This window comes from Amycolatopsis pittospori (assembly GCF_013870525.1).
GTDB lineage: Bacteria > Actinomycetota > Actinomycetes > Mycobacteriales > Pseudonocardiaceae > Amycolatopsis > Amycolatopsis pittospori.
Genome location: NZ_JACBXD010000061.1, coordinates 1 through 46,828, shown reverse-complemented (window position 1 = coordinate 46,828; position 46,828 = coordinate 1). Strand labels below are relative to the sequence as shown.

Genomic DNA, 46,828 nt, shown 5'->3' with positions numbered 1-46,828 from the left:
ACGACCGCGCCGGCGTCCAGCTGGTCCCGGGCAACGCCGTCCCCGGCGGCCCGATGACCGTCAGCGGCTCACCGATCCCGGGCGCGCCCTCCAGCTCCACCGCACCGCCGACCACGGTCACCTCGGTCGGACCGGACGGCAAGGAGACGACGAGCGTCGTCACGCCGCCTCCGGTGGTACCCCCGAACCCGGGCCCCGGCGACCCGCCGCACACCGTGCTGCCGCCGACCACGCCCAAGCCTCCGACGACCAAGCCGACGACACCCAACACGAGCACGCCGCCTCCGACGACGACACCCTCGTCGGACCCGTCCGATCCCCCGTCGAGCCCTCCGGGCGGCGGCTCCAGCTCCAGTGGCGCTCCGGAGTCGACTGCGGGCCGGTCCAGCACCTCCGGCACCGACACGAGCGTGAGCACCCCTCAGTAAGCCCCACCCCTTGGGTACGGCCCCACAGAGGTGTTGCGAAAGCCACTTTCGCAACGTTGAAGGTTGCGAAAGTGGCTTTCGCAACACCTGCACCCCGAGGACCGGCTGCCCGGCTGGCTCACATTTCGAAGCGGTAGCCCATTCCCGGTTCCGTCAGCAGGTGCCGCGGCCGCGAGGGTTCCGGTTCGAGTTTCCGCCGTAGCTGCGCCAGATACACCCGCAGGTAGTGCGACTCGGTCTCGTACGTCGGCCCCCACACCTCGTGCAGGAGTTGCTTCTGCGCCACCAGACGGCCGCGGTTGCGCACCAGCAGTTCCAGTACGCCCCATTCGGTTTTGGTGAGGTGCACTTCCTTGCCGTCCCGGCGCACCTTCTTGGCCGCGAGGTCGATACAGAAGGATCCCGTGTCCACCACCGCGTCCACACCGTCCACAGTGGACGACACTGAACGGCGGACCGCGGCGCGCAGGCGGGCGAGGAGTTCGTCCATGCCGAAGGGTTTGGTGACGTAGTCGTCGGCGCCGGCGTCGAGGGCCTGCACCTTGTCGGCCGAGTCGCCGCGCGCGGACAGCACGATGATCGGCACGGTCGTCCAGCCGCGGAGTCCGGCGATCACCTCGGTGCCGTCGAGGTCGGGCAGGCCGAGATCGAGGACGACGACGTCGGGTTTGGTCTCGGCGACGGCCTTCAGCGCGGCCGTCCCGTCGTGGGCGGTGATCACCTTGTAGCCGCGGGCGGACAGGTTGATCCGCAGGGCTCGCACGATCTGCGGCTCGTCGTCGACGACCAGAACGGTCGCCGAGGCGGTTTCAGCGCTCATCGCACTCGCTCCCCCTCTTCGTTTTCCAGATCCTCGTCGTCGATCGCGAGGAGGTTCTTTTCGGGATCCTGACCAACATAGGCGGGCAGCGAGATGACGACGGTGAGCCCGCCGCCGGGCGTGTCCTCCGCCCGGATCCGCCCGCCCATCGCCTCGGTGAACCCCTTGGCGACCGAAAGCCCCAGTCCCACACCGGGCACGCTGTCCCGGTCTCCCCCGAGCCGTTGGAACGGCGCGAAAGCCGAGTCCGCGGTGCCCTTCTTGAGGCCGCGCCCGTGGTCGACGATGCGCAGTTCGACATGGTCCGAGTGGGTGCTCGCGCGCGCCGAGACGGCCTCGCCGGAGACGCCGTGCCGAAGCGCGTTGTCGACGACGTTCGCCACGACCCGTTCCAGCAGACCGGGATCCGCGCAGACCGACGGCAGCCGGGAGTCGATCGCGACCACGACCGAATCCGAGTTGTCCACATTGGACAGCGCATGCGAGACGACCTCGTCGTAGCCGACCGGCCGCAGATGCGGGCGGACGGCGCCGGTCGCCAGCCGCGAGGAGTCGAGGAGGTTGTCGATCAGCCCGGCGAGCCGGTCGGCCGATTCCTCGATCGCCTCCAGTAGTTCGTCCGTGTCCTCTTCGGACAGTGAGATGTCGGTCGCGCGCAGGCTGCCGATGGACGCCTTGATGGACGTCAGGGGCGTGCGGAGATCGTGTCCCACGGCGGAAAGCAGCGCCGTCCGCAGTTCGGTCGCCTCGGCCTTGCGCTCGGCGCGGACGGCCGCCTTCGCCGTCCGCTGCTGCCGCAGGGCCAGCAGTGCCTGCCCGGCGACCGCTTCCAGCACCCGCCGGTCCGAGGCGGGCAGCGCACGGCCGCGCAGCGTGAGATGGACGTCGGCGGTGACCGCGATGTCGGCGTCGGCCTGATCCGGATCGGCACAGGGGTCCGAGCCCGCGTTCGCCACGCGCTTCCACTTGCCGTCCCGCTTCTCCAGCAGGGTCACCGCGGTCATCCCGAAGTTCTCGCGGACCTTCTCCAGCAGCCGCTCGATCGGGTTGGTGTGGGTGAGCACGGTCCGCGCGTACGACGCGAGCAGCGCCGCCTCCGTCCGCGCCCGCGCGGCCTGCGTGGCGCGCCGTGCGGCGGTGTCGACGACCGCCGCGACGAGGACGGCCACCAGCACCATCGCGACCAGCGTGATCACGTTGCGCGGTTCGTGGACGGTCAGGTTGTAGAGCGGTGGCGTGAAGAAGAAGTTCAGCAGCCCGGCCGAGAGCACCGCCGCCAGCAGCGCGGGCCCGAGCCCGCCCACCAGCGCGACCAGCACCGTCGCGAGCACGTAGTCGACCACGTCGGTGGAGAAGTCCAGCTGATCCCGCAGCAGTACCCCGAGCAGTGTCGCCAGCGCCGGCAGCACCAGCGAGAGCGTCCAGCCGGCCAGTCGCCGCGACGGTGTCAACGGGCTCCGGGTGAACCGGGCGCGCAGCCGTCCGCCCGCCTGGGCGTGCGTGACCATGTGGACGTCGATCGGGCCGGACCGCTGGACGACGGCCGCGCCGATGCCCTCGTCGAAGAGCCGCGCCACCCGGGAACGCCGCGATGTGCCCACGACCAGCTGCGTCGCGTTCACCCCGCGCGCGAAGTCGAGCAGCGCCGTCGGGACGTCGTCGCCGACCACGGTGTGGAAGGTCGCGCCGACCTCTTCGGTCAGCTTCCGGTACTTGCCGACCGCCGTCGGCCCCATCCCGGCCAGCCCGTCGCCGCGCAGGATGTGCAGCACCTGCAGTTCGGCGCCCGCGCGATTCGCGATCCGGCTCGCCCGCCGGATCAGCGTCTCGCTCTCCGGCCCGCCGGTGATCGACACGACCACCCGTTCGCGTGCTTCCCACGTGTCGGTGATCTTCTGCTCGGCCCGGTACCGCTGCAGGGCGACGTCGACCTGGTCGGCGACCCACAGCAACGCGAGCTCCCGCAGCGCGGTGAGGTTGCCGGGCCGGAAGTAGTTGCCCAGCGCCGCGTCGATCCGCTCGGCCGGGTAGACGTTGCCGTGCGCCAGGCGCCGCCGCAGCGCTTCCGGCGTGATGTCGACGAGCTCCAGCTGCTCGGCCCGCCGCACGACCTCGTCGGGCACCGTCTCCTGCTGGACGACGCCGGTGATCCGCTCGACGACGTCGTTGAGGCTCTGCAGATGCTGCACGTTGACCGTGGAGAGGACGTCGATCCCGGCGGCGAGCAGTTCGTCGATGTCCTGCCAGCGCTTCTCGTTGCGCGAACCCGGCACGTTGGTGTGCGCGAGTTCGTCGACGACGGCGACCTCGGGCGCGCGGGCGAGCAGCCCGTCGAGGTCCATCTCCTCGAACTCGCGGTCCCGGTGCTCGGACCGGCGGCGAGGAACGGTCTCGAGGCCTTCGACGAGCTCCGCCGTCTTCTTGCGCCCGTGCGTCTCGACCAGGCCGACGACCACGTCGGTGCCCCGGTCGAGACGACGGCGCGCCTCACCGAGCATCGCGAAGGTCTTCCCGACGCCGGGGGCCGCGCCGAGGTAGATCCTCAGCTCGCCCCGGCGCGGCTTGGTCGTGTTCTCGTCCACGAGTGTCAGTGTGCTCCTCCGGCCGCGTCGCGCACGGCCAAGTTGACCTTCAGCACATTGACGCCCGGCACACCGATCCCGGCGCCGCTCGTGTTCTCCGCCACGAGCTGCCGGACCTTCTCCTCGGAGAGGCCGGTGTTCCTGGCCACACGCGTGATCTGGAGATCGGCGTAGGCGACGCTGATCGCCGGATCCATCCCCGATCCCGACGCCGTCACCGCGTCGGCGGGCACCTGCGACTCCTGGACGCCTTCCCGGGCGGCGATGAGCTTCTTGCGCTCGCCGATGGCCGCGACCAGATCCTCGTTGTACGGGCCCTTGTTCGACGGGCCGGACGACGACGGGTCGCCGGGGCCGAGCGCGTCCTTCGACCCCGCGGACGGACGGTTGTGGAACCACGGGTCCTTGGCCGGGTCGGCCGCGACCGGGTCGACCCCGATCAGGGACGAGCCGACGGCCTGCCCGTTCTGGGTGATGATCGAGCCCTCGGCGTTGGACTCCAGGCCGGGGATCCGGGACACCGCCCACACACCCAACGGGTAGACGACTCCCAGCAGGACCGTGAAGACGAGCAGGACACGCAGCCCGGCGAGGGTCTGCTTCAACAGTGCGTTCATGGGATCACCCGATTCCAGGAATGAGACGGACCACGAGGTCGATCAGCCAGATCCCGAGGAACGGGCTGACGATGCCGCCGAGGCCGTAGATCAGCAGGTTCCGGCGCAGCAGCGCCGAAGCCGAGGAGGGCTTGTACCGGACGCCGCGCAGGGCGAGCGGGATCAGCCCGACGATGATCAGCGCGTTGAAGATGACCGCCGAGAGGATCGCCGACTTCGGCGTGGCCAGCTGCATGACGTTGAGCGCGCCGAGCTGGGCGAAGATGCCGGTGAACATCGCGGGCAGGATGGCGAAGTACTTCGCGAGGTCGTTGGCGACACTGAAGGTGGTCAGCGCGCCGCGGGTGATCAGCAGCTGCTTGCCGATCTCCACGATCTCGATCAGTTTCGTCGGGTCGGAGTCGAGGTCCACCATGTTCCCCGCCTCCTTGGCGGCGGAGGTCCCGGTGTTCATCGCGACGCCGACGTCGGACTGCGCCAGCGCGGGGGCGTCGTTGGTGCCGTCGCCGGTCATCGCGACCAGCCGCCCGCCCTCCTGCTCCTTCTTGATCAGCGCCATCTTGTCTTCGGGTTTGGCCTCGGCGAGGTAGTCGTCGACACCCGCGTCCTGCGCGATGGCCTTGGCCGTCAGCGGGTTGTCCCCGGTGATCATGACGGTTTTGATGCCCATCGCGCGGAGCTGGACGAACCGCTCCTTCATCCCGGGTTTGACCACATCGGACAGCCGGATCACGCCGCGCACGAACGCTTTCGCGCCGTCGTACTCAGCGACGACGAGCGGGGTCCCGCCCTGCTGGCTGATCTCGTCGACGACCCGTTCGGTCTCGTCCGGCATGTCGCCGCCGCGTTCGCGGACCCACTCGCGCACCGCGGTGGTGGCGCCCTTGCGGACCTGCCGGGCGCCGATGTCGATGCCGCTCATCCGCGTCTGCGCGGTGAACTCGACGAAGTCCGCGAGCTTCTCGTCGTCAGACGCCGTTTCCGCGAGACCGTGCTCGCGGGCGACGAGTTCGACGATGCTGCGGCCTTCCGGAGTGCCGTCGGCGAGGCTGGACAGCCGCGCCGCCTTGGCGATGTCCGCCGCGGTGGACCCGCCGACCGGGATCAGCTCGGTGGCCTTGCGGTTGCCGAAGGTGATCGTGCCGGTCTTGTCCAGCAGCAGCGTCGAGACGTCGCCGGCGGCCTCCACCGCGCGGCCGCTCGTCGCGAGCACGTTGCGCTGCACCAGCCGGTCCATGCCCGCGATGCCGATCGCGGACAGGAGCGCGCCGATCGTCGTCGGGATCAGGCAGACCAGCAGCGCGGTCAGCACGATCACGGACTGCTGGCTGCCGGAGTAGCCCGCCATCGGCTGCAGCGCCACGACGGCGAGCAGGAAGATGATCGTCAACGTCGAGAGCAGGATCGTCAACGCGATCTCGTTCGGCGTCTTCTGCCGGGAAGCGCCCTCCACCAAGGCGATCATGCGGTCCACAAAGGACTCACCGGGTTTGGTGGTGATCTTCACGACGATGCGGTCCGAGAGCACCGTCGTGCCGCCGGTGACCGCGCACCGGTCGCCGCCGGATTCGCGGATGACCGGGGCCGATTCGCCGGTGATGGCCGATTCGTCGACGGTCGCGATGCCCTCGACGACGTCGCCGTCGCCCGGGATGACCTGCCCGGCCTCGACGACCACGAGGTCACCGACGCGCAGGTCCGCGCCCGGCACGTTCTCCTCGTCGCCGTCCTCGGTGAGGCGGCGCGCGATGGTCTCCTTCTTGCTGCGGCGCAGGGTTTCCGCCTGCGCCTTGCCCCGGCCTTCCGCGACGGCCTCGGCGAGGTTCGCGAACAGGACGGTGAACCACAGCCAGATCGTGATGAGGATGGTGAACACGCTCGGGTCGGTGACGGCGAAGACCGTCGTCAGCGCCGAGCCGATCCACACCACGAACATGACCGGATTGGCCAGCTGGTGCTTGGGGTTCAGCTTGCGCAGCGCCTCCGGGAGCGAGGTCAGCAGCTGCCGGGGACTGAAGATCCCGGCACCGACCCGTCCGGTGTTCTCCACGTGGTGCTGAGAAGTCTCCTCGGGAGTTCGTTCCTGTGTCACGGTCATGCGAGTGCCTCTGCTATGGGCCCGAGCGCGAGCGCCGGGATGAAGGTGAGGGCCGCGACGAGCACGATCGTGCCCGCGAGCATCGTGCCGAAGAGCGGTCCGGTGGTGGGCAGCGTGCCGGCGGTCTCCGGAACCTTCCGTTGCGAGGCAAGGGATCCGGCGAGGCACAGCACGGCGAGGATCGGGATGTACCGGCCGAGCAGCATGGCCACCGACAACGAGGACTGGAACCAGTCGTTCGTCACGGTCAGCCCGCCGAACGCGCTGCCGTTGTTGTTGCCGGCCGACGCGTAGGCGTAAAGGACCTCGGAAAGGCCGTGCGCGCCCGAGTTCGTCATGGCGGCCGGGGTGTCGGTCATCATCAGCGCGATACCCGAGCCGAGCAGCACCACGGTCGGCATCGCGAGCATGGCGACGGCCGCGCAGGTGACCTCGCGTTTGCCGAGCTTCTTGCCCAGGTACTCCGGCGTGCGGCCGACCATCAGCCCGGCGAGGAACATCGCGATCACGGCCATCACGAGGATGCCGTAGAGACCGGTGCCCACCCCGCCCGGCGAGATCTCGCCCAGGAGCATGTTGAGCAGCGCGCCACCGCCGCCGAGTCCGCTGTAGCTGTCGTGCGCGCCGTTGACCGCGCCTGTCGACGTGCCGGTGGTGGCGTTGGCGAACAGCGAACTGAGGCCGATGCCGAAGCGCTGTTCCTTGCCCTCCAGGTTCGCCCCGGCGGCCAGCGACGCCGGACCGCTCGCGTGGGCTTCGGACAGCCAGGTCACCGCGAGCATGGCGGTGAAGAGCCCGGCCATCACCGAGAGCAGGACGTAACCCTGCTTGGTGTTTCCGACGAGCTTGCCGAAGGTCCGGGTGAGCGACACCGGGATGACCAGGATCAGGAAGATCTCGATCAGGTTCGTCCACGCGTTGGGGTTCTCGAACGGGTGGGCGGAGTTGGCGTTGAAGATGCCACCGCCGTTGGTGCCGAGTTCCTTGATGGCCTCCTGGCTCGCGGCGGGCGCGAGCGCGATCTTGCTGGTGCTCCCGTCCGGGTTGAGGACGTCGACGCCGCTCTTGAGGCTCTGGACGACGCCGAGCGCGATCAGCAGGATCGCGGCCACGAACGCGATCGGCAGCAGGATCCGGATCGTGCCGCGGGTCAGGTCCACCCAGAAGTTGCCGAGGCGGTCGGTCTTCGCGCGGACGAACCCGCGCACGACCGCGACGGCGACCGAAAGACCCACGGCCGCGGACAGGAAGTTCTGCACCGTCAGCCCGGCCATCTGCACGAAGTGACCCATGGTCGCTTCGGGGCTGTAGGACTGCCAGTTCGTGTTGGTCACGAAGCTGACGGCGGTGTTGAAGGCGACCGCCGGTGAGACCGGTTCCTTGCCGAGGCTCCACGGCAGGATCGCTTGGAGCCGCTGAAGCAGGTACAGGAAGACGACGGAGACGAACGAGAAGCCGATCACGGCGGACGCGTAGGTCTTCCAGTGCTGTTCCGATCCGGGGTTCACCCGGAACAGGCGGTACAGGCCGCGTTCGGCCTTGGTGTGCTTCTCGGCAGAGGACACCGAGAAGACGCGCGCCATGTAGTCACCGAGCGGTTTGTAGACCGCGGCGAGCGCGACGAGGAGGAGGCCGGCCTGCAAGAGGCCGGCCGCGACGTCTGACATCAGAATTTCTCCGGCCTGACCAGTGCGATGAACAAATAGACGATCAGCCCCAGCGCCAGCAGTCCGCCGACGACGTTGGCCACGGCTCCCGTGCCGGTCACAGCTTCTCCAGACCGCGAAGGGTCAGGGCGAGAACCACGAATACGCCGATCAGGAGCACGGCGTAGAGCAAGTCGGCCACTAGGCACCTCTCAGGACAGGTCACCCCATCGGTGACCAGGACTCCGCAACAGTGCGCCTGGTCGAACCGCATCCGGCCGTCGCCTGACGACGTCTTGATGCCCCGATCGAGTGCATTTACGCGTTCTTGACGCGCGGTGACCTGTCCCACAGACAGTGACGCACTGCGGACGGAGCGTGCAATTCGGGCAGACAAGCCGGCCGAACCGTGTTACACCGGTGTTACAAATAGTTGTATGTGCTAAGCAATAGGAGGTTGGCGATGTGCGGAATCGCAGGGTGGGTCTCCTTCGGCACGGACCTGACGCAGCGCCGGGAGGTCATCGACGCGATGACCGCCACCATGGCCTGCCGCGGCCCCGACGACTCGGGCACCTGGGTCCGGCCCAACGTGGCGCTGGGCCACCGCCGTCTCGCGATCATCGACCTGCCGGGCGGCAGGCAGCCGATGGCCGAAACCGGGCTGGCGGCGATGGTCTACAGCGGTGAGGCGTACAACTTCACCGAGCTACGCGCGGAACTTTCCCGACGTGGCCACAAATTCGAGACCGACAGCGACACCGAAGTCGTGCTGCACGGGTACCTGGAGTGGGGCGACGAGGTCGTCGACCACCTCAACGGGATGTACGCCTTCGCGATCTGGGACGAGCGCGACGAGAAGCTCGTGATGATCCGCGACCGTATGGGGATCAAGCCGTTCTACTACTACCCGACACCGGACGGCGTGCTCTTCGGCTCCGAGCCGAAGGCGATCCTCGCGAACCCCGCGGCGCGCAAGGTGATCGACAGCGACGGCCTGCGCGAGCTGATGGCCATGACCAAGACCCCCGGCTGGTCGCTGTGGAAGGGCATGCACGAGGTCGGGCCGGGCACGATCGTCACCGTGGACCGGTCCGGGATCCGCACGCGGACCTACTGGAAGCTCGACGCGAAACCGCATACGGACGACCAGGAGACCACGGTCGGCAAGGTCCGCGAGCTGATGACCGACATCGTCGACCGTCAGCTGATCGCCGACGTGCCCCGCTGTGTCCTGCTTTCCGGCGGCCTCGATTCGAGCGCCGTCACCGGTCTCGCCGCGGCGCGACTGGCCGAACAGGGCGAACAGCTGCGGACGTTCTCGGTCGATTTCCTCGGCCAGGAGGACAACTTCAAACCGGACGAGGTGCGGGACACCCCGGACTCGCCGTACATCCGCGACGTCGCCGATCTCGTCGGCTCCGCGCACAAGGACGTCGTGCTCAACCCGGCCGAGCTGAGCGACCCGGCGGTGCGCCGCGCGGTGCTGACCGCACGGGACATCCCGGCCGGGCTCGGCGACATGGACACGTCGCTCTACCTGTTGTTCAAGGCGATCCGCCAGGAATCGACGGTGGCGCTCTCCGGCGAATCGGCCGACGAGGTGTTCGGCGGATACCGCTGGTTCCACGACGAGGACGCGGTCGACTCCGGGACGTTCCCCTGGCTGGCGTTCCGCATGGGACTGACCAGCGAGCGGGCCACCCTGCTGCGTGAGGACGTCCGGCGGAACCTGGACCTGCCCGGCTACATCGCCGATCAGTACAGCGCCGCCGTCGCCCAGGTCGAGCACCTCGACGGCGAGAGCGAACAGGACCGGAAGATGCGGACGGTCTGCAACCTGCACCTGACCCGGTTCGTGCGGATGCTGCTGGACCGCAAGGACCGGGCGTCGATGGCCGTCGGGCTCGAAGTCCGGGTGCCGTTCTGCGACCACCGGCTCGTCGAGTACGTCTACAACACCCCGTGGTCGCTGAAGACGTTCGACAACAGGGAAAAGAGCCTGCTGCGGCACGCGACCAAGCACGTCCTGCCCGCTTCGGTGCGCGACCGGGTCAAGAGCCCGTATCCGTCCACACAGGACCCGGGCTACGCGGCGGCGTTGCAGCAGCAGGCCAAGGAGGCCCTGACCGAACGGGACAACCCGGTGTTCACCCTGGTGGACCGCGACTGGGTGCACCGTGTGTCCGAAGTGGACCCGGTCACGATGTCGTCGGCCCAGCGATCCGGGATCGACCGGATGCTGGACCTCTACCACTGGTTCGACATCTACCGGCCCGAACTGCAGCTCGACTGAGTTCTCCGAGCGGATCCCCGGTCCGCCGCCGTCTCAGCGACGGCGGCGGACCGTTCCCCTTACCGCGATTCCCCCGAGCACCGCGGTCGCGGCGAGCAGGATGCCCGCCTCGGTCCATTGGAAGCGCCAGAACCGGCTCACCGGCTGGTAGACGGTGAAGTCCCGATATCCCGCCGCCTCGACGCATTCGTTCATCCCCCGCCCCAGCGGACATCCGGGCACCTCGTCCAGCAGTCCGACCTCGCGCCCGTCCGGGGCGATCCTGCCCGCCTCCAGGATCAGACCGTCCTTCGCGGAGGAATCCGCGCCGATCGTGCGGACCGGATCGGCGTACTGCGGCCGTAGGACCAGCAGGGCGATCGAGGCCGCGACGAACACCGCGACGGTGATCGCGATGGCGGGCAAGGTCTTGCGCGCCAGCACCCCTGCCGCCGTGCCGAGCGCGAAGGCGAACAGCCACCACGCCGCCGGGGCGATGCCGACGGCGCCGAAGTACGAGGTCTCCGAGAGCGTCTCCGCCCGGCCGGGGAAGAGCTCCAGCCACTTGCCGAACATCTGCCCCGAAACGAGCCCGGCCAGCGCCGCGCAGAGGGCGAGTACGCCGAATTTGACGCCCAGCCAGCGACCCCGGCTCACCGACTGCGTCCAGGCGAGCTGGTAGGTATTGCGCTCGTATTCCCTGGCGAGCAGCGGCGCACCCCAGAAGGTGCCCGCAAGCAGCGGGACGAACGGCAGGATCACGATCAGCGGGTAGACCCGCTGGTAAAGATCCTCCAGTCCCGCGTCGTACTCGCGGCAGGGCACTCCGCCCCCGCGGCAATAGCTGGAGATCTCGCCGTTCGCGGCGCCGAGGGCGAGCTGCCCGGACACGAGCAGTACGACGCCGAGTACGGCCAGGAATCCGAGGGTGACGAGCAACTGCGCGCGGTGCTGACGCCAGGTGAGCCAGAGCAAGGAGCTTGTCCCTTTCTAAGAGCGTCGCCGGATGGCGAAGGTGGCGGCGACGGCGAGCAGGAGCGCGGCCCCGGTCAGGATCGCGGCTTCCGTCCATTGGAAGCGCCAGTACCAGTCCTGCGGCAGGACCTTGAGCGCGGTGATCTCACCGGTGGCGTCCCGGACCATTTCGAGGACCCGGCCGCCGGGCTCCGTGCCCAGGGCGACGAGCCGGGGTTCCGCGTAGAGGTCGCGGAAATTGGACACGCCGATCATGAGGCCGACGGTCACCGCGATGGTGACGGCGATCGCCGGGAGCGTCCGGCGGACGAACGCGCCCGCGGCCGTACCGAGGACGAAACCGAAGAGCCACCACGCACCGGGTGCGACGCCGGTCATCGCGAACAGGACCGGGTTGTCGAAGCGGCTGGTGAAGGTCGTGTCACCGCGGTCGGCGGGGAAGACCTCCAGCCAGCGCTGCGTCATCGCACCGAACGCGAGCCCCGCCGCGGTGGCCAGGACGGCGAGGAACCCCAGTTTCACGCCGAGCCACCGGAATCGCGAGACCGACTGGGTCCAGGCGAGTTTCGTGGTGCCTCGTTCGTATTCGGCGGCGAGCAGCGGCGCGCCCCAGAAGACACCGATCGCGATCGGGACGACCTGCAACCAGGAGAGGAACTGGTACAGATCCTTGAAGAGCTTCGCCGGGTCCGCACTGCTCGCCGCGGCGTTCCCGTTGACCAGCAACAGGATCCCGACCACGACGAGCAGGGCCGCCGTGATCAGCAGCTGCATGCGGTGCTGACGGTAGGTGAGCCAGAACATCGTTCCCCCTTACGCCGAGGCCAGTGTCGGACGCGGCAGGGTCGCCGACTCGGGCCGCCGGAGGTAGGCCAGCACCAGCTCCTCCAGGTTCGCCGGCCGCTCGGTCCACTGTGGACTCAGCGGGACCGGCTCCGTGCGGGCGAAGACGGTCGCCTGCCGGCCGGCCCGCGCCTCGTCCACGACCGTGACCCGGCCGGCCAGCGCGTCGGCCTCCTCCGCGGGTCCGGACAGGATCCGATGCCCGGCGACGAGCTCGTCGATGTCGCCGCTGACCTGGACCCGGCCGCCGTTGAGGACGATCAGCCAGTCGCAGGTGTTCTCCAGATCGGACACGACGTGCGAGGAGAGCAGGACGGTCATGCCGGTTTCCGCGACGGCCTCCATCAGCCCGCGCATGACCTCGTGCCGGGCCAGCGGATCGAGGTTGGCGAGCGGCTCGTCGAGCACCAGGAGGTCCGGGCGTTTCGCCAGCGCGAGGGTGAGCGCGACCTGCGCCCGCTGTCCGCCGGAGAGCTTGCCCACCTTGTGCTTCAGGGGAAGCCGCAGCGAATCGATGCGCTTGAGCGCGAACTCGTCGTCCCAGCCGGGGTTGAGGCGCCTGCCGAATTTCAGCATCTCGGCGATGCTGAACCCGGAGTACAGCGGCTTGTCCTGCGCCAGGAACGCGGAGGTTCCCTGGATCGAGACCGAGCCGAGGGTCGCGTCGAGCAGCCCGACGGCCAGGTGCAGGAAGGTCGTCTTGCCCGCGCCGTTCGGCCCGACCAGCGCGACGACGCGTCCTCGCGGGACCGCCAGGGAACAGTCGCGCAGCGCCCATTTGCGGCGATAACGCTTGCCGAGGCCGGTCGCCTCGATGACGGGTTTCTCAGTCACGCTGTCCGCTCCCCTCGAAAGGCATCGACCACCACGGAGGCGAACAGTGCCTCGGCGTCTTCCTGGTCCAGCCCCGATTCCCGTGCGTCGCGGACCCAGACCCCCAGGCTCTTCCGCAACCTTGTGTGCTCCGCGAACGAAGCGCCTCCGAGCGTCTTCTTCACGAAGGTGCCGAGACCCGGCTTCCCCTCGACGAGCCCTTCGCGCTCGAGCTCGCGATATGCCTTCAGGACGGTGTTCGGATTGATCGCCAGCTCGGCGACCACCTCCTTCGCCGTCGGCAACCGGTCTCCCGGTTCCAGCAACCCCAGACGAAGGGCGTGTTTGACCTGCTGGACGAGCTGGACGTAGGTGGCGACACCCGAACCCTTGTCCAGATGGAAGGTGACCACTGGCAACACCCTTTCACTAATCAAGTAGTGAAAGGGTGGAGGATGGTGGGTGCCGTTGTCAAGACAGCACAAAACGCAAGTAGTCGCCTACTTGCGTTCTGTGCGTGAAACCCCAGCCCCAGTCAAGAAGAGCGCCAGATCGACGACACGGTGAAACACGTCGAGCTGGCGCTACCCCCAACCCCACCGCCCGGTCAGGAGGGCGGCGCCTGTGCGAGTAAGAGGTGTCCACCGTCGTACCGGAACCGAATGGGGGGTCCTGCCCGTCTTGTTGGTTGGGCACGGTTCCGGCGACGGGTCCTCGGTGGACACCTGACAAAGGATCACGGCGCCCGGATGCAGGGCGCTTGCACTACGCTTGCAGCCTTCGACGACGGTGGGCGGAGGTGGCCGGGTGGAGTTCCGCGTCCTCGGCGCCGTCGAGGCGTGGGCCGATGATGGCCCGGTCGATCTCGGATCGCCCAAACAGCGGCTCGTCCTGGCGGTTCTGCTGCTGGAGGCGGGACGGCCGGTGCCCCGCGACCGGATCATCGACCTGCTCTGGCCCGAGGAACCGCCGGCGAGCGCCCGTAACACCGTTCAAGCGCTGATCTCCAGGTTACGTGCGGTGTTCCGCACCGCGAACGGACCGGAGATCGTCTCCGAGGGGACCCGCTACCTACTCAAGGTCGATCCCTCTCAGGTGGACTCGCACCGCTTCACCGAGCTGACGGCCCAAGCCCGCGAGGCCGACGACGAGCGCGCCGTGGACCTCCTCGACGAGGCGCTCGGGTTGTGGCGTGGTGAGGCGTTGTCCGACGTCGTGAGCGGCGAGGTCGCGCAGCGCCTGCGCGGCGGGATGAACGAGGCCCGGTGGACGGCGCTCGAAGATCGCGCCGAGGCCCGGTTGCGGCTCGGACGCGGACGCCAGGTCCTCGCGGAGCTGACCGAACTGGTCGCCGCTCATCCGCTGCGCCAACGGTTCGTCGGTCAGCTCATGCTCGCGTTGCACCGCGAAGGCCGCACCGACGACGCCCTCGAGGCGTTCCGCGCGCTGAGGGACAGGCTCGGCACCGAACTCGGTCTCGATCCCTCGCCGGAGCTGCGCAGACTCGAAGCCGCCATCCTCGCCGAGGACCCTTCCCTCGACCCGGCGACCGAAACGAACCCGGCCGCGAAGCCCGAGCCGGTCCGCCCGGCGCAACTCCCCCATGACGTGCGCGGGTTCGCCGGACGCGCGACCGAACTGGAGCGGCTCGACGAGGCGACCCGCTCGACGGGCGACGGCACGGACATCTGGGTGATCAGCGGGACCGCGGGCGTGGGCAAGACGGCGCTCGCCGTGCGCTGGGCCCACCGCGTGCGCGACGCGTTCCCGGACGGGCAGCTCTATCTCGATCTGCGGGGATTCGATCCCGACCACGAGCCGCTCACCCCGGCGGTCGCGCTCACCCAGCTGCTGCAAGCCCTCGGCACCGCGCCGAAGGCCGTCCCGCCGGACACCGACACGCGGGCCGCGCTCCTACGTTCTCTCCTCGCCGACAAGCGCGTCCTTCTCGTCCTGGACAACGTGCGCGACACCGGCCAGGTGATGCCGTTGCTGCCGCCGTCGGGCACCGCCCTGGTCACCAGCCGGCAGCGGCTCGGCGACCTCATCGCCCGCACCGGCGCCCGCGCTCTCCCGCTGTCCGTGCTGCCCGCCGAGGACTCGCGGCACCTGCTCGAAGCCGTACTCGGCAGTGAGCCTGTCGCGGCCGAGGCGAGCGCGGCCGCGGAACTCGCCCGGTTGTGCGGACATCTGCCGCTCGCCCTGCGGATCGCGGCGGCGAACCTGGGCGCGAGCGACGAACCCGAGATCGCCGAACTCGCGCGCGAACTGGCGGGCGGCGACCCGCTCGCCGAACTGACCGTCGACGGTGCCGAGGAAAGCGCCGTGACCACCGCGTTCGGCGTCTCCTACCGGGCACTGCCCGAGGAACACCGGCTGCTGTTCCGCAGGCTCGCACTCGTGCCAGGGCAGACCTTCACCGCGTCCGCCGCCCAGGCCCTGACCGGTACGACCCGGGCGAACCAACAGCTCAAGGCGCTCGCGGCGGCTCACCTCGTCGAGCGCTACACGCCCGGCCGCTACCGCTTCCACGACCTTCTCCGCAGTTTCGCCGCGGGCCGCACGCTCTCCGAGGACGCGAAGTCCGAACGGGACAGCGCGGAACGGCGGCTCTTCGAGAGCTACCTGACCACCGCCGACGCCGCGGGCCGCGTCCTCATCCCGCACTTCCTGCGGCTGCCACGCGAAGAACCGGAAGACAAACCCTTCGCCGACACCGACGAGGCCCTGGCCTGGCTCGACGCCGAGTGGCCGAACCTCGCGGCCGCCGTCGAGCACAGCGCCGAACACGGCCCGCCCGAGTTCTCCTGGCATCTCGCGGACGCGCTGCGCGCCTTCTTCCACCAGCGTGGGCATCACGCGGAATGGATCGACACCGCGTCGACCGCGCTCAAGGCCGCCCGCCGCAGCGGCGCCGGGCAGGCGCGAGCGGCGATGCATTTGAGCATCGCGCTCGCCTGCGTCAACAGCGGCCGCTACGACGAGGCACGCGAACACCTCACCAGCGCCCTGGCCGGCGACCTGCTCGAAGGCTGGCCAGCCGGCCGGGCCGCCGTGCTCAACAACCTGAGCGCGGTGCACCAGCGCCTCGGCGATCCGCAGGAGGCGATCCGCTGCGGCCTCGAATCCCTGCGCCTGTGCGAAGAACTGAACATGCCGGGGATCTCGATGGCGCTGGCGAACCTCGGTTTCCCGTACTGGCAGACCGGTCAGCTCGACGAGGCGCTCGCCAACTTCACCCGCGCGCTCGCGGTCGCCGAACGGGACGGCGCCCGGTTCAGCGTCGCGGTCCTGCTGGTCGACCTCGGCAACGTGCACCGTGACCTCGGCCTGCCCGACGAGGCCTACGACTTCTACACCCGAGCGCTCGCCGCCAACCGCGAACTCGGCTACACCTACGGCGAGGCCACCGCGTTGTCCGGCCGGGCCGTCCTCGACAGCGGACGCGACCCCGGCGAGCAGAACCGGACGGACGCGCTCGAAGCCGTCGAACTGACCCGCAAGATCGGCGACCGGGGCACCGAAGCCTGGACGCTCGTCGGTCTCGGCGAGGTCTGCCTGCGGCTCGGCCTCCCCGAGGAGGCCGCCGAACATCAGCGGCACGCGTTGTCGATCGCGCGCACGACCAGTTTCTTTTGGTGCGAGGCCGCCGCGCGGACCGGACTCGCGGAAACCCTGCTGGAACTCGGGAAACTCGACGAGGCCCGGACGCACGGCGAGCTCGCCCTCGAACTCGCCGAACGCTCCGGCTACCGGCTCGTCGAAGAACGCGCGAAGCTGATCCTCGACAAGCTCTGATGTCGTGAGTGACTCGCCTGGTCGTAAGTGACGGGCGGCGGCGTTGCGAAAGCCACTTTCACAACGTTGAAGGTTGCGAAAGTGGCTTTCGCAACAAGGCCTTCCCGGCTGACCGCGCTGGGTCGAGGTGGTCGTGAACGGCAAGTGACGTTCTAAACGCGACCTACCACTCACGAGGCTCTAGACGCGTACCTCGTCGATCCGCACGGGACGGCGTTCGCGGCGGGAGACCTCGCACGCTTCGGCGATGTAGAACGCTTCCAGTGCGTCGGCCACGCCGCACGGGCTCGGCGCGCGACCGGCCGCGACCTCCAGGAACGCCTTCAACTCGCTGACATACGCCGGGCGGAACCGTTCCATGAAACCGGGATACGCCGGACCGGGCAGCGGCTGGACCCCGGGCTCCACCGACGTCAGCGGCGCACGATCGTCCAAGCCCACCACGACGTTCCCGGCCGAGCCGAGCACTTCGAGCCGGACGTCGTAGCCCGCACCGTTGTAACGGGTCAGCGAGACCACGGCCAGCGTGCCGTCGTCGAGCGTGAGCGTCGCGGCCGCGGTGTCGACGTCACCGGCGTCGACGAAGAACCGCTCGCCCTTGTTCGCCCCGACGGCGTAGACCTCGACGACTTCGCGGCCGCTGACGAACCGGACGACGTCGAAATCATGCACGCCGCAGTCACGGAACAGGCCGCCGGAATGCGCGACGTACTCCGCGGGCGGCGGCGCCGGGTCCAGCGTGGTCGCCCGCAAGGTGTGCAGCCAGCCGAGTCCGCCCGACGCCACCGCGGCCTGGGCGGCCGCGTAACCGGCGTCGAACCGGCGCTGGAAACCGATCTGCACCGGCACGTCCGAACCGGAGATCTTGTCGATCACCGCGAGCGTGCCCGGGATGTCGGCGGCGACCGGCTTCTCGCAGAACACCGGGATCCCCGCGTCGACGGCCTTGAGGATCAGCTCCGGATGCGCGTCCGTCGCCGCGGCGATCACCAGTCCGTCCAAAGAGGACGCGAAGAGCGCGGGAAGGTCCGTCACCGCCTCGACACCGAGCTTCGCCGCGGCCGCCTGGGCCCGCCCGGTGTCGACGTCGGCGACGACCACGGACGAAACCTCGTCGAAGCTCTTCAAGGTTTCGGCGTGCGAAGTGCCGATCCGGCCGGTGCCGGCAAGTCCCAACCTCATCGTGGTAACCCTTTCTCGAGCTCGGCGGTGGTCGAGCGGACCACCAGCGACGGGTGCAGCAGATGCCGGACCGGTTCGGTGCGTTCGCCCCGGACCCGTTCGAGCAGTGCTTCGACGGCCAGCCGCCCCATTTCGGTGCGCGGCTGGTCCACAGTGGTCAGTGAGAGATGACGCAGCGCGGCCAACGACGTGTTGTCGTAGCCGACCACGGAGACGTCCTCGGGCACCCGAAGGCCCGCTTCCTCCAGCGCGGAGATCGCGCCGACGGCGTTGAAGTCGTTACCCGCCAACAAAGCTGTCGGCAACCTGTCCCGGGTGTAGTCGCCGAGCAGTTCGTGCACGGCCTTCTCCCCGGCGGTATCGGTGTGCTCGCTGCGCACGATGATCGGGTGGAGCAGGTGCCGCCGCATCGCCTGCTGATAGCCCCGTCGCCGGGCGGCCGCGCCGGCCGCCACCCCGCCGTCCAGATGGGCGATCCGCCGGTGTCCCAACGAAACCAGATGCTCGACGGCGAGCGCGGAACCAGCCTCGCCGTCATCGTTCACCGTGTCGACCCCCGGTACACGCGAAGTGCGCGAAACCAGGACGACCGGGCATTGCGCGGCCGCTTCCTCGATCGCCATGGCTTGAAGCACCGGCGACAGGAGGATCACCCCGGCGGGCCGGAACGACAGCAGGCTCTTCAGCGCGGCTCGCTCACGCGAGGGGCTGCGGCCACCGGTGTTGAGGATCAAGTGGAAACCGGCCGCTTCCGCCGCCGCGTCGAGACCCTCGACGACATCGGCGAAGAAGGCGTTACGGAGATCGGAAACCATCACTCCCAGGACCGTGGAGGTCCGGCTGGCCAGGGATCTGGCCATGGCGTGTGGCTCGTAGCCCAGATCGCGCGCCGCGTCCAGCACCCGCGTCCGCCGTTCGTCGGAGACGTTCGGCGCGTTCCGCATCACCAACGACACGAGCGCGCGGGACACCCCCGCCTTCGCGGCGACGTCCTCCATCGTCGGTCGCGCCATTTTCCGAGCCTCCCCCTGCCCTTGACTTTACTGTGACGGACGCTACAAGATTAGAGCGCTCTAATCAATAGAGCGCTCTAACCCGCTCCCCACGGAGGTCGCCGAGATGGCAGTGCCGACAGCCCGGATCCGAATCGCCGCCGCCCCGATCTCCTGGGGCGTATGCGAAGTGCCCGGCTGGGGCCGTGTGCTCGACCCGGGGACCGTACTGGGCGAAATGGCAGAGCTGGGGGTGCGCGCGACCGAACTCGGCCCTCCCGGTTACCTGCCGCGCGATCCGGCGGAGCTGCGCGAACTGCTCGGCGGATACGAACTGGACCTGGTCGGCGGTTTCCTCGCCGCCGTGCTGCACGAGAACCAGGAAGCCGCGCTGGCCGAGGCGGAGGAATCCGCCGCGTTGTTCGCCGCTTGCGGCGGCGACATGCTCGTCCTCGCCGCCGCGACCGGGCTCGACGGCTACGACGACCGGCCGAAGCTGAGCGACGCCGAATGGGCGACGCTGATCGAAACATCGAGCAGGATCAGGGAAATCGCCGCACGTCACGGACTTCGCACCGTGCTGCACCCGCACGTCGGGACGCACGTGGAGACCGAGGACGAGGTCGAGCGCTTCCTCGCCGACTCCGATCTCCCGCTCTGCCTGGACACCGGACATCTGCTGATCGGCGGCACCGACCCGGTCGCGCTCGCCAAGCGCTACCCGGAGCGGATCGGTCACCTGCACCTCAAGGACGTCCGCGGCGAACTCGCGGACGACGTACGCGCGGGAAGGCTTCCCTACGCCGAAGCGGTAGGCAAAGGTTTGTACGTCCCGTTGGGTGACGGGGACGTGGACATCGAAGCGATGGTCCGGTTCGTCCACGAGGCTGGTTATGACGGGTGGTACGTGCTCGAACAGGACACGGCGCTCGGTGAAGGGAGCGCGGAGGATCTGCCGAAACGGGATGTGGCCGGGAGCCTGGCGCATCTCGACGGAATCGTCAGCCGGCTACCGGCTGCCAGGTAACGGAAGAAGCGAGGAGAGACGACGATGTCCCATCGCTTGAAGAGGGTCTTGGTGGCCGCGGCGGGGCTTTTGCTCCTGTCCGCGTGCACCGGGCCGAAGGCCGAGGAGAAACCGGCGGCGGCCACCGGACCGGTGACGACACAGCCCAGCGGGCCACTGCGGGTCGCGGTCATCTCGCACGGCACCGCGGGCGACGCGTTCTGGAACGTGGTCAAGAACGGCGCCGAGGAGGCGGGCAGGCAACTCGGCGTCCAGGTCGAGTACAACTCCGACGGGGATCCCGGCAACCAGGCCAAACTGGTCGACAACGCGGTCGCCCAGCAGGTCGGCGGGCTGGTGGTGTCGATGGCGAATCCGGAGGCGCTGAAGACTTCGATCGAGAACGCGGTCCGCGCGGGCATCCCGGTCATCACCATCAACTCCGGTGAGGACAAGAGCGCGGGCTACGGCGCGCTCACCCACGTCGGGCAGAACGAGACGATCGCCGGCGAGGAGGCCGGGAAGAAGTTCAAGGAACTCGGCAAGAAGAAGCTGCTCTGCGTGGTCCACGAAGCGGGCAACGTCGGGCAGGCGCAGCGCTGCGACGGCGCCAAGACCGGGTTCGCGGGCGACGTGCAGACCCTGCAGGTCGACATCAGCAACCCGACCGACGCCGAGTCCCGCATCCGGGGCGCGGTGCAGACCGATTCCTCCCTGGACGCCGTCCTGACGCTGAACTCGCAGGTCGCCGCGCGGGCCGTGAGCGCGATCAAGGCCGTCGGCTCGAAGGCGCAGGTCGGCACCTTCGACCTCAACACCGACGTGGTCGGCGCGATCAAGTCCGGCGACGTGGTCTTCGCGGTCGACCAGCAGCAGTACGAACAGGGTTATCTTCCGGTGCAGTTCCTCAAGCTCTACCGGGACAACGCGAACGTCGTCGGCGGCGGGAAGCCGGTGCTCACCGGACCCGACCTGGTCGACAAATCCACTGTGGACACCGTCGGCCAGTACGTGCAAAGGGGCACGCGATGACAACCACCACCCTCGACGAACGGGTCGCGAAACCACGGCTGCTCGACAGGCTGGTCGTCCGGCCGGAGATCGGCGCGCTCCTGGGCGCGGTCGTCGTCTTCGGATTCTTCACCCTGGTCACCGACCAGTTCTTCAGCGGCAGCGGAGTGGCGACCTGGCTCGACGACGCCTCGACGCTCGGCATCATGGCCGTCGCCGTGGCGATACTGATGATCGGCGGCGAGTTCGACCTGTCGGCCGGTGTCATGACGGCGTCGACAGCGCTCGTCACCGCCACGCTGGCGACGCAGGCGGGCTGGAACGTGTGGCTCGCCTTGTTCGCCTCGCTGGTCTTCGCGCTGGCGGTCGGCGCGTTCAACGGCTGGCTGGTGATGCGCACCGGGTTGCCCAGCTTCATCGTCACCCTGGGCACCTTCCTCGCGCTCCAGGGCCTGAACCTCGGCGTCACCCGGCTGGTCACCGGGACCGTGCAGGTCTCCGGCATGCGCTCGACCGACGGCTACGAGTCGGCCGGTTTCGTGTTCGCGTCCACAGTGGACATCGGCGGGACGGCGTTCCAGATCTCCATCGTCTGGTGGATCGGCTTCGCGATGCTGGCGGCCTGGCTGCTGGTGCGCACCCGGTTCGGCAACTGGATCTTCGCCGTCGGCGGCAACGCGCTCAGCTCGCGCGCGGTCGGCGTCCCGGTGGTCCGCACCAAGATCATGCTGTTCATGACCACCGCGCTCGCCGCGTGGCTGGTCGGCTCGATCAACATCCTGCGGTTCGCGAGCGTCCAGGCGAACCAGGGCATCGGGCTGGAGTTCCAGTACATCATCGCGGCCGTGATCGGCGGCTGTCTGCTGACCGGCGGCTTCGGTTCGGCGATCGGCGCCGCGATCGGCGCGCTGATCTTCGGTATGGCAAGGCAGGGCATCGTTTTCGCCCGCTGGGACAGCGACTGGTTCATGCTGTTCCTCGGCGTGATGCTGCTGTCCGCGGTCCTGGTCAACAACGCCTTCCGGCGGCGCGCGGAAAGGGTCCGGCGATGACGCATCTTCTGGAAGTCAAGGACGTCGGCAAGACCTACGGCAGCGTGATCGCGCTGCGCGACGTGTCCACCGTGGTCAACGCCGGCGAGGTCACCTGCGTGCTCGGCGACAACGGCGCCGGGAAGTCCACTTTGATCAAGATCCTGGCCGGGGTGCACCAGCACGACAAGGGCGAGTTCCTGGTCGAGGGTGAGCCGGTCAAGTTCACCTCGCCCCGTGAGGCGCTCGATCGCGGTATCGCGACGGTGTACCAGGACCTCGCCGTCGTCCCGCTGATGAGCGTCTGGCGGAACTTCTTCCTCGGCTCCGAACCGACGGTCGGCTTCGGCCCGTTCCGGGCGCTGGACCGGAAGAAGGGCCGCGAGACGACCAAGAAGGCGTTGTCCGACATGGGCATCGACCTGCGTGACGTCGAGCAGCCGGTCGGCACGCTGTCCGGCGGTGAACGCCAATGCGTCGCCATCGCGCGGGCGGTGCACTTCGGTGCGAAGGTGCTGATCCTCGACGAGCCGACGGCCGCACTGGGCGTGAAGCAGGCCGGCGTCGTACTCAAGTACGTCGCGCAGGCCCGTGATCGCGGGCTCGGCGTCGTGCTGATCACGCACAACCCGCATCACGCGTATCCGGTGGCCGATCGGTTCCTGCTGCTCAAGCGGGGCGCTCCGCTCGGCGTCCACGAGAAGTCCGAGATCGACCTGTCCGAACTGACCCGGCAGATGGCGGGCGGTGCGGAACTGGAAGCCCTCGAACACGAGTTGCGACAGGTGGAGTCCCCTTCATGACCGCTCTCGAAGCACTGACCGTCGGCCGGGTCGGGGTGGACCTCTACCCCGAGCAGAGCGGCGTGCCGTTGGCCGGGGTCAGCACCTTCGCCAAATCGCTCGGCGGGACCGCGACCAACGTCGCGGTCGCCGCCGCGCGGCTCGGCCGCTCGACGTCGGTGCTGACGAAGGTCGGCCCGGACGGCTTCGGCGACTACGTGCGGCAAGCGCTGCGGGAGTTCGGCGTCTCGGCCGACCATGTCGGCACGTCGGCGGGCCTGCAGACGCCCGTGGTGTTCTGCGAACTGAACCCGCCCGCGGATCCGCCGCTGCTGTTCTACCGGTCGCCGGTCGCACCGGATCTGACCCTCAACGAGGCCGACGTCCCCTGGGACCTCGTGGACTCCGTCCCGCTGCTGTGGGTCACCGGGACAGGGGTGTCCGTCGAACCCGCGCGCGGCACCCAGCGCAAGATGCTGGAACGGCGCGGACGGCGGACGCATACCGTGCTGGACCTCGACTTCCGGCCGATGTTCTGGCCGGACACCGATTCGGCACGCGAAGAGATCGGCTGGATGCTCGACCACGTCACGGTCGCCGTGGGCAACCGGACGGAGGCCGAGGTCGCCGTCGGGACCGCGGATCCCGACGAAGCCGCCTCGCGCATGCTGGCTCGCGGCGTCGAACTCGCGGTGATCAAGAAGGGAGCCGACGGCGTCCTGGTCGCCACCCCCGAAGGACGCTGGACCGTACCGCCGCAGCGGGTCGACGTCGTCTGCGGTCTCGGTGCCGGCGACGGCTTCGGCGGAGCGCTGATCCACGGGCTGCTGTCCGGCTGGGATCCGGTGCGCATCGCCACCTATGCCAACGCGGCGGGCGCGCTCGTCGCGTCCCGGCTGGCCTGTGCCGACGCCATGCCCACCGCCGAAGAGATCGAGGAGTTGTTGTGAGCAAGCTTCACCGTCCACTCGGGACTCTTTCGGACGAGCAGGACCCGGTCCGGCTCACCCCGGACTCGGCGGGCTGGACCTACAGCGGGTTGCGTGTGCTCTCGCTGCACGCCGGGGAGAAGCGGATCGTGCGCACCGGCGAGTACGAGGCGTTCGTCCTGCCGTTGGCGGGCGCCTGCACGGTCCGGGTGGACGGGCAGGTCTTCGAGCTCATCGGGCGCGACTCCGTGTTCACGCGGGTCACGGACTTCGCCTACGTGCCCAGGGACGCGGAAGTCGAATTGTCGACAGTGGACGGTATCGAACTGGCGCTGCCGATGGCGCGCTGTACCCGGCGTCTCGAACCGCGTTACGGACCGGCCGAGAACGTGCCGGTGGAGGTCCGCGGTGCGGGTCAGGCGACGAGGCAGGTCACCAACTTCGGTGTGCCCGGGGTGTGGGACCACGCCGACAAGCTGAACGCTTGCGAGCTGATCACACCGGGCGGCAACTGGTCGTCCTACCCGCCGCACAAGCACGACGAGGCGTCCGACTGCGAGGTCGTCAACGAGGAGATCTACTACTTCCGCGTCGCCGGCCGGGATGGCATCACGCCTTCACGCGAGGGATTCGGTCTACATCGGACGTACACCTCGGACGGCGAGCTGGACGAGGACGTCGCGGTCCGCGACGGTGACGTCTTCCTGATCCCGCGCGGATATCACGGGCCGTGCGTCGCGGCGCCCGGGTATCCGATGTACTACCTGAACGTCCTGGCCGGGCCCGCCGACGAGCGGTCGATGGCCTTCTGCGACGACCCCGCGCACGGCTGGGTCCGGGAGACCTGGAGCGACCAGGAACTCGACCCGCGCTGCCCGGTCACGAGCCACGAAGGACGGGTGTCATGAAGCTGACCACGGCACAGGCGCTGGTGCGCTGGCTGCTCGCACAGCGGTCGGAAACCCTGGACGGGCGCGAAGTCCCGCTGTTCCCCGGCGTGTTCGCGATCTTCGGGCACGGCAACGTGCTCGGCCTCGGCACCGCGCTGGAGGAGCATCGCGACGAACTTCCCTCGTGGCGAGGGCAGACAGAGCAAGGCATGGCTCTCGCGGCGGTCGGCTACGCCAAGGCGACGCACCGTCGGCAGGTCGGCGTGGTGACGTCGTCGATCGGGCCGGGCGCGCTGAACATGGTCACCGCCGCCGGGGTCGCGCACGCCAACCGGCTACCGGTGCTGCTGCTCCCCGGCGACACCTTCACCAGCCGCGCGCCCGATCCGGTGCTGCAACAGGTGGAGCACTTCGGCGACCCGACCGCCACGGTCAACGACGCCTTCCGCGCGGTCAGCCGGTACTTCGACCGGATCACCCGGCCCGAGCAGTTGCTCTCGACGCTGCCGCAGGTCGCCAGGGTGCTGACGGATCCGGCGGACGCCGGGCCGGTGACGCTCGCGCTCCCGCAGGACGTCCAGGTGGAGACCTACGACTTCCCGGAGGCACTGTTCGAGCCGGTGACCCATCGCCTGCTGCGCCCCAGGCCCGACCGGCGGTCGCTCACCGAGGCGGCGGCCGCGTTGCGGGCGGCGCGCAAACCGTTGCTGGTACTCGGCGGCGGTGTCCGATACTCCGGCGCCGGGGAACGGGCACTGGCTTTCGCCGAACGCCACGGCATCCCGGTCACCGAAACGACGGCCGGGCGCACACTGGTCCCCCACGGCCACCCGCTGCACGCGGGCCCGCTGGGCGTCACGGGCTCGGCGTCCGCGAACGTGCTGGCGGCCGAGGCCGACGTCGTCCTGGCCGTCGGGACCCGGTTGCAGGACTTCACCACGGCGTCGTGGACGGTGTTCTCGCCCGAGGTCCGGCTGATCACCCTGAACGCGGCACGGTTCGACGCGGTCAAGCACGGCGCTCTCGCCGTCGTGGGCGATGCCGACGCGGGCCTCGCGGATCTGGCGGGCCAACTGGAAAGCCGGCGCGTCGATCCTTTGTGGACAGAGCGGGCGGCGGCGGAACGCGGCCGGTGGGACGCGCATATCGACTCGCTGCGCGCGGTCTCCGATGCCGTACCGACGTATGCCCAGGTCGTCGGCGCGGTCAACGATCTTTCGGAGCCGCAGGACTACGTGATGACGGCGTCCGGCGGGATGCCCGGCGAGCTGATCGGCGGCTGGCGCGGGTCGGGCTCGGTGAGCATGGACGTCGAGTACGGGTTCTCCTGCATGGGGTACGAACTCGCGGGCGCCTGGGGCGCGGCGATGGCGCATACCGGCGGCCTGGTCACCACGATGCTCGGCGACGGCTCGTACCTGATGCTGAACTCGGAACTGTTCTCGGCCGCTTTCGCCGGGCATCCGTTCGTGGCGGTGGTCTGCGACAACGACGGCTTCGCGGTCATCGCCCGCCTGCAGGAAGGCCAAGGCGGCAACGCGTTCAACAACTTCCTGGCCGACTGCCGGACAGCACACGCCTCACCGCCGCGGGTCGACTTCGCCCGGCACGCGGAGTCACTGGGGTGCGCGGTGTTCACCGCGTCCTCTTTGGACGATGTGCGAGCGGCCTACGCCAAGGCACGCGAGGCGGCCGTCGCGGAGAAACGACCCGCGGTAGTCGTGGTCCGGACTCAGCCGAAGTCGTGGACCGAGGCAGGTGCCTGGTGGGAGGTCGGCGTCCCGGAACACCTGTCGGGCCGGGATGGCATCGACCGCGCCAAGCCGTCTCAAGTGCGATACCTGAACGCTTAGGCGAGCCCGGCACGTCCGCATTTAGAGGACTAAACGCGGACGTGCCGGGCTCGGGTTACTTGTCGAAGCTCGCGAAGTAGCCGGCCGCCATGTCCTCGTCGCCGTGTCCGGCTTCGGACGCGCGGGCGAAGCGGGCGCGTCCGGCCTCGACGGCGTCCATCCGGACACCGGCGCGGGCCGCGGCTTCGAGGACCAGCCGGGCGTCCTTCTCGGCGTTGTCGACCGAGAACGCGGTGGTGTAGTCGTTCTTGAGGATGGCGGCGGACTTGCCCTGGAAGTAGCCGTTGTCCATCGGGCCGCCGGTGACGACGTCGACGAAGTGCCGCGGGTCGACACCGAGGCCTTCGGCCAGCGCGAGTGCCTCGCCGACGCCGTGGGTCAGCGCGATCACCCAGGTGTTCAGCACCAGCTTGAGGCGGCTCGCGGCGCCGGAGCGGCCGTCTTCGCCCACCCACAGTGTGCGCTTGCCGATCGCGTCGAACAGCGGCTGGACCTTCTCGCGTGCGACGGCCACGCCCGCCGCCATCACGATCAGCGCGCCCTGCTCGGCGGGCTGACGGGTGCCCTGCACCGGGGCGTCGACGAAGACGAGGCCCTGCTCATCGGCGTACGCGATCAGGTCTTCGACGGCGTCGCCGACGGTGCTGAGCTGCACCCAGATCGTGCCGGTGGCGGGGGCGGCCGCGCGGATCGCTTCGAGGACGGCCGGGCCGTCCGTGAGGACCGTGACCACGACAGGCGCGCCCTCGACCGCTTCCGCGGCGGTGGCGGCGACCTGCACGCCGTCCCCGGCCAGGGCCTCGGCCTTGGCGGCGGTGCGGTTCCAGGCCCGGACGGCGAATCCGGCCTTGCTCAGGTTGCGGGCCACCGGGGCGCCGATGATTCCGGTGCCGAGCACCGCGACGGATTCCGTCATGACTTTGCCTTCACTCCCTTGGATAGCGACGAATTCAGACGGCGGCCGGTTCGGGCCGCCGCTCCTGCCCGACGGCGTCCGCGCGCCGCCGCAGTACCCCGGACAACGCCGCCGCGGCCAGTCCGGCCAGTGCGAGCAGCGCCGCCGTCCAGGCGGGTGAGGTGAAACCGAGTCCGGCGCCGATGGCGCTGCCACCGACCCACGGGCCGATCGTGTTGCCGACGTTGAACGCCGACGTGTTCGTCGTGGTCGCCAGTGTCGGCGCGTCCCCGGCTTCCCGCATCACCTGCGCCTGCAGCGCCGGGTTGATGGAGAAGGCGGCGATCCCGAACAGCGCGATCGCGCCGACGGTGACCACCTTGCTCTGCGCCGTCAGCGCGAGCAAACCCAGCACGGCGCCCATGACGCTGATGCCGACGTACAGGTTCGGCAGCAGGAACCGGTCGGCGAACCGGCCGCCGATGAAGCTGCCCGCGAGACAGCCCGCGCCGAACAGCACGAGCAGCAACGGGACCGCTCCAGCGGGGAAGCCCGTCACCTCCGTCAGCAACGGCGAAAGGTAACTGAAGCAACAGAAAACGGCGGCCTGCGTGAGCATCGACGTGCTCAGCGCGACCCACACCCGGCCGTTGCGGAAGGCCGCGAACTCGGCCCCGATCCCGGCGTAGGGCCCGTTGGGACGCTGGGGAACCAGCGTCGCGACACCCGCCAGTGCCAGGACGGCCAGGACCTCGACCGCCCAGAAACTCGACCGCCAGCCCGCGTGCTGGCTCAGGAACGTGCCCGCCGGGACGCCGACGACGTTGGCGACGGTCAGCCCGGCGAACATGATCGCCAGTGCCCGGCCGCGGCGGGCGGGGCCGGCGAGGTCGACGGCGACCACGGACCCGATCCCGAAGAACGCGCCCTGCGCCAGCGCCGCCACCACCCGCCCGGTCATGAGCGTGCCGTAGTCCGAGGCGACCGCGCAGACGAACTGTCCGACGACGAACAGCCCGAGCAGGCCGAGTAACGCGTTCTTGCGGTTGACCCGCAGGGTGGCCAGCGTGAGCATCGGCCCGCCGATCGCGACGCCGAGGGCGTAGCCGGAGATCAGCCAGCCCACCGCCGGGATCGAGACGCCGAGATCACCGGCGAGGTCCGGGAGCAGCCCGGAGATCATGAACTCGGTGGTCCCGATGCAGAACACGGTGAGACCGAGCACGTAGACCGCGATGGGCACGGCGACTCCTCGATTGTGGAACGTTCATTAAAGAATGAGCACGTGAAAGAAACGGGCGCGAGGTACTACGAAACCTGGAACATCACAACGCCTGGATCGTGGTCTCGGCGACCTGGGTCAGCGCCTGCCGGTTCGCGGTCTTGCCCAGTACCCGCAGGCCGTACATCGCGGCCAGGACGAACTGCGCCAACGCCCGCGGGTCCCGGTTCGCGCCGATCTCGCCCTCCTGCCGGGCGGCGGCGAACTCGACGTAGAACGCGTTTTCCACCCGTTCGAAGTTGTGCCGGACGCGGGCGGTGACCTCTTCGTCGATCCCGCCGAGTTCGAGGGCGGCGTTGACGGCGAGGCATCCGCGATGCTCGGAGGGCTCCCCGGTCTCGTCGTCGACGACGTCCATCAGCACCCGCCGGATCCGCTCCCGGATCGTGCCCGGCCCGGCCAGCATCTCCTCCACCCGCGTGGCGGAGGTTTCCTCGTAGCGGCGCAGCGCCTCCTGGAACAGGTGCTGCTTGCTGGTGAAGGTGTTGTACAGGCTTCCTCGGCCCAGGCCGGTCCCGTCGACCAGGTCCTGGGCCGAAGTGGCCGCGTAACCCTTGCGCCAGAACGTGCCCACGGCGGCGTCGAGCACCTCGGTGGGATCGAATCCCTTGGGACGGGGCATGCCGCCAGCATGGCACGTTCTGTAACGATCGGTCAAATACCGGTCAGGAAGAAACGCGATGTCCCGGTTTGAACCCGTGCGCCCGGGCGAACCAGACCGTGACCAGCGCCAGCAGTCCCATGACGAGCAGCACCCACGGGAAGGCGACGACGCCCGCGGATTCCAGCAGCAGCCCGCCGACCAGGCCGCCGCCCGCGACGGCGAGGTTGAAGATCGTCACGAGCATGGACTGCGCGACGTCGGCGCCGTCACCGGCCGCGTCCGCGATCGCGGTCTGCAGCAGGGTGGGCGCGCCGCCGAAGGTGATGCCCCAGGCGATGACGCCGGCGAAGATCGCGACCGGGGAGTCGTGCCCGATGCCGAGGATCAGCGTCGCGAGCGCGAAGCCGGCGAGGCTCGCGAGCGTGACAGCGCGCAGCCGCCGGTCGACCAGCACCCCGGTACCCCAGATACCGACGATCGCCGAAGCGCCGAACACCAGCAGCACGACGTCGACGCGGCCGCCCAGACCCGCTTCCGCGACGAACGGCGCGATGTAGGTGTAGAGGACGTTGTGCGCGAGGATCCACAGGAAGATCACCAGCAGCACGGACCGCACACCCGGGGTCAGGAAGATCTCCCGGATCGGCTTCCGCCGCTCCGCGTCCTGACCGGGCAGGTCCGGGACGAGGGTGCGGATCCACACCATGAGCGTGAGCGCGACCGCGGACATGATCCAGAAGACGCCCCGCCAGTCGAAGAGCGAGCCCAGCCAGGTGCCCAGCGGGACACCGAAGGCCAGCGCGATCGGCTGCCCGACCCCGACGACGGCGAGTGCTCGGCCCTGCAGATGCGCGGGCACCAGCTGCCGCGCGTACCCGGCCAGCACGCCCCAGATCACGCCCGCCGCCATCCCGGCGACGAACCGGGCGCCCAGGGTGAAGGAGTAGCTGGCCGACAACGCGGTGATCGTGTTGAACACCAGCAGGCCCGCCACCGCGAACAGCAGCAGCGCCCGCCGGTTGAGCCGCCGGGTCGCGGCGATCACCGGGATCGCGGCCACCGCCGAGCCGATGCCGTAAAGGGTGACGAACTGGCCCGCCAGCCCTTCGGACACCGACAGCCCGTCACCGATCGCGGGGAGCAGGCCGGCGGGCATGGTCTCGGTCATGATCGCGAGGAAGCCGGCGGTGGTGAACGCCAGGAGCTTCCCCACCGGCAACCTGTCGGACGCGGCCGCCGGGTTCTGGCCGAGAACGGCCGTTTCGGTGTTGCCAGTACTACTCACGGATCTCTCTCCTCTGGTGGTGTTCAGTGGTCCGACAGCAGGGAGCCGAAACCGCGGACGCGGTCGGCGACGCCGTTCTGGCGCAGGGCGTGCCAGTACAGGACGGCGTTGTTCGAGATGACCGGTTTGCCGAGCCAGAACTCGGCGGCCGCGGCGAGGCGCATCATGGCGACGTTGGTGCCGACCTGGACGATCGCCTCGACGTCGGCGCTGTCGATCTCCTTGACCGCGTCCCGGAGTTCGGTCTCGGAGACGTGGGAGATCTTGGCCGGGCTGGGCATCCCGAGCCCCTGGACGCGCAGCAGGTCGTAGCCGCTGTCTTTGAAGAAACGGCTGACCGAATCGTCGCCGACGGGCAGGTACGGCGTGATGACCGCGATCCGGCGGACGTCGTGGGCCGCGAGCGCGGCCTTGATCGCGTCCGGGCTCATCGTCACCGGGCGGCCACCGGCGGCCTCCCGCATCGAGTCGAGGACACGGCCGTGCGATTCCGGCCCCTCCCAATAGCTTTCCGGCGAGACCCCGACGATCACGCAGTGCGGGTCGCAGCCGGCGACGCTCTGGATCGCCGGATGCGTCGACTTCCGGATGCTGTGCATGACGTGGTCGAAGCCGGGCTCGTCGACCATCGAGTCGTCGTTGATCACCATCCGGCCGGTGTGGTTGGTGACGCCGTCCGGGCGCATCGCGTCCAGTTCCGGCTGGGCCGAGGTGTTGGTCGACGGGACGACGACACCGACCTTGAGGCGGGGGCCGAGGGAATCGGTCACGACTGGTTCTCCTTCGCGTAGGCGGGTTTCTTGATGACGAGATCGGCACGGCCCTGGATCTCCGGGACCACGACGGTCTCGGTCCAGTCCTCGGCGGGCACCGGTTCGAGCGCGATCGAGACCGCCCCGTCGTAGGTGCCGAAATGCGCGGTGACGACGGCGGTGAGCGCCGTGGCGAGCCGTTGCCTTCCTTCGTCGGTGAAGTCCTTCGGGAAGTGTCTGATGTGGACGTGCGGCACGTTCTCTCCTTCGCTGGTCATCGCTCGAGCCGGGCGCGGATCGCCGAAACCAGTTCGGCGACCCCGGTTTCCTTGAGGACGCTGTAGTGATCGCCTTCGAGCGTGATCACCTCGGGCGGTGTGGCCGAATAGCCGGAGCTGTTCTCGACGAACGAGTAGTCGTCGCCGACGGCCTTGAAGAGGGTCACGGGCGCCGCGATCCGGCGCCGGGCGAGTTCGCGGAAGCTGTAGTCGAACTCGTAGGTCTCCTCGACGATCCCGACGATCCGGCGGATCAGCTGTTCGTCCAGCGCGGGCATCAGGTTCGCCACGAACGCCACGAAGCCGTCCTCGTCACGGACCGTTTCCCGGCAGGCGAGCGTTTCCGGCCCGGAGATCGACCCGACGAAGACCGACAGCAGGATCGTCAGGTAGCCCGGGTTCGTGTAGCTCGCCACCCGCTCCCCACCGCCCGAGAGCTCCGGGTTGCCGGGGCAGATCAGCAACAGGTTCTCGACCCGCTGCCCCTGCTGTTCCAGCTGCCACGCCGTCTCGAAGGCGACCCGCGCGCCGAACGAGTAGCCCCACAGCGTGTACGGGCCCTCCGGCTGGACGCGCCGGATCTCGGCGACGTCGGCCTTCGCCATCTCCTCGACAGTGGCATACGGCGTCTCGCCCGCGTTGATCCCGTGCGCCTGGACGCCGTAGAACGACCGCCCCAGGCCGGTTTCGCCCGCCAGCAGCCGCAGATTCATCGGGTAGCCGCCGAGACCCGGCCAGCAGAACACCGGGCTGCCGCCCCCGTTCGCCAACGGAACCAGCCGCGACGACGGCGTGCCGGAGTCCTCGCCGATGCGAGCGGCGAGGTCGCCGAGTTTCGGGCTCTCGAAGACGACCTGCAACGGCAGCCGGGTGCCGTACTCGCGGTTGATCCGGTTCACCAGGGAGACCGCGGTCAACGAGTTCCCGCCGGCGGCGAAGAAGTCGTCCTCCACCGAGACGTCGTCGTACTTCAGCGCCTTGCCCCATACCTCGGCCAGCCACCGCTCGTGACTCGTCGACGGTGCGACGTAAGGCGTGTCGCCGTTGGCCGAACGGACCGCGTCGGTCTCGGCCAGCGCGTGCGCGTCGACCTTTCCGTTGGCGGTCAAGGGCAATTCGTTCAGCACCAGTACCCGGTTGGGGATCATGTAGTCGGGCAGGATCTGGGCCAGTTCGTCCCGGATGATCTCGGCCGGGCCCTTCATGTGGACGGCGTCCTCGCGCATGCCCTCGCTGCGCATCTGCTCGGCGCTGACCTTGCCGCCGACGAAGAAGTACGACGGCCCGGGCGCGATCCCTTGCCCGGCGAGGATGTCGTCGATCCGCCGGGCGGCGGGCAACGGGTTGCCGGTCTTCGAACTGTAGCCCGAGGACATGAAGCCCAGCGCCGAACCGTTGCGCTGCAGGTGATGCAGCTTCGTGCCGAGGCCGATGTATTCGAGCCACTCGTCGCTCGTGCGGCTGACGGCGGTGATGCCGAAACCCGCGCGGCCGTAGACCTGTTGGTTGATCGCGATCACGTGTTTGGATTCGATCAGCTTGTCGGAGAGCCGCTCGAAGTCCCCGTCCCGCCACCGGTAGGTGCCGGCGGGCAGCCCCTCGACCCGGCCGGGATGAGCCTGGACGAACAGTTCGGTGTCGTCCCGTCGCGGCTCGCCGTCGTTGCCGTGCAGGGAGAACGTGCCGAGATAGTGGTCGTCCCCGGCGGCGCCGACGCGGACGGCCACCAGCGGGTCGAACGCCGACGGGCTGATCGTGAGGCCGTAACCGGGCAGGATCTCCTCGAAAACGCCGACCATGTGCCCGGCCTCGAATTCGAGGACCTCGCGGATGTTGTTCTTGTACACCGGTTCGATGGCGCCGGTGCGGCCGATGAAGTGCACCGCGTGCCCGTCGCCCGTGCCGTCGGCGACGCGGACCAAGACGTGGTCGACAGGGTGGTAGTAGTAGACCCCGGCGCCGAGCCCGTCGAGACCGCTTGTCTCCAGGTACAGCTGTGTCGCGTACAGCGCGCCCGGCGACGCGTAGGAGTACTTCGAGAGCAGCCGTTCCTCGCTCTGGAACCGGCCGAACCACCGCAGCAGCTCGCCCAGTTCGGCGAACGAGAGCTCGCCGGGTTCGCGCGAGTACTCACTGACCGGCCCCGGGGTCAGGAGCGCCGTGAGGTCGTCACGGGTGACCGCGCCACCCTCGTAGTAGCGATAGGTCTTGCGAGCGAAGACCTCGCGCCGCTGATAGCCGGTCTCTTGCCTACCCGGCAACGGGATCGCCGGAAGGCCCGCCGTGTCACGCACGCCCGGATGGGACAACTGCGCCTTGACCTGCAGTTTGCTGGCCTTGGACTGGTGGTGCCCGCCGTGGTTGCCCTGGTCCATCAGCGCGGCTTCGCGTGGGTTCAGCTCGACACAGGCGACGAGCGACTTCGACCCGGTCCGCGCGTCGTCGGTCACCACCGCCGCGGCCCGGCGCACCCAAGTGTGCTCCTCGATGGCCACGGTGATCTCGTCCAGTTCGACGCGGTACCCGCGCAGTTTGACCTGGTTGTCGGCGCGGCCGACGAACTGGATGGTGCCGTCGGGGTTCCAGTAGGCGAGGTCACCGGTGCGGTAGAGGCGTTCGGTCGGCACGAACGGGTTCGGCACGAAGCGCTCGCGCGTCTGCTCCGGCCGGTTCAGGTAGCCGCGGGCCAGCTGGACGCCGCCGATGTACAGCTCGCCCGTCTCCCCGATGTCGACCGGAGCCAGGTCGGTGTCGAGCACGAAGCACTGGGTGTTGTCGACCGGCACACCGATCGAGATCATCCCGGGGCTCTCCTCGATCGTGTCCGGATCGACGAGATGGGCGGTCGCGTTGATCGTGCATTCGGTGGGGCCGTAGAGATTCACCAGCCGGGCCGACGGCAGCTCGCGGGCGAGTTCCTTGGCCAGCTGCCGGGAAAGCGCCTCGCCGCCGGAGAACAGCTTCCGCAGCGAGGTGCAGGTCGCGAAGCGTTCCGTGTCGAGCAGCGCCTGCAGCAGCGTCGGGACGCACTGCAGCGAGGTGACGTCGTGCTTCACCACGATGTCGATCAGGGCTTCGGGATCACGGAAACTGCCCGGCGCGCCCATGACCACGCGAGCGCCCGCGGCGGGCGCCAGGATCTCCCACTGCGCGGCGTCGAAACTCATCGGCGTCTTCTGCAGCACCGTGACCCCAGGGACCAGATGACCGCACGCCTGCAGCCAGCGCATCTGGGACACGACGCTGCGGTGCTCGATCATCACGCCCTTCGGCCTTCCGGTGCTACCGGAGGTGTAGATGACGTAGGCGAGCGAATCCGGTCGGGGTCCGGGCGGGACCTGGCCTTTCACGCCGCGGCCGTCGTCGACGGAGACGATCCGCGTCCCGGCGGGCACGAGGCCGGCGAGCCGTTCGGCCAGGTGCGGTTGGGTGACGACGACGCCGGTGCCACTGTCGTCGAGCATGTACCGGAGCCGGTCTTCGGGATACTCCGGAGAGAGCGGCAGATAGGCGGCTCCGGCGGCGAGAATGCCCCACGCGCCGACCATCAGGTCCGCGGAAGGCTCGACGTAGAGGCCGACGGGGTCGTCCGCCCCGATCCCCAGGCCCGTGAGGTGTACGGCGAGTTCCGCACTCGCTTCTTCGAGTCGTCGGTAGGTCAGTTCCCGTTCGCCGTCGACGACGGCGAGCGCTTCCGGCTGCGTTCTCGACCAGTGTCCGAGCATGTCCGGAAGGCAGGTACTGGAACGGATGCGGTGGAATGGTGAGACGTTCTCGGTAGACGTCATAGTCTTTTCCCTAGGCATGGTCCTCCCCCATTACGAATTTCGTAGTCACACACCACGCCTGGCGAAAGGTACGGTGTCGATGCGCTACTCCTGATCCCCCGATCAAAGGAGTGGCGTGGACATCCCGAGATACCAGCCGGGGCAAAACCGCCTGGGATTTCCCCGATCCGGATCGCGGGTCCCGGCGGCCACCTCATCAAACAATCCGCAGGTTATCGGGGTCAACCTCGCGAAAACCGCTCCCAGCTGGGGTTTCTCTGGTCACGAGAGAACAGGATTTATGAGATGGGTCTCCTTTCTCGTGTGGCGAGAAAGGGCTTATCCGAAACATTTTTCGCGAACTGGAAAGCAGGTAGAGGTACCGCTCCGCGTTACCCTCGGACCGGAAACGCCGTGAAGGCCTCCTTCCCTACTCTCAAGGTAGGGAAGGAGGCCTTCACGGACTGATCGGCGAACTCAGTGGTCGAGCATGAGCCGCTGTACGGCGGTGGCCGCCGAGCGCACCGCGTCCACGTGCGTGCCGAGGGACGCCGAGATCGGCGCGGGCACCATCACCGTGACGGCGCCGGCGACGACGTCGCCCCACAGCACCGGCGCGGCGAAGGAGTTCCAGCCCCGGGCGCATTCTTCGAGGCCGATCGCGTAGCCCTTCGCGCGGATCTCCGCCAGCGAACCGAGCAGCCGCGCGCGATCGCGGTACGCGCCCGGCCCCATCCCGTCCGGGACCGGCTCGTCCGCGACGCGTTGCTGGACCGACTCGGGCAGGAAGGCCAGGATCGCCCGGCCCGACGCGCCGACGCGCAGGGATCGGTGGGAGGCCAGCAGTTCCCGCGGGGACAGCCCGATCTCGGTCAGATCGGAGCCGCCCACCGCCATTTCGACGCATTGGCGTTGCACTCCGCCGAGCCTGGTCAGGCCGTAGAGGAACGCGAGCCCGTCGCCGGTCTTGGTGCGAAGCCGGTTCAGGATCAGATCGAGCGACGCGCGATCGACGCCCTGTTCCAGTGCTTCGATCCCGAGTTTCGCGGCCGCCGGCCCGAGGCGGTACCGGCCCCGGCCGACGCGCACGAACGTCCCGTGGGCCACGCCCGAACGCAGGATGCGGTGCACCGCGGAGTCGTCGACCCCGGAGGCCTTGGTCAGTTCGGCGAGGCCGCGGATTCCGCCGCCGAGTTCGGCGAACGCCTGCTGGACCCGGAAAACGCGTTCGGCGTGATTGGTGCCCCCTGCCCGGCCGGTCGAATTTCCCGGCCCGGTGTGCCATCCGGCATGCGGCCTGGTGCCCGCGTGCCGGGTTGCCGAGCGCGAGTCGACGATGGTCATCTGTTTCCACTCCCCCTGGTGTGTCAGAACCACCCACCACCCTGACCGACGGCCACGGTGTCGGCAAGGTTTCCCTTCTTAATTCTCTGTCAAGTCTCGGATTCACCCGATGAACCGGCATTCGGATCACCTTTGTGCGCGATCTTCGCCGCCCCATCGGGCAGCCGCCGACGCGCCTCCGGAATTGATCGACCGGCCTCACGGGAGGCGTTGTGAAAGCCACTTTCGCAACGTTGAAGGTTGTGAAAGTGGCTTTCGCAACGTGTGCGCGCAGCGGACCGTGGTAAGTCGACATCCTCGACGAACTCAGCGGCCGAGCAGGCGCCGGATCTCGGTGACGGCCGCGCGGCCCGCCCGGTTCGCGCCGACGGTACTGGCCGAGGGGCCGTAACCGACCAGGTGCAGCCGCGGTTCGGCGACGACCCTGGTGCCGTCCATCCGGATCCCGCCTCCGGAGCCACGCAGGCGCAACGGCGCGAGATGGTCGATGGCGGCGCGGAAACCGGTGGCCCACAGGATGACGTCGACGGGTTCGGCCGTGCCGTCCGCCCACACCACGCCGTCCGGGGTGATCCGCTCGAACATCGGGTGGCGGTCGAGGATCCCCGCGTCCATCGCCACCCGCACTTCGGGTGTCACGGCCAGGTCGGTCACGCTCACGACGCTCTTCGGCGGGAGACCTTCGCGGACCCGCTCGTCGACCCTGGCGACGGCTTCGCGGCCCCAGTCCTCGCTGAACGGCTCGTCGCGCCAGACCGGCGGACGCCGCGTCACCCAGCGCGTCGAGTGGGCGAAGGGCGCGATCTCCATGAGCAGTTGCACGGCCGAGGAACCGCCGCCGACCACGACGACGCGCTTGCCGCGGAAGTCGCCGACGCCGGTGTAGTCGGCGGTGTGCAGCTGGCGGCCGCGGAAGGTCTCCTGGCCCGGGTAGTACGGCCAGAACGGCCGGTCCCAGGTGCCGGTCGCGCTGATCACCGCACGGGCGGCCCACGTCTCGGTCGCGCTGGCGACCACGAGCCGGTCGTCCTCACCGCTCACCGACAGGACGTCGACGGGACGGTGGACCGGCAGGTCGTAGGTGCGCTCGAAACGGCCGAAGTACTCCGAAACGACCTCTGCCGCGGGGAGCTTCGGGTCAGGCGTACCGAAGGCCATCCCCGGGAGGTCGTAGATGCCGTGGACCTTCTCCACCACCAGCGACGGCCAGCGGTACTGCCACGCGCCGCCGGGACGTTTGCCGTGGTCGAGCACGACGAAACCCGACTCGTTCGCGAACCCCGCGCGGCGCAGGTGATACGCCGCCGACAGACCGGCCTGGCCCGCCCCGATCACCGCCACGTCGACTTCGTGATCCGCCTTCATACCCGGTTCAACGGCAGGGGATTCCCACTATTTCGCGGTATGGGTCACAGTCATCGTTTCAGCGCGCGGACGATCGCGACGATCACGAGCACCCCGGCGACCGCCACCAGCACCGGAGCGAGCCGTTTGACCACCGACTCGCCCGCGTACTCCATCAGATCGATCGCCTCGCCCTCCGTCACCGGTTTGACGGCCTTGAGCGGTGGCCGCTCGGGTGCAGCGGGCTTCTCCGGTTCCGGTTCGGCCTTCGTACCGAGCTTGCCGGCCAGGCATTCCGCGAACGAGTCGAGGATCTTGCCGCCGACCTCGGAGATCAGCCCGCGCCCGAACTGCGCGGGTTTGCCGGTGACCGCGAGCTCCGTGGAGACGGCGCCGTGCGTGACGCCGTCCTTTTCGGCCAGCGTGAGCGTCACGGTCGCCGACGCGGTACCCGCGCCGCGGGCGTCCTTGCCGGACGCCTTGATCACCACCTTCTTGGCGTCGGCGTCCTTCTCGACGAAATGGCCGGCTCCCTTGTAGAGGAGGGAGATCGGCCCGAGCTTGACCTTCACCGTGCCTTTGAAGGCGTCCCCGTCGACTTCGGTGATGGTGGCGCCCGGCATGCACGGCGCCACCCTTTCCGGGTCGACGACGGCCTTCCAGACCTCGTCGACCGGGGCGGGAACGGTGAATTCGTGGTCGAGCCGCACGGGCCGACCTCCCTTCCTGCTTACTTCAGGCTCGCGTCGTTCAGGAACCGGCCGCGGCGAGGACCGCCCGGCCGGTCAGCACCCTGGCGAGATGCTGCCGGTACGCGACGTCGGAGTTGCCGTCCGCCGTCGGGTTCGTACCTTCGGCCGCGCGTTCGGCCGCGCCGCGGATCGCTTCGGCGGTGGCCGGGACACCGACCAGTGCCGCCTCGACCCCGGCCGCCCGCACCGGCGTCGAGCCCATGTTGGTGAGCGCGACGCGCGCCTCCTCGATGGTGCCCGCCTCGGTCCGGACGCAGGCCGCGACCGCGACCATCGACCACGCCTGGGCGACCCGGTTGAACTTCTCGTAGTGAGCACTCCAGCCGGTGTGCTTCGGCACGCGGACCTCGACCAGGATCTCGTCCGCGGCGAGCGCGGTGGTGAACATGTCCTGGAAGAAGTCCGCCGCGGCGACCGTCCGCCGCCCGTTCGGCCCGGCGACGACGAGTTCGCAGCCGAGCGCGAGGACCGGCGCCAGCAGGTCACCGGCGGGATCAGCGTGCGCGATGGCGCCGCCGAACGTGCCGCGATGGCGGATCTGCGGATCGGCCACCGTGTCGGTGGCGGCCTTCAGCAGCGCGGCGTGCTCGGCGACCAGCGCGTCCCGCTGGACGTCGTAATGCGTGGTCATCGAGCCGATGAACAGCACGTCGCCGTCTTCGCGGACACCGCGCAGCTCGCCGACCTTCCCGAGGTCGATCAGCGTGGTCGGCGTGGCGAGCCGCATCCTCAGCACCGGCAGCAGACTCTGCCCGCCGGCCAGCACCTTGGCGTCCTCGCCCGCTTCGGCGAGGGCGTTCACCGCTTCGTCCACTGTGGACGGAGCGACGTACTCGAAGGGAGCGGGGATCACTGGGCACCTCCGGAAGCGTCGATCGAACCGAGACCGCCACCGGCTTCGGAACCCAGACCGCCTTCCGCGGTCGTCTGATGCTGGATCGCATGCCAGACCCGCATCGGGGTCAGCGGCATTTCGATGTCGTTCACCCCGAACTGCCGGACGGCGTCGACCACCGCGTTGACCACGGCCGGGGTCGAGGCGATCGTGCCCGCCTCGCCGACTCCCTTGGCGCCCAACGGATTCGTCGTCGACGGCGTCTCGGTGCGGTCGGTGGTGAAGCTGGGCAGATCGGCCGCCGACGGCAGGAGATAGTCGGCGAACGTCCCGGTGGTCAGCGTCCCGCCTTCGTCGTGGACGGCCTCCTCGAACAGCGCCTGCGCGATGCCCTGCGCGAGCCCGCCGTGTACCTGGCCTTCGACGATCAGCGGGTTGACCACCACGCCCACGTCGTCGACGCAGACGTAGGAGCGCAGCTTCACGCGCCCGGTCTCGGTGTCCACCTCGGCCGCGCACAGATGCGTGCCGTGCGGGAACGAGAAGTTCTCCGGATCGAACGTGTCCGCCGAATCCAGTGAGGGTTCGACACCGTCGGGCAGGTTGTGCGCCGAGAACACCGCCCACGCGATGTCCTGGATGGACGTCGAGGAATCCGTGCCCTTGACGGAGAACTTGCCCGCCTCGAACTCGAGGTCGTCCTCGGAGCACTCCATCAGGTGCGCCGCGATCGGCTTCGCCTTGGCGAGCACCTTGTCCGCCGCGTTGACGACCGCGATCCCGCCGACCACCAGCGACCGGGAGCCGTAGGTGTCCATGCCCTTGTGCGAGGACTGGGTGTCGCCATGGATGACCTCGATGTCCTCGAACGGGACGCCGAGTTTGTCGGCGACGATCTGGCTCCACGCCGTCTCGTGGCCCTGGCCGTGCGCGGAGGCGCCGGTGATGACCTCGATCTTGCCGGTCGGCAGCACCCGGATCTCCGCGTGCTCCCAGCCACCCGCCGCGTAGTCGAGCGAGCCGAGTACTCGCGACGGCGCGAGGCCGCACATCTCGGTGAACGTCGAGATACCGATGCCGAGCTGGACGGAGTCGCCGGATTCCCGCCGCTCCTTCTGTTCCCGGCGGAGGCCGTCGTAGTCGAACAGTTCCTTGGCCTTGGCGGTGGCGGCCTCGTAGTCGCCCGAGTCGTAGGTCAGCCCGGCCACCGTGGTGAACGGGAATTCCTCGTGCTTGATCCAGTTCTTCTCGCGGAGCTCCATCGGATCCATGCCCAGCTCGACGGCGAGCTCGTCCATGATCCGCTCGATCCCGAACGTGGCCTCCGGCCGCCCGGCGCCGCGATAGGCGTCGGTGAGCGTGGTGTTGGTGAACACGTTGGTGCAGGAGAAGTGGTACGCCGGGAACTTGTAGATGGCGTTGAACATGAACGCGCCGAGGATCGGCACACCGGGCCCGACGAGACCGAGATACGCGCCCATGTCGGCGAGCAGTTCGACCTTGAGGCCGGTCACCGTGCCGTCGCGGTTCGCGGTGATGGTGAGGTCCTGGATCTGGTCGCGGCCGTGGTGCGCGGCGACCATCGTCTCCGACCGGGTTTCGGTCCACTTGACCGGTTTGCCGAGCCGCTGCGCGATCAGCGTCGACATCATCTCCTCGGGCAGCACGGCGATCTTGCCGCCGAAGCCGCCGCCGACGTCCGGCGCGATCACGCGGACCTTGTGCTCGGGGATGCCGAGCGTGGCCGCGGTCATCGTCTTGAGGATGTGCGGAACCTGGGTGGCCGACCACATGACCAGCTGGTTGCCGGTCGGGTCGACGACACACGCCCGCGGTTCCATGAACGCCGGCACCAGCCGCTGCTGACGGAAGCGGCGTTTGACCACGACCTCGGCGTTCGAGATCGCGTCCTCTACGTTCGATCCCGTTCCAGCGTCCGCGGAATCGAAGACCCAGACGGCGTTCTGGTTGGTACCGAGGTCTTCGTGCACCAGCGGCGCGCCCTCGGCGAGCGCGTTCTCGAGGCCGAGGACGACCGGGAGTTCGTCGTACTCGACGTCGATCGCTTCGAGCGCGTCGTGTGCTTCGGCCGACGTCCGGGCGACGACCACCGCGACACCTTCACCGGCGAAGTTCACCGTGTCCGACGCGAGGATCGGCCGCCTCGGCGACTTCATGTCCGGCGTGATCGGCCACGCGCACGGCATGCCGATGGCGCTTTCCGGGTCGAGGTCCTTGCCGGTGTAGACGGCGACCACCCCCGGCGCGGACTTCGCTTCTGAAGTGTCGATCGAGACGATCTTGGCGTGCGCGAACGGGCTGCGGAGCACCGCGAGGTGCAGCATCCCGGGCAGTGTCATGTTGTCGGTCCAGCGCGTGCGGCCGGTGATGAGGCGTTCGTCCTCCTTGCGGCGACGGGCCTTGCCGACCTCCGGTTCGATCGTGGAGGTCATCACTCACCACCCGCGCCGACGCGGGAAGCGGTGTCCGAGGCGAGCCGTTCGGCTTCGGGACCGGCACCGGGTCGCATGTGGTGGGCGGCGTCGCGGACCGCGCGGACGATGTTCTGGTAACCCGTGCAGCGGCACAGGTTTCCTTCGAGTCCTTCCCGGACGGCCTTTTCGTCCGGATCGGGATTGTCGGCGAGCAGGTCTATCGACTGCATGATCATGCCGGGGGTACAGAACCCGCACTGCAGGGCGTGGTTCTCGTGGAAGGCCTTCTGCACCGGATGCAACTGGCCGTCACGGGCGAGTCCCTCGATCGTGGTGATCTCGCAGCCGTCGGCCTGAACCGCCAGTACCGAACAGGATTTCACGCTGTGCCCGTCGAGATGGACGGTGCAGGCGCCGCAGTTGCTGGTGTCGCAACCGACCACGGTGCCCACTTTCCCGACCCGTTCGCGCAGATAGTGCACGAGGAGGGTGCGGGGCTCGACGTCGTCTGTGTAGCTGGTGCCGTCGACGTTGACGGTGATGCGCATCAGGCCTCCAAAAGCAAGAGAAACCCCGCGCTGGGTCCGGGGTCGTTCGGGATCGGCCAGTCATTCGGTTGTCACGGACCGACCCCGGGGCGACCGTGATCGGACTCACAACCGAGCGTGCTACTTCTGCCCGGCCGGGACAACCCCCACCAGGGGGTGGTTCCCGGCCGGGTCCGCAGATGCGTTGTGGTCGAAGGATTTTCACCGCAAACGCGGTTTTGTGACGATTACTTCAATCGCTCGAGAAATCCGTTGGCGATCAACCATCCGACGTTGACCGGCCCCGGTGAGCCGGGCAGCAACGCACCGTCCACTTGGTACTGGAGCCCACCACCCGGCTGGGCGAACCAGGCGGCGATCGGACCGGAGTGGACGGCGAACGACTTCGTCACCCGATAGGCGTGATAGTTGCAGCTCGCGGCCGGCGTGGAATCGAGACTCTGCGGCGGGATCGCCCTCGAAGCGTACGGGGAGCCCTTCGGCGCGAGGAACGAGCCGTACTCACTGCCGTAACGGTCGATCCGCTTGCCCGGCGTCAACGTGATCACGTACTGGATGGGCGTCCCGTCGGGGCGCAGGACGTAGCCGTTCTTCGGCGGATAGCGCCACGAAGACGCCGCCGGGTCGTAGTAGGTGTCGAGGAAACGCTGCTCCGTCAAAGCGCCGGTGCGGCGGTAGCCGATGAGCTGGAAGCCGACGTCGCCCAGGAGGGGAAGTTTCTCCGGGCCGAGCCGTTTGTCACCGTGGCGATCGGCTTCCGAGCATTCGGTGAGCCTGCCCGCTGGGGCGTCCGCGGTTTGCGCGGTGGTCTGCTTCGCCGGTTCCGCGGTCGCGGTCTGCGCGGTGACCGGGGCGAGGAGGAGGCCGATGGCGGCGAACACCGTCAAGGTGCGTCTCAGCAACATCATCCGAGCACACCAGCCGGAGCGCGGGGTGGTCGAGGCGCTGATCGACTGACGTCGTTGAGCCGACCGGCTGATCCGGCCGGCTGATCCGGCCACCCCGCCGCCGGATCAGCCCGTCAGGCCGAGCACCGAAAGATCGGCGTTCGCCCCCGTCACCACGGTCGCGGCGAACTCCCCCAGGATTTCGTGCACGGTCAGCGCGGCCAGACCGGCGGCGCCCGCGGGTTCGGGGACGACGCCGAGTGTTTCCGCGCCCAGCCGCATGGCCGCCCGCAGATCGGCGTCGCCGACCAGCACGAAGTCGTCGACGAGGGACCGCAGCCGCCGCACGGATTCCGGTTCCGGGGTCCGGATCGAGATCCCGGCGGCGAACGAGTTCGCCCGGTCGACGGTGATCGATTCGCCCGCCCGCCAGCTCTTCGCCATGGCCGGGGCCGATTCGGCGCCGACGCCGACGATCCGGACGTGTGGCGCGTGCGCCTTGATCCAGAGCGCCACCCCGGCGATCAGCGCGCCGTCGCCGACCGGGAGCACGACGGTGTCGATCTCACTCTCCCGCGCCAGTTCCAGGCCGATCGTGCCCGCGCCTTCGGAGATCGCGGGCTCGCGGCCGTCGACCACGAAGACGCGGTCAGGTGCTTCGGCGGCGAAGGCGGCCGCGGCGACCTTCGCCTCGCCTTCGACCCGGCGCACCCGCGCGCCCAGGGTCTTCATCCGCCGCAGTTTGATCGGCGAGATGTCGGCGCGGACGAAGATCTCGGCCCGCAGGCCGTGCTTCCGGGCCGCGAACGCGACGGCCTGCCCGAAGTTGCCGCTGGTTCCGCACACCATCGTGGTCCCCGGCGCCAATCCGGCGGCGTAGTAATCCGCGCCCCGGCCTTTGAAACTGCGCAACGGGTTCAGCGTCTCGATCTTCACCAGCACACGCCGTCCGAGCCGGGCGTTCAGCTGTTCGTCGCTGTACTGCGGGGAGTTCAGGAAAACGGGGTCGATCACCTTCGCCGCTTCCGCGACGCGGTCCAGCCGCAGGTCGATGTCGTTCATGACCGTCACGCTAGGACGGAAGCCGAGCATCGCGATTGTAAAGTTTCCCGCCCTCGTGCAAAAATCTTGCGTGACGCTCGACGAGATCGACTACCTCCTGCTGGACCTCGTCCAGGCCGACGCGGCCCGCCCGCTGCACGAATTCGGCGACGCCGTCGGCCTTTCCCCGAGCGCGGTCCAGCGCAGGCTGACCCGGTTGCGCGCGGCGGGCGTGATCCGCGCGCAGGTCGCGGTCCTCGATCCCGAAGCGCTGAGCGCCGGCATGACATCGGTCATCCTGATCGCGCTGACCGACGACGACGTCGCGCATCACGACGCTTTCCGCGCGCGCATGCTGGCCGAACCCCGTGTGCAGCACTGCTACAGCATCGTGGGGCAATGGGACTACGTCGTCGTCCTGCTCACCCAGGATCTCAAGGCGAGCAGGGCGTTCTCCCGAGAGCTGTTCACCGAGCACGTCAAACGGTTCGAAACGCTGCCCGCGTTCGAAATCGTCAAATCGAGTCAGGCTGTCCCGGTGCCCGGCGTCAGCCGTGGATCCGGCCGGTGAGGGCGGCGAGCCGCGACCCCGTGCCGCTCCACCGCAGCGCGATGATCTCCGCCGCGATCGACACCGCGGTCTCCTCCGGCGTCCGCGCGCCGAGGTCGAGGCCGATCGGCGAGGACAACCGCTCCAGTTCCGCTTCGGTGACTCCGGCTTCGCGAAGCCGCGCGAAGCGGTCGTCGTGGGTCTTTCGGGAGCCCATCGCGCCGACATAACCGACGTCGAGCCGCAACGCGACCTCCAGGAGCGGCACGTCGAACTTGGGATCGTGGGTCAGCACGGCGATCGCGGTCCGGCCGTCGATCCGGCCCGCGTCGGCCTCGGCCTTCAGGTAGCGATGCGGCCAGTCGACGACGACCTCGTGCGCGTCGGGGAACCGGCTCTTCGTCGCGAACACGGGCCGCGCGTCGCACACCGTGACCTGGTAGCCGAGGTACGCGCCCATCTTCGCCATCGCGGCGGCGAAGTCGATCGCGCCGAAGACCAGCAGGCGCGCGGGTGGCTCGAAGGAGTTGACGAAGACCGTCATCCCCTCACCACGTCGTTGCCCGTCCGGCCCGTAGTGCAGCGTTCCGGTGCGGCCGCCGACGAGCATGCCGCGCGCGTCGTCGACGACGGCGTCGTCCATCCGCGACGAGCCGAGCGAACCGGCGACCCGGTCCGGCCAGACGATCAGATGCTCACCGACCAGCCCTTCCCGTTCGTGCTCGATCACGGTGACCACGGCGACCGGCTGTCCATTGTGGACCGATTCGACGACGTCGCCGAGTTCCGGCATCGAGTCGCGGTCGACGTGCTGGACGTAGATGTCGATGATCCCGCCGCAGGTCAGCCCCACCGCGAACGCGTCGTCGTCGGTGACGCCGTAGCGCTGCAGCACCGGCGCGCGATCGGCGACCACCTGCTGCGCGAGTTCGTAGACGGCGCCTTCGACGCAGCCACCGGAGACGCTGCCGGTGACCGTGCCGTCCGGGGCGACGAGCATCGCGGCTCCCGGGCTCCGGGGTGCCGACGAAAACGTCGCCACCACCGTGCCGACCCCCACCGTCTCCCCGGCGGCCCAGCGGCGGTGCAGTTCATCCAGTACGTCACGCATCGGCGATCTCCACCAGCAGTCGTTCCAAAGTGCCCAAACTGTGCCCGGCCAGCAGCCGATCGAGGTACGGAAGCGCGGCCACGATGCCGGACTGCACGGGAGCGTAACCAGCCCGCCCCGCGTGCGGATTAACCCAGAGTACGACGTGAGCGAGCCGTCGCAGCCTGGCGAGCTGTTCGGCGAGCAGTCCGGGGTCGCCCCGTTCCCAGCCGTCGGAGAACACGGTGACCACGGATCGCCTGGCCACACCGCGTTGTCCCCAGCGGTCGAGGAAGGCCCGCAAGGTCTCGCCGAGCCTGGTGCCGCCCGCGAAATCGGGGACCGCGGCGGCCGCGGCGAGCATCGCGTGCTCGGGGTCGCGCAGCCGCAGCTGACGCGACACCCGGGTCAGCCGCGTACCCAGCGTGAACACCTCGACCCGGCCTGGAGCGCGACGGGCGACGACATGCGCGAACCGCAGCAACGAATCGGCGTACGGGCCCATCGAGCCGGAGACGTCGATCAGGAAGACGAGACGGCGTGGTCTGGCGCCCCGGCGCCGGTAGGC

The 46,828-nt window shown here is 69.1% G+C and carries 41 protein-coding genes; 10 read left to right on the top strand and 31 right to left on the bottom strand.

Going from position 1 to position 46,828, the window contains the following annotated elements; genetic code table 11:
- From H5J31_RS28395 to H5J31_RS39635, 8 genes are all read right to left on the bottom strand, one after another.
- A partial coding sequence (locus H5J31_RS28395; RefSeq protein ID WP_328701639.1) for a hypothetical protein occupies positions 1-400 on the bottom strand: 400 nt, incomplete at its 3' end.
- A 146-nt stretch (positions 401-546) separates the two neighbouring features.
- Complete coding sequence (locus H5J31_RS28390; RefSeq protein ID WP_181775717.1) at positions 547-1,248, bottom strand: response regulator; 702 nt, start codon at positions 1,246-1,248, stop codon at positions 547-549.
- Positions 1,245-3,830 (bottom strand): DUF4118 domain-containing protein, encoded by a 2,586-nt coding sequence (locus H5J31_RS28385; protein WP_181775716.1) that lies wholly within the window; start codon positions 3,828-3,830, stop codon positions 1,245-1,247. Before H5J31_RS28385 ends, H5J31_RS28390 begins: the two co-directional genes overlap by 4 nt.
- A gap of 5 nt (positions 3,831-3,835) precedes the next feature.
- Positions 3,836-4,447, bottom strand: coding sequence for a potassium-transporting ATPase subunit C (locus H5J31_RS28380; protein WP_181775715.1), 612 nt, complete (start codon positions 4,445-4,447; stop codon positions 3,836-3,838).
- 4 nt (positions 4,448-4,451) lie between these two features.
- The gene (kdpB, locus tag H5J31_RS28375; protein ID WP_181775714.1) at positions 4,452-6,545 is read right to left on the bottom strand and encodes a potassium-transporting ATPase subunit KdpB; all 2,094 of its coding nucleotides are present in this window, start codon (positions 6,543-6,545) and stop codon (positions 4,452-4,454) included.
- On the bottom strand, positions 6,542-8,212 hold the full coding sequence (gene kdpA / locus H5J31_RS28370; protein WP_181775713.1) for a potassium-transporting ATPase subunit KdpA: 1,671 nt from the start codon (positions 8,210-8,212) through the stop codon (positions 6,542-6,544). The genes kdpB and kdpA overlap by 4 nt, the downstream gene beginning before the upstream one ends.
- Positions 8,212-8,313: a K(+)-transporting ATPase subunit F gene (gene kdpF, locus H5J31_RS39955; protein ID WP_007031325.1), complete on the bottom strand. Its 102-nt coding sequence runs from the start codon at positions 8,311-8,313 to the stop codon at positions 8,212-8,214. Before kdpF ends, kdpA begins: the two co-directional genes overlap by 1 nt.
- Positions 8,310-8,465, bottom strand: a complete 156-nt coding sequence (locus tag H5J31_RS39635) for a hypothetical protein (protein WP_207898924.1) — start codon at positions 8,463-8,465, stop codon at positions 8,310-8,312. The genes kdpF and H5J31_RS39635 overlap by 4 nt, the downstream gene beginning before the upstream one ends.
- A gap of 189 nt (positions 8,466-8,654) precedes the next feature.
- On the opposite strand from H5J31_RS39635, the gene asnB reads away from it, so the two are divergent.
- The gene (asnB, locus tag H5J31_RS28360; RefSeq protein WP_181775712.1) at positions 8,655-10,487 is read left to right on the top strand and encodes an asparagine synthase (glutamine-hydrolyzing); all 1,833 of its coding nucleotides are present in this window, start codon (positions 8,655-8,657) and stop codon (positions 10,485-10,487) included.
- 33 nt (positions 10,488-10,520) lie between these two features.
- Here asnB and H5J31_RS28355 read toward each other — a convergent pair whose 3' ends face one another.
- Genes H5J31_RS28355 through H5J31_RS28340 form a run of 4 tightly spaced genes read right to left on the bottom strand, consistent with a single transcriptional unit; the run spans position 10,521 to position 13,510 of the window.
- The gene (locus H5J31_RS28355; RefSeq protein ID WP_181775711.1) at positions 10,521-11,441 is read right to left on the bottom strand and encodes an ABC transporter permease; all 921 of its coding nucleotides are present in this window, start codon (positions 11,439-11,441) and stop codon (positions 10,521-10,523) included.
- A 15-nt stretch (positions 11,442-11,456) separates the two neighbouring features.
- Positions 11,457-12,245 carry an ABC transporter permease gene (locus H5J31_RS28350; protein ID WP_181775710.1) on the bottom strand — a complete coding sequence of 263 codons (789 nt, stop codon included), beginning with the start codon at positions 12,243-12,245 and terminating at the stop codon, positions 11,457-11,459.
- A 9-nt stretch (positions 12,246-12,254) separates the two neighbouring features.
- Positions 12,255-13,118 (bottom strand): ABC transporter ATP-binding protein, encoded by an 864-nt coding sequence (locus H5J31_RS28345; RefSeq protein WP_181775709.1) that lies wholly within the window; start codon positions 13,116-13,118, stop codon positions 12,255-12,257.
- Complete coding sequence (locus H5J31_RS28340) at positions 13,115-13,510, bottom strand: GntR family transcriptional regulator (protein WP_181775708.1); 396 nt, start codon at positions 13,508-13,510, stop codon at positions 13,115-13,117. Before H5J31_RS28340 ends, H5J31_RS28345 begins: the two co-directional genes overlap by 4 nt.
- A gap of 394 nt (positions 13,511-13,904) precedes the next feature.
- On the opposite strand from H5J31_RS28340, the gene H5J31_RS28335 reads away from it, so the two are divergent.
- The gene (locus tag H5J31_RS28335; protein WP_181775707.1) at positions 13,905-16,895 is read left to right on the top strand and encodes an AfsR/SARP family transcriptional regulator; all 2,991 of its coding nucleotides are present in this window, start codon (positions 13,905-13,907) and stop codon (positions 16,893-16,895) included.
- A gap of 180 nt (positions 16,896-17,075) precedes the next feature.
- On the opposite strand, the gene H5J31_RS28330 is transcribed toward H5J31_RS28335, so the two are convergent.
- On the bottom strand, positions 17,076-18,077 hold the full coding sequence (locus H5J31_RS28330; RefSeq protein WP_181775706.1) for a Gfo/Idh/MocA family protein: 1,002 nt from the start codon (positions 18,075-18,077) through the stop codon (positions 17,076-17,078).
- Positions 18,074-19,090, bottom strand: a complete 1,017-nt coding sequence (locus tag H5J31_RS28325; RefSeq protein WP_181775705.1) for a LacI family DNA-binding transcriptional regulator — start codon at positions 19,088-19,090, stop codon at positions 18,074-18,076. The genes H5J31_RS28330 and H5J31_RS28325 overlap by 4 nt, the downstream gene beginning before the upstream one ends.
- A 106-nt stretch (positions 19,091-19,196) precedes the next feature.
- Between H5J31_RS28325 and H5J31_RS28320 the strand changes: the two genes are divergently transcribed.
- From H5J31_RS28320 to iolD, 7 genes are read left to right on the top strand one after another with little or no spacing between them, the layout of a single operon-like run.
- Positions 19,197-20,096, top strand: a complete 900-nt coding sequence (locus H5J31_RS28320) for a sugar phosphate isomerase/epimerase family protein (protein WP_181775704.1) — start codon at positions 19,197-19,199, stop codon at positions 20,094-20,096.
- A 24-nt stretch (positions 20,097-20,120) separates the two neighbouring features.
- Positions 20,121-21,107, top strand: a complete 987-nt coding sequence (locus tag H5J31_RS28315; protein ID WP_181775703.1) for a substrate-binding domain-containing protein — start codon at positions 20,121-20,123, stop codon at positions 21,105-21,107.
- A complete protein-coding gene (locus tag H5J31_RS28310; protein ID WP_181775702.1) occupies positions 21,104-22,138 on the top strand; it encodes an ABC transporter permease in 1,035 nt (344 codons plus the stop codon). Before H5J31_RS28315 ends, H5J31_RS28310 begins: the two co-directional genes overlap by 4 nt.
- On the top strand, positions 22,135-22,920 hold the full coding sequence (locus tag H5J31_RS28305; RefSeq protein ID WP_181775701.1) for an ATP-binding cassette domain-containing protein: 786 nt from the start codon (positions 22,135-22,137) through the stop codon (positions 22,918-22,920). Before H5J31_RS28310 ends, H5J31_RS28305 begins: the two co-directional genes overlap by 4 nt.
- Positions 22,917-23,849: a 5-dehydro-2-deoxygluconokinase gene (iolC, locus tag H5J31_RS28300; RefSeq protein ID WP_181775700.1), complete on the top strand. Its 933-nt coding sequence runs from the start codon at positions 22,917-22,919 to the stop codon at positions 23,847-23,849. The genes H5J31_RS28305 and iolC overlap by 4 nt, the downstream gene beginning before the upstream one ends.
- Entirely contained in the window at positions 23,846-24,736 is an 891-nt protein-coding gene (iolB, locus tag H5J31_RS28295; RefSeq protein WP_181775699.1) for a 5-deoxy-glucuronate isomerase, read from the top strand. The genes iolC and iolB overlap by 4 nt, the downstream gene beginning before the upstream one ends.
- Positions 24,733-26,571, top strand: coding sequence for a 3D-(3,5/4)-trihydroxycyclohexane-1,2-dione acylhydrolase (decyclizing) (gene iolD / locus H5J31_RS28290; RefSeq protein ID WP_181775698.1), 1,839 nt, complete (start codon positions 24,733-24,735; stop codon positions 26,569-26,571). Before iolB ends, iolD begins: the two co-directional genes overlap by 4 nt.
- Before the next feature lie 55 nt (positions 26,572-26,626).
- Here the strand turns inward: iolD and H5J31_RS28285 are convergent, their stop codons facing one another.
- The 15 genes from H5J31_RS28285 to H5J31_RS28215 all read right to left on the bottom strand — a co-directional run bounded on the left by H5J31_RS28285 (position 26,627) and on the right by H5J31_RS28215 (position 44,641).
- Positions 26,627-27,487 (bottom strand): NAD(P)-dependent oxidoreductase, encoded by an 861-nt coding sequence (locus H5J31_RS28285; protein ID WP_181775697.1) that lies wholly within the window; start codon positions 27,485-27,487, stop codon positions 26,627-26,629.
- Between the two features lie 34 nt (positions 27,488-27,521).
- Positions 27,522-28,709 carry a Cmx/CmrA family chloramphenicol efflux MFS transporter gene (locus H5J31_RS28280; protein WP_181775696.1) on the bottom strand — a complete coding sequence of 396 codons (1,188 nt, stop codon included), beginning with the start codon at positions 28,707-28,709 and terminating at the stop codon, positions 27,522-27,524.
- Positions 28,710-28,791: 82 nt separating this feature from the next.
- Positions 28,792-29,370 carry a TetR/AcrR family transcriptional regulator gene (locus H5J31_RS28275; RefSeq protein ID WP_181775695.1) on the bottom strand — a complete coding sequence of 193 codons (579 nt, stop codon included), beginning with the start codon at positions 29,368-29,370 and terminating at the stop codon, positions 28,792-28,794.
- 43 nt (positions 29,371-29,413) lie between these two features.
- On the bottom strand, positions 29,414-30,637 hold the full coding sequence (locus H5J31_RS28270; RefSeq protein WP_181775694.1) for an MFS transporter: 1,224 nt from the start codon (positions 30,635-30,637) through the stop codon (positions 29,414-29,416).
- A 23-nt stretch (positions 30,638-30,660) separates the two neighbouring features.
- A complete protein-coding gene (locus H5J31_RS28265) occupies positions 30,661-31,407 on the bottom strand; it encodes a maleate cis-trans isomerase family protein (protein ID WP_181775693.1) in 747 nt (248 codons plus the stop codon).
- A complete protein-coding gene (locus H5J31_RS28260) occupies positions 31,404-31,667 on the bottom strand; it encodes a tautomerase family protein (protein ID WP_207898921.1) in 264 nt (87 codons plus the stop codon). Before H5J31_RS28260 ends, H5J31_RS28265 begins: the two co-directional genes overlap by 4 nt.
- Complete coding sequence (locus tag H5J31_RS28255) at positions 31,664-35,455, bottom strand: non-ribosomal peptide synthetase family protein (RefSeq protein WP_181775692.1); 3,792 nt, start codon at positions 35,453-35,455, stop codon at positions 31,664-31,666. Before H5J31_RS28255 ends, H5J31_RS28260 begins: the two co-directional genes overlap by 4 nt.
- Positions 35,456-35,911: 456 nt before the next feature.
- Positions 35,912-36,778, bottom strand: a complete 867-nt coding sequence (locus H5J31_RS28250) for an IclR family transcriptional regulator (protein WP_181775691.1) — start codon at positions 36,776-36,778, stop codon at positions 35,912-35,914.
- A gap of 306 nt (positions 36,779-37,084) precedes the next feature.
- The gene (locus H5J31_RS28245; protein WP_181775690.1) at positions 37,085-38,143 is read right to left on the bottom strand and encodes an NAD(P)-binding domain-containing protein; all 1,059 of its coding nucleotides are present in this window, start codon (positions 38,141-38,143) and stop codon (positions 37,085-37,087) included.
- A gap of 50 nt (positions 38,144-38,193) precedes the next feature.
- On the bottom strand, positions 38,194-38,832 hold the full coding sequence (locus tag H5J31_RS28240) for an SRPBCC family protein (RefSeq protein WP_181775689.1): 639 nt from the start codon (positions 38,830-38,832) through the stop codon (positions 38,194-38,196).
- A 40-nt stretch (positions 38,833-38,872) separates the two neighbouring features.
- Positions 38,873-39,727 carry an FAD binding domain-containing protein gene (locus H5J31_RS28235; protein WP_181775688.1) on the bottom strand — a complete coding sequence of 285 codons (855 nt, stop codon included), beginning with the start codon at positions 39,725-39,727 and terminating at the stop codon, positions 38,873-38,875.
- Entirely contained in the window at positions 39,724-42,162 is a 2,439-nt protein-coding gene (locus H5J31_RS28230; RefSeq protein ID WP_181775687.1) for a xanthine dehydrogenase family protein molybdopterin-binding subunit, read from the bottom strand. The genes H5J31_RS28235 and H5J31_RS28230 overlap by 4 nt, the downstream gene beginning before the upstream one ends.
- Positions 42,162-42,692 (bottom strand): (2Fe-2S)-binding protein, encoded by a 531-nt coding sequence (locus tag H5J31_RS28225; protein WP_181775686.1) that lies wholly within the window; start codon positions 42,690-42,692, stop codon positions 42,162-42,164. The genes H5J31_RS28230 and H5J31_RS28225 overlap by 1 nt, the downstream gene beginning before the upstream one ends.
- Before the next feature lie 227 nt (positions 42,693-42,919).
- A complete protein-coding gene (locus H5J31_RS28220; protein ID WP_236005430.1) occupies positions 42,920-43,600 on the bottom strand; it encodes a TNT domain-containing protein in 681 nt (226 codons plus the stop codon).
- A gap of 105 nt (positions 43,601-43,705) precedes the next feature.
- Complete coding sequence (locus H5J31_RS28215) at positions 43,706-44,641, bottom strand: threonine ammonia-lyase (RefSeq protein ID WP_236005429.1); 936 nt, start codon at positions 44,639-44,641, stop codon at positions 43,706-43,708.
- Positions 44,642-44,711: 70 nt separating this feature from the next.
- Here H5J31_RS28215 and H5J31_RS28210 point away from each other — a divergent pair, with 70 nt between their 5' ends.
- Positions 44,712-45,191 (top strand): Lrp/AsnC family transcriptional regulator, encoded by a 480-nt coding sequence (locus H5J31_RS28210; protein WP_181775684.1) that lies wholly within the window; start codon positions 44,712-44,714, stop codon positions 45,189-45,191.
- Here the strand turns inward: H5J31_RS28210 and H5J31_RS28205 are convergent.
- Entirely contained in the window at positions 45,169-46,281 is a 1,113-nt protein-coding gene (locus H5J31_RS28205) for an XdhC family protein (RefSeq protein WP_181775683.1), read from the bottom strand. The genes H5J31_RS28210 and H5J31_RS28205 overlap by 23 nt on opposite strands.
- Positions 46,274-46,828: VWA domain-containing protein (locus H5J31_RS28200; RefSeq protein ID WP_181775682.1), on the bottom strand; the 555-nt coding region annotated here is incomplete at its 5' end. The genes H5J31_RS28200 and H5J31_RS28205, both read right to left, overlap by 8 nt.

Excerpts from the sequence above, each read along its gene's own strand:
- H5J31_RS28390 (WP_181775717.1), bottom strand. The coding sequence starts at position 1,248 with ATGAGCGCTGAAACCGCCTCGGCGACCGTTCTGGTCGTCGACGACGAG.
- H5J31_RS28380 (WP_181775715.1), bottom strand. The coding sequence starts at position 4,447 with ATGAACGCACTGTTGAAGCAGACCCTCGCCGGGCTGCGTGTCCTGCTC.
- kdpB (WP_181775714.1), bottom strand. The coding sequence starts at position 6,545 with ATGACCGTGACACAGGAACGAACTCCCGAGGAGACTTCTCAGCACCAC.
- kdpA (WP_181775713.1), bottom strand. The coding sequence starts at position 8,212 with ATGTCAGACGTCGCGGCCGGCCTCTTGCAGGCCGGCCTCCTCCTCGTC.
- H5J31_RS39635 (WP_207898924.1), bottom strand. The coding sequence starts at position 8,465 with ATGCGGTTCGACCAGGCGCACTGTTGCGGAGTCCTGGTCACCGATGGG.
- asnB (WP_181775712.1), top strand. The coding sequence starts at position 8,655 with ATGTGCGGAATCGCAGGGTGGGTCTCCTTCGGCACGGACCTGACGCAG.
- H5J31_RS28350 (WP_181775710.1), bottom strand. The coding sequence starts at position 12,245 with ATGTTCTGGCTCACCTACCGTCAGCACCGCATGCAGCTGCTGATCACG.
- H5J31_RS28330 (WP_181775706.1), bottom strand. The coding sequence starts at position 18,077 with ATGAGGTTGGGACTTGCCGGCACCGGCCGGATCGGCACTTCGCACGCC.
- H5J31_RS28325 (WP_181775705.1), bottom strand. The coding sequence starts at position 19,090 with ATGGCGCGACCGACGATGGAGGACGTCGCCGCGAAGGCGGGGGTGTCC.
- H5J31_RS28320 (WP_181775704.1), top strand. The coding sequence starts at position 19,197 with ATGGCAGTGCCGACAGCCCGGATCCGAATCGCCGCCGCCCCGATCTCC.
- H5J31_RS28315 (WP_181775703.1), top strand. The coding sequence starts at position 20,121 with ATGTCCCATCGCTTGAAGAGGGTCTTGGTGGCCGCGGCGGGGCTTTTG.
- H5J31_RS28310 (WP_181775702.1), top strand. The coding sequence starts at position 21,104 with ATGACAACCACCACCCTCGACGAACGGGTCGCGAAACCACGGCTGCTC.
- H5J31_RS28305 (WP_181775701.1), top strand. The coding sequence starts at position 22,135 with ATGACGCATCTTCTGGAAGTCAAGGACGTCGGCAAGACCTACGGCAGC.
- iolC (WP_181775700.1), top strand. The coding sequence starts at position 22,917 with ATGACCGCTCTCGAAGCACTGACCGTCGGCCGGGTCGGGGTGGACCTC.
- iolD (WP_181775698.1), top strand. The coding sequence starts at position 24,733 with ATGAAGCTGACCACGGCACAGGCGCTGGTGCGCTGGCTGCTCGCACAG.
- H5J31_RS28285 (WP_181775697.1), bottom strand. The coding sequence starts at position 27,487 with ATGACGGAATCCGTCGCGGTGCTCGGCACCGGAATCATCGGCGCCCCG.
- H5J31_RS28275 (WP_181775695.1), bottom strand. The coding sequence starts at position 29,370 with ATGCCCCGTCCCAAGGGATTCGATCCCACCGAGGTGCTCGACGCCGCC.
- H5J31_RS28260 (WP_207898921.1), bottom strand. The coding sequence starts at position 31,667 with ATGACCAGCGAAGGAGAGAACGTGCCGCACGTCCACATCAGACACTTC.
- H5J31_RS28255 (WP_181775692.1), bottom strand. The coding sequence starts at position 35,455 with ATGACGTCTACCGAGAACGTCTCACCATTCCACCGCATCCGTTCCAGT.
- H5J31_RS28250 (WP_181775691.1), bottom strand. The coding sequence starts at position 36,778 with ATGACCATCGTCGACTCGCGCTCGGCAACCCGGCACGCGGGCACCAGG.
- H5J31_RS28245 (WP_181775690.1), bottom strand. The coding sequence starts at position 38,143 with ATGAAGGCGGATCACGAAGTCGACGTGGCGGTGATCGGGGCGGGCCAG.
- H5J31_RS28230 (WP_181775687.1), bottom strand. The coding sequence starts at position 42,162 with ATGACCTCCACGATCGAACCGGAGGTCGGCAAGGCCCGTCGCCGCAAG.
- H5J31_RS28225 (WP_181775686.1), bottom strand. The coding sequence starts at position 42,692 with ATGCGCATCACCGTCAACGTCGACGGCACCAGCTACACAGACGACGTC.
- H5J31_RS28220 (WP_236005430.1), bottom strand. The coding sequence starts at position 43,600 with ATGATGTTGCTGAGACGCACCTTGACGGTGTTCGCCGCCATCGGCCTC.
- H5J31_RS28215 (WP_236005429.1), bottom strand. The coding sequence starts at position 44,641 with ATGAACGACATCGACCTGCGGCTGGACCGCGTCGCGGAAGCGGCGAAG.
- H5J31_RS28205 (WP_181775683.1), bottom strand. The coding sequence starts at position 46,281 with ATGCGTGACGTACTGGATGAACTGCACCGCCGCTGGGCCGCCGGGGAG.